We start from the raw sequence: 43,455 nt of genomic DNA on the forward strand, positions 1-43,455 counted from the left end.
TCCTCGAACCACCCCCCCTGTTCGAGGACGGCCGACCATCTTCTCCGGCAGTCGCGCCGCCTTCCTCCTTCTCGGCGCCCCGGCCCTCCTCTTCGCGCTGGTCACCTGGCAGGTCCTCGCGCACGGCCCGCTGGCCCGCGCGGACGAACGCCTCAGCGACTCCCTCGTCCACCGGGGCGCCCCCACCCAGTTCCTCGCCGACCTCGGCAACATCACGGTCGCCGTCCCGGTCCTCGCCCTCGTGCTCCTGTACGTCGCCTGGCGAACGCGTGCCACCGGTAGGGACCACTGGTGGCGGCCGTCCGCCGCGGCTGCGGTCCTCATGGCCGCCATACCGCTCTGGGTGATCCCGTTGAAGGAGCTCATCGCCCGGTCGGGTCCGCCGATCATGGGCCCTGGCACGGGTTTCTACCCCTCCGGCCACACGGCGACCGCCTCCCTCGCGTACGGCGGTGCCGTCCTGCTTCTGCTGCCCTGGCTGCGTGGCGCCCTCGCGCGCCGCGCGGTCGTCGTCCTCGCGGTCGTCCTGAACATCGGGGTCGGCTTCGGCCTGGTGCGCCAGGGCTACCACTGGCCGCTCGACGTGGGGGCGAGCTGGTGCGTGTGCGCGCTGCTGCTCTCCTCGCTGTGGTTCCGGGTACGCCGCCCCGCCGAGTGAGATCCGCGATCGCTCTGCCGGGTGGCGTCCGCGTCGGCCGCACGGGCGGCCGACGAGAGCGCGGTGCGGCCGGGGGACGGCCGCCGTCACGACATGGTGCTGTCAGGCGCCGGCTACCGGTCCTCGTCCCTGGCCAGGCTCGCCGCCGCCTCGTGCATCGCCAGTTCGAGCAGTGCCGGGTCGGTGAGGGTGCCGCTGCCGTCCGGCGAGATCAGCCAGCGGACACCGCCGGCCCGCCGGCCCGGGTACGGCACCACGATCCAGGTGCCACGGCCCGCGCTGCGCACACCCGTGCCGAGCCACCGGGACGCGGTGCCCGGCGGTACGAAGAAACCCATGCGGTCGTCGCCGAAGTCGACGAGCACGGGTCCGGGATGGTCGATGATGCGGGTCAGGACGTCGAGCGTGGGGTAGCCGAGTGCGCCCGGCAAAATCAGCACGTCCCAGGCCCTGCCGGCCGGAAGCAGGGCGACCCCCAAGGGGTTGCGCTCCCACTCCCAGCGGCAGGCCTCGGGATCCGGTGATACGGATGCCAGCCACTCGGCCGCCGTCTTGGCCCCAGTCATGACAGGGACCTTCCTCTCTGTAGAGCTCCATCGGACGCGGTTTCGCGTTCGGACGCGGTTTCGCGTCAGGAACACAGACAGAGGTTCCAGCCGGGCATTACGCGGGTTCCGACCACTTGTTGGTAGTGCATGAGGTTCGGCGGCCCAACAGGGCGCACGCCTGTTGATCACACGTGCGCCTTCACGCCCTGCCCGCCGCCGGGTCCGTGCCTCAGCTGTCGAAGCCCAGCCCCAGCCGGTCCATGGCCTTCAGCCACAGGTTGCGGCGGCCGGCGTGGGAGTCGGCACGGGCCAGGGACCACTTGGTGAGGGCGATACCGGTCCAGGCGAACGGCTCCGGCGGGAACGGCAGCGGCTTCCTGCGGACCATCTCCAGTTCGGTGCGCTCGGTGCGCTCCCCCGCGAGCAGGTCGAGCATGACGTCCGCGCCGAAGCGGGTGGCGCCCACACCCAGTCCCGTATAGCCGGCCGCGTAAGCGACTCTGCCCTGGTGGGCCGTGCCGAAGAACGCCGAGAAGCGGGAGCAGGTGTCGATCGCGCCGCCCCAGGCGTGGGTGAAGCGGACGCCCTCCAGCTGCGGGAAGCAGGTGAAGAAGTGCCCGGCGAGCTTGGCGTACGTCTCCGGCCGGTCGTCGTACTCGGCGCGCACCCGGCCGCCGTACTGGTAGACCGCGTCGTAGCCGCCCCAGAGGATCCGGTTGTCCGCGCTGAGCCGGAAGTAGTGGAACTGGTTGGCCGAGTCCCCGAGCCCCTGCCGGTTCTTCCAGCCGATCGACGCCAGTTGGTCGGCGGTGAGCGGCTCGGTCATCAGGGCGTAGTCGTAGACGGGGACGGTGTACGCGCGGACGCGCTTGACCAGGCTGGGGAAGATGTTCGTGCCGAGCGCCACCTGGCGGGTGCGGACCTGGCCGTAGGGGGTACGGACGGCCATGCCGGCGCCGTACGTCTTCAGGTTCAGCGCGGGGGTGTGCTCGTAGACGCGGACGCCGAGGTTCACGCAGGCCCACTTCAGGCCCCACGCGAGTTTGGCGGGGTGGAGCATGGCGACGCCCCGACGGTCGTGCAGGCCCGCCTGGAAGGTCGGGGAAGCGACCTGGTCGCGTACCGCGTCGGCGTCGAGGAACTCGATGCCGTCGGCGAGGCCCTTGCGGGCGATCTCGTCGTACCAGTCGCGCAGTTCCCAGGCCTGGTACGTCTCGGTGGCGACGTCGATCTCGCCGGTGCGTTCGAAGTCGCAGTCGAGGCCGTGGCGGGCGAGCGCGGCCTCGATCTCGTCGAGGTTGCGGGCGCCCAGCTCCTGGAGCTTGTGGATCTCGTCGGGCCAGCGAGCGAGGCCGTTGGCCAGGCCGTGGGTGATCGAGGCGGCGCAGAAGCCACCGTTGCGGCCGGAGGCGGCCCAGCCCACCTCACGGCCTTCCAGCAGGACGACATCCCGACCCGGGTCGCGCTCCTTGGCGATCAGCGCGGTCCACAGTCCGCTGTAGCCGCCGCCGACGACCAGCAGGTCGCAGGTCTCGGCGCCGGTGAGCGCGGGCTCGGGGTGGGGCTTGCCGGGATCTTCGAGCCAGTACGGAACCGGCTGTGCGTCGGAGAGTGACTTCGTCCAACGGCTCATGGCGCTTGGGGCCATGATTTCAACTCCCTACAGCCAAAGAGGCTTATGCCTTTTGCTTCTTCCTGCGGTTTCCGATGACCATTCCGGCCACCACGAACAGTACGGCGATCAGGAACATGGCCGTGCCGATGACATTGATCTGGACGGGCGTACCGCGCTGTGCCGAGCCCCAGACGAACATGGGGAAGGTGACGGTCGAGCCCGCGTTGAAATTGGTGATGATGAAATCGTCGAAGGAGAGCGCGAAGGCGAGCAGCGCGCCCGCCGCGATGCCGGGGGCGGCAATGGGCAGGGTGACCCGGACGAAGGTCTGGACGGGCCCGGCGTACAGGTCGCGCGCGGCCTCCTCCAGCCTCGGGTCCATCGACATGACGCGCGCCTTCACGGCGACGACGACAAAGCTGAGGCAGAACATGATGTGGGCGATGAGGATCGTCCAGAATCCCAACTGTGCACCCAGATTGAGGAACAGGGTGAGCAGCGAGGCGGCCATCACGACCTCGGGCATCGCCATCGGGAGGAAGATCAACGAGTTGACGGCGCCCCGCGCGCGGAAGCGGTACCGCACGAGCGCGAAGGCGATCATCGTGCCGAGGGCGGTCGCACCGAGGGTCGCCCAGGCGGCCAGCTGGAGGCTGAGCGAGAGCGAGCCGCACAGGTCGGCGACGCCGCACGGGTCGGTCCAGGCGGCCGTGGAGAATTCCTGCCACTCGTAGTTGAAACGGCCCTTCGGCTGGTTGAAGGAGAAGACCGTGACGACGACGTTCGGCAGGAGCAGATATCCGAGTGTCAGAAGTCCCGCGATGACGACGAGACGGCGCTTGAGCCAGTTGACGAAGGCCATTTAAACCAGATCCTCCGTCCCGGACTTGCGGATGTAGACCGTGACCATGAGGAGAATGGCGGCCATGAGGATGAACGAAAGGGCCGCCGCCGTCGGATAGTCGAGGATCCGCAGGAATTGGCTCTGGATGACGTTGCCGATCATCTGGGTGTTGGTGGAGCCGAGCAGTTCGGCGTTCACGTAGTCGCCGCCGGCCGGGATGAAGGTCAGCAGCGTGCCGGAGACGACGCCCGGCATGGACAGCGGGAAGGTCACCTTGCGGAACGTCGTGAACGGCTTCGCGTACAGATCGCCGGCCGCCTCGTGCAGCCGCCCGTCGATACGCTCCAGCGAGGTGTAGAGCGGCAGGACCATGAACGGCAGGAAGTTGTACGTGAGGCCGCAGACCACCGCGAGCGGCGTGGCCAGCACGCGGTCCCCGGCCGTCAGACCGAGCCAGCTCGTGACGTCCAGGACGTGCAGGGTGTTGAGCGCGCCGACGACCGGGCCGCCGTCCGACAGGATCGTCTTCCAGGCGAGGGTGCGGATCAGGAAGCTGGTGAAGAAGGGAGCGATCACCAGTATCAGGATCAGATTGCGCCAGCGGCCCGCGCGGAACGCGATCAGGTACGCCAGCGGGTAGCCGAGGAGCAGGCACAGGATCGTCGCCGAGCCCGCGTAGAGCACCGAGCGCAGGAACTGCGGGTAGTACTCGCTCAGCGCGTCCCAGTAGGTCGCGAAGTGCCAGGTGACCTGGTAGCCGTCCTCCAGGGAGCCCGTCTGCACCGATGTGGAGGCCTGGTAGACCATCGGCATCGCGAAGAAGACCAGCAGCCAGATCAGGCCGGGCGCGAGCAGCAGATACGGCGTCCAGCTGCCTCTCTTGCGGGGCGGCTTCGCCGTCGGGACGGGGGCGAGGGGTGGTGGTGCCTCGGCTTCGGTGAGGGTCGACATCAGACGGCCGCCCCTTCGTCCACGCCCGCGGAGCCCGCTGTCCCTGCAAGCAGGGACTGAGCGGCGTCCAGGCCGAAGGTGTGCGCGGGGTTCCAGTGCAGGACGACGTCGGCTCCGGGGACGAGCCGGGCGTCGCGGTCGATGTTCTGGACGTACACCTCGAACTCGGGACAGACCGAGCTGTCGATCACGTACTGCGTGGAGACGCCGATGAAGCTGGTCGCGGCGATCTTCCCGGTGATGCGGTTGCGGCCGACCGGGATCTCCCCTGCGTCGTCCGCGTGCGTGAGGGTGATCTTCTCCGGGCGTACTCCGACGAGGACCTTGCCGCCGGTCCGGGCGGGTGCGGAACATCGCGCCTCGGGGAGGACGAGCTTGCCGTCGCCCGCCTTCAGCACGATCTCGTCGCCGCTCCTGGAGTCGACCTCGGCCTCGATGAGGTTGGAGGTGCCGAGGAAGTTGGCGACGAAGGTGGTCCGTGGGTTCTCGTACAGGTCGGCGGGTGAGCCGAGTTGCTCGACTCTGCCGCCGTTCATCACGGCGACCGTGTCGGCCATGGTCATGGCCTCCTCCTGGTCGTGCGTGACGTGGATGAACGTGATGCCGACCTCGGTCTGGATGCGCTTGAGCTCCAGTTGCATCTGGCGGCGCAGTTTGAGGTCGAGGGCGCCGAGGGGTTCGTCGAGGAGGAGGACCTTCGGGTGGTTGATGAGGGCGCGGGCGACGGCCACGCGCTGCTGCTGGCCGCCCGACAGCTGATGCGGCTTCTTGCGTGCCTGCTCGCCGAGCTGGACCAGTTCCAGCATCTCCTCGACCTGCTTCTTCACGCTCTTGATGCCGCGCCGGCGCAGACCGAAGGCGACGTTCTCGAAGATGTCGAGATGCGGGAAGAGGGCGTACGACTGGAAGACGGTGTTCACCGGCCGCTTGTACGGAGGCAGGTTCGTCACGTCGTGGTCGCCGAGCGAGACGCTTCCGCAGGAAGGTTCCTCCAGGCCGGCGATCATGCGCAGGGTGGTGGTCTTGCCGCAGCCGGAGGCGCCGAGCAGGGCGAAGAAGGAACCTTCCGGCACGGTCAGGTCGAGCGGGTGCACGGCGGTGAAGGAGCCGTAGGTCTTGCCGATGCCGGAGAGGCGGACGTCACCGCTGCCGTTGTCTGTGCTCTTCTTGCTGGTCATCGTCCTCGTCACGCCCCTGTCAGCTTCGCGAACTTCTCTTCGTACGCCGTCTCTTCCTTCTGGGTGAGGGAGCGGAAGGCGTGGGACTTGGCTGCCATGGCCGCGTCGGGAATGATCAGCGGGTTGTTCGCCGCGTCCGGGTCGATCTTGGCCAGCTCCGCCTTCACGCCGTCGACGGGGCACACGTAGTTGATGTACGCGGCGAGTTCGGCGGCCGGCTTCGGCTCGTAGTAGTAGTCGATGAGCCGTTCGGCGTTGGTCTTGTGCCGGGCCTTGTTCGGGATCAGCAGGTTGTCCGTCGAGGTCATGTAGCCGCTGTCGGGGATGAGGAAGTCGACGTCCGGGGTGTCGGCCTTGACCTGGACGACGTCACCGGCCCAGGCGATACAGGCCGCTAGGTCGCCCTTGGTGAGGTCCGAGGTGTAGTCGTTGCCGGTGAAGCGGCGGATCTGGCCCTTGTCGACGGCCTTCTGGAGGCGGGCGATCGCCGCGTCGTAGTCGTCGTCGCCGAACTTCGCCGGGTCCTTGCCCATGTCCAGCAGGGTCATCCCGATGGTGTCGCGCATCTCGGAGAGGAAGCCGATCCGGCCCTTGAGCTTCGGGTTGTCGAGCATGTCGGAGACGGACGTGACCTCCTCGCCGTCGAGCGCCTTCTTGTTGTAGGCGATGACGGTCGATATGCCTTGCCAGGGGTACGAGTACGCGCGGCCCGGGTCCCAGTCGGGGTTGCGGAACTGCTGGGAGAGGTTCATGAAGGCGTGCGGCAGATTGGCCGCGTCCAGTTTCTGGACCCATCCGAAGCGGATCAGCCGGGCGGCGAGCCAGTCGGTGACGCAGATGAGGTCGCGACCGGCGTCCTGACCGGCGGCGAGCTGCGGCTTGATCTTGCCGAAGAACTCGACGTTGTCGTTGATGTCCTCGGCGTACTCGACCTTGATGCCGGTGCGCCGGGTGAACTGCTCCAGGCTGGGGTGATGCTTGCCGCTGTCGTCGATGTCCATGTAATCGGTCCAGTTGGAGAAGTTGACCTCCTTCTCCTTGGCCGAGTGGTCCTCTGACGAGACGCCCGAGGTGTTCCTCGCCGCGGGGATGCCGCAGGCGCTCAGCGCGCCGAGCCCGCCGATCGCGAGTGCGCCACCGGTTGTGGCGCGCAGCAGCGAACGACGGCTGAGGGCGGCCCTGCCGCCCGTGAGGCTGCGCCGCACGGCGGCCGCCTGGGCCTGGGACAGGCGGTCGGGCTCGTACTGCTCCATGCGCGTGATGCCCTTTCGGAGGTGCCCTTTCGGGAGGGTGGGCGGGGACGGGCCGGGGTCGAACGGCCGGTCCCCGGGCTGGCTAGCGGTCCCCGAAGATCGTGCGGTGCCAGTCCTTCCTGGCGATCGCCGTATTGTCGAACATGACGTGTTTGATCTGGGTGTACTCCTCGAACGAGTACATGGACATGTCCTTGCCGAAGCCGGATGCCTTGTGTCCGCCGTGCGGCATCTCGCTGATGATCGGGATGTGGTCGTTGACCCACACACACCCGGCCTTGATCTCCCGGGTGGCGCGGCCCGCCCGGTACACGTCCCGGCTCCAGGCGGAGGCGGCGAGGCCGTACGGGGTGTCGTTCGCGAGCCGGATGCCCTCGTCGTCGCTGTCGAAGGGCAGGACCACGAGCACCGGACCGAAGACCTCCGACTGGACGATCTCACTGTCCTGGGCCGCGTCCGCGACGAGCGTGGGCCGGTAGTACGCGCCGTTCTTCAGCTCCCCCTGGGGCGCCTCGCCACCGGTGACCACGCGCGCGTACGCGCGTGCCCGCTCGACGAACCCGGCGACGCGGTCGCGCTGGACGTGCGAGATCAGCGGGCCGAGGTCGGTGCCCGGGGCGAAGGGGTCGCCGAGCCGGACGGTCTCCATGAGAGCGGCCGTCCGCGCGACGAACTCCTCGTAGAGGGGCCGCTGCACGTACGCGCGCGTGGCGGCCGTGCAGTCCTGGCCCGTGTTGATGAGGGCGCCCGCGACCGCGCCGTTGACGGCGGCCTCCAGGTCGGCGTCGTCGAAGACCACGAACGGGGCCTTGCCGCCCAGCTCCAGATGGATGCGCTTGACGGTGGCCGTGGCGATCTCGGCGACGCGCTTCCCGACGGCCGTGGACCCGGTGAAGGAGGTCATGACCACGTCGGGATGCCCGACGAGGTGCTCTCCGGCCTCCTTGCCGGTCCCGGTGACGATGTTGATCACGCCGTCGGGGATTCCGGCGTCGGTGGCGGCCTGCGCGAACAGCAGCGAGGTGAGCGGGGTCGGCTCGGCGGGCTTCAGGACGATCGTGTTGCCCGCGGCGATCGCCGGGAGGATCTTCCAGGCGGCCATCTGGAGCGGGTAGTTCCAGGGCGCGATGGAACCGACCACACCGATGGGCTCACGGCGTACGTACGAGGTGTGGTCGCCGGAGTACTCGCCGGCCGACTGGCCCTGGAGGTGCCGGGCGGCGCCCGCGAAGAACGCGGTGTTGTCGATGGTGCCGGGCACGTCGAACTCGCGCGTCAGCTTGAGCGGCTTCCCGCACTGCAGGGACTCGGCCCGCGCGAACTCCTCCGCCCGGTCGGCCAGGACCGCGGCGAAGCGGTGCAGCGCGTCCGACCGCTCACCGGGGGTCGTGGCGGCCCAGCCGGGGAACGCCACGCGGGCGGCGGCGACGGCCGCGTCCACGTCGTCCGTGCCGGCCAGCTCGTAGGTGAGGACCTCGTCGCCGGTCGCGGGGTCGACGACCGCGTGGGTGCGGCCCGATGTGCCCTTCGTCAGGCGGCCGGCGATGTACTGGGCGCCGGCCGCGAAGCGGTCCTGTGCGGGGAATCGGTCCGAGGCGGCGGTGCCCGGGTTCTGCATGTCGCTCTCCTCCGCCGGCGCCCCCTCTGTTCCCGGGGGCTGGTGGCGTAGCTCCAGCTCGATTTGAGTGCCGATCCTGACAGAGCTATGCGGCACCAACAAGTGATTCCGTTGTTGCCTTTTGGTTACGCGACGGAATCTGTCGACCAGGTGTCCAGTCAGGGCGGAAAATCGAGGACGGATTGTCAGTGGTGGCTGCCAGACTCGTCGGCATGGAGAAGATCGATTCTTGGGACACGCTCACGAAGGCGGTCCGGTCGGGGGCAAGGGTCAACTACCTGCACTTCTGGGGACACCGCCCACGGCCCGACGGCCGGATCGGCGCGAGCTGTCTGAGCCAGTGGTGGCCGTCACCGTTCACGGTGGACGGCGTGGAGTACGCGACGGCCGAGCACTGGATGATGGCGTCGAAGGCCCGGCTGTTCGGGGACGCGGAGGCGGAGCGCAAGGCCGTCGCCGCGTCGAGCCCCGCCCAGGCCAAGAAGATCGGGCGGCTGGTCCGCGGCTTCGACGACGCCATCTGGCAGCGGGAGCGCTTCGGCATCGTCGTCGAGGGCAGCTTCCACAAGTTCGCCGCCCACGCCGACCTGCGGACGTTCCTCCTGGGCACGGGCAACCGCGTACTCGTCGAGGCCAGCCCCCTCGACCGCGTCTGGGGCATCGGCCTCGCCGCGGACGACGAACGAGCCATGGACCCCGCGCGGTGGCGGGGCCCCAACCTGCTGGGCTTCGCCCTGATGGCTGCCCGGGAGAGATTGCTGAGCGGGGTCGACGCCTGAGCACTCCACCGGAAGCCCGTACGCCTGTGGGTGCGTCGTGGCCGGTCGCCACCCACGGCGGAGTCGCACATCGCCACAGCCCCGCGCCCCTTGGGGCGCTACTGAAGCGCACCGGCCTTCACGCCGGCCCCGTCTAGTCGGTGCGGCGCGCGAGGGTGCCGACGGCGGGGGGCGCGTCGTTGTCGCCGGCCGGCAGCACCAGCGAAAGCGACGTGGAGTAGCTGTCATCGAAGGGGTCGGGGTCCGAGTCGTAGTCGTCGCTGCCGGGCGCCACGATGATGAGGACGATGAACCCGATGCCGAGCAGGATGCCGACCACTCCGCAGATGATCCCGGCCAGGGCGTGGCCCGGGTTCGTCGCCTCGCCACGGCGTGCCTTGGCCCGGCCGATGAACCCGAAGATCACGGCCATGATCCCGAGCAGAATCGCCAGCGGCCACAGACAGAACAGCACGGCGGCGCAGATGCCGAGCACCATCGCCGCGATCCCCATCCCGTTGCTCGGCGGCGCCGCCATCGCGGACCAGGCATAACCCGCACCGGGGGTGGGGTAGCCGACGCCGGGGTGGGCGTGGGCGCCCGGGTACGCCGGGTACTGGTGGGGGTAGCCGTACGGGGCCTGCCCGGGCCCTTCGGGGCTGATGGGCGGGGGCGGTACGGCGGTGCCGGGGGCGGGCGCCGCGTAGGGGGCGCCGACTGCGGGCGGCGGGAAGGACGCGTGGGGCGCGGGCGGGGCGAACGGGTTGGGAGCGGGGGCGGAGGGCGTGGCGGGCTGCGGGCCGCCCGGGGGTGCGAACGCGCCGGGACCGGCCCAGGGCTGCGGAGCCGCAGGGGCCTGGAAGGGCGTCGGCGCACCCGAGTCGGCCGGTACCGGGCCGCTGGTGTCCACGCCCGGCATGGACGCGACCGTCATCTGGTCGTAGACCGAGGGAGGGGAGGGGGCGGGACTCGGCATCGGGGTGTCTGCCGGTGCGGCCCATGGGTCGCGGGGAGCGGGGCCGGGAGTGGCGGAGTCGGTGACCGGCACGTTCGGCTCGGCGGACCCGGCGGGCGCTGTCGGCTTGTCCAGCGCCACCTTGGCGGCCCGGGCCGGAACCGCATCCTCGGGCTCCGAGGCGGCGTCCGGCGCGGACTGCAGTGGGACACCGTCAGCCACGGTCGGCAGCACGGCACGATCAGCCGCCCCCCACACTGGAGCGCCGTCGGCCACCGTCGGCAACGCAGCACCATCGATCACCATCGGCAGCACATCGTCCTCGGCCACCGTCGGCAGCGCGGCGCCGTCAACCACCGTCAGCGCTATCGCGGCGTCGCCCTGTGAGGGTGCCCACGGGTCCGGCTGTGGGTCGGCCGGTGTCTCCGGAATCGGTGCCTCGTCGGACGGCATAAGTGGGTCCCCCTGTAACGTTCCGTGCCGTTCTGCGTCGTCTTTTCCGTCGTACGCGATCAGCTGTACGTTCGGTCATGCTAAGGCCCTGGGTTCAGCGCGCGGATCGCCGCCTACGATGATCCCCGAGTCATCGATCAGCCGATCACCCGCGCCCCCCGACGAAGACCATGGTCCGGGGCGGACGCCGTTCCCGGGGAGGAACCTTGACCGACCACCGCACCGCGCAGGGCGTGCCCGTGACCCCCGCCGTTTCCGGCGCGTCCGGCACCCGAGACCCGCACGCCTTCATCGCCGGTCTGCCCAAGGCCGAACTGCACGTGCACCACGTCGGCTCCGCCTCCCCCCGTATCGTCTCGGAACTGGCCGCCCGCCACCCCGACTCCAAGGTGCCGACGGACCCCGAGGCTCTCGCGGACTACTTCACGTTCACGGACTTCGCCCACTTCATCCAGGTGTATCTGTCCGTCGTCGACCTGATCCGCACCCCGGACGACGTCCGGCTGCTGACCTTCGAGGTGGCGCGGGACCTGGCCCGGCAGCAGGTGCGGTACGCCGAGCTGACCGTCACGCCGTACTCCTCCACCCACCGCGGGATCGACGAGCGGGCCTTCATGGAGGCGATCGAGGACGCGCGCAAGGCGGCGGAGGCCGAGTTCGGGACCGTACTGCGGTGGTGCTTCGACATTCCCGGCGAGGCGGGGCTGGTCTCGGCCGAGGAGACCGTCCGGCTGGCCACCGAGGACCGGCTGCGGCCGGAGGGGCTGGTGTCGTTCGGGCTCGGCGGGCCCGAGGTCGGCGTACCGAGGCCGCAGTTCAAGCCGTACTTCGACCGGGCGATCGCGGCCGGGCTGCACTCGGTGCCGCACGCCGGCGAGACCACCGGCCCCGAGACGGTGTGGGACGCGCTGAACGAGCTGCGCGCGGAGCGCATCGGGCACGGCACCAGTTCGGCCCGCGACCCGAAGCTGCTCGCCCACCTCGCCGAGCACCGGATCGCCCTGGAGGTCTGCCCGACCTCGAACATCGCCACGCGCGCGGTCCGCACCCTCGACGAGCACCCCATCAAGGAGTTCGTGCGGGCCGGGGTGCTGGTCACCATCAACTCCGACGACCCGCCGATGTTCGGCACCGACCTCAACACCGAGTACGCGGTCGCGGCGCGCCTCCTCGACCTCGACGAGCAGGGGCTGGCCGCCCTCGCGAAGAACGCCGTGGAGGCGTCCTTCCTCGACGAGCCCGGCAAGGCCCGTCTGTCCGCCGAGATCGACACCTACACCTCGGCCTGGCTGACCCCCTGACCCGATCGGGACCACAATCATCCCCATGCGCACCGTGACAGCCGTCGCCCATCGCGGCGCCCCGTACCACCACCGTGAGAACACGCTCGACTCCCTGCGGTCCGGGCTCGAACTGGGCGCGAACGCCGTCGAGTTCGACGTACGGACGACCCGTGACGGCGTGCCCGTCCTGCTCCACGACTCGACGCTGAACCGGCTCTGGGAGGTGGAACGGCCGCTGGCCGCGCTCTCCGCCGCGGAGCTGCGCGGGCTGACGGCCGACGGGGTACCGACGCTGGCCGACGCGCTGCTCACCACCAAGGACAGCCGGGTCATGGTGGACCTGCCGGGCGCGGTGAACCCCCGGGCGGTGCGGCAGGTCCTCGACGTCGTAAGGGAGTACGAGGCCGAAGACCGCGTCTACTACAGCGCCGACCCGCCCACCATGCTCGCCGTCCGCGCCGCCGCCCCCACCGCCGAGATCGCCCTCACCTGGAAGACCCTCGCCCCACCCCGCCCCGCCCTCCTCGACGCCATACGCCCCCGCTGGCTCAACTACCGCTTCGGCCTCGTCACCCGCGCCCTGGCGGACCGTATCCACCGCGACGGCTACCTCCTCTCCGTCTGGACCCCCGACACCCGCCGCTCCATGCGCCGCCTGATCGATTTGGGCGTCGACTCGATCACAACGAACCGAGTCGACGCACTGTGCGCACTGAAGCGGCACTCCTGAAACGGAGGCGGCACTCTCAGACGGGGGCCGCGGACAGCGCGCCCCTCAAGGGGGGCGGGGAACCGCGCGATCAGCCACGACGCACCCGCACCCGCACCCGCCGCCCAACGCGTCCCCCGAGTCCTCAGGCGCCCCACGGCCAACCGCTACACCTCCGACCGTTGCCCCACCGTCGCCGCATTCTCCGGCTTCCCCCGCGTGACGTACTGCGGCACGGGTGCCGAGTCCTTGCCGTTGTCGCGGACAAGGCCGTAGCGAATGGCGCCCCGGTCGGGGCCGTAGTTGACGTCCTCGGTGATGGCGTCCCAGGTGGAGGGGGCGACGGTGACGCCGTAGTCGGCGCCGCGTTCGTTCTGGGTGAGGGTGACCGTGCCGTCGAGGTAGAAGTACTCGTTCTGCCACATTTGTTGGGTGCCGTCGGGCAGGACGGTGTATCCGGTGTCGGGGCCGCCCATGCCGGAGGTCTTGCCGTCGGCGGAGGTCGGGTCGTCCATGCGTCGGCCGCCGCCGGAGGCGACGTGGAAAAGCTTTCCCTTCAGTCCGGTCCAGGACGGCATGACCAGGCCGCCCGCCCGGTACTGGGGCGAGATCTGCCAGCGGACCAGGACGTAACCCTCGCCCGTGAAGGTCACGTTGTCGCCGCGGTGGTTCATCACGGTCCGCGTGCCGCCGCTGCCGGTGAGGCCGGACTCGGGCCGGCGCGGGAGCGCGGCCGGCGGGGTGTCCGGGTCCGGCGCCTCGTCCGCGACGTCGACGACGGTGCCGTACAGGTCGGCCTTCTTCGTCGCGGACGGGGAGGCGGAGGGGGACGATGACGACGACGGCGAGGTGGAGGGCGACGGAGAGCGGGGCGCCGGGGCGACGGGCGCGCGGGCGGTGCTCAGCGCGGTGGGCGCGGCCTGCGGGGGCCGGTCCTCCGGGGTTTGCGTCACGACGTACGCGCCCCCGGTGACGATGGTCGCGCCCGCCGTCACCGCGACGGCGGGCTTGGTGAGGACACCGAGCATCTTGGCGGACCAGCCCACCGAGGCGGTCGCGGCGGTCGCCGCCACGGCGGTCTTCCCGCCGAAGGCCAGCGACAGGGTGAAGCCGACAGGGACGGGGACCAGGGCGAGGCCGACGAGAAGGCGTTCGGCGGGGACGACAACCTCGCCGGGGCGACCGTGGCCGTCGCAGCGGGCGCAGCCGCGGACGTGCCGGGCGATGCGCTTGCGCCACACCGAGTCGGGCCGTCCGCTCCAGCGGGCGGTGAGCCGGCCGAGGTCGGAGCAGGAGGAGTCGAGGGCGCGGACGATGCCGCGCGCGGTCTCCAGGCGGGCCTTCATCCGCTGGACGCGTACGGCGGCATGCTGCCGGCTGATGCCGACGGCGGCGGCGAGTTCGCGCCGGGTGAGTTCGCCCGCGACCTCCAGCCACCACAGTGACAGCAGTTGGCGGTCCTCGTCGTCGAGCCAGCGGACCGCTTCCGCGACCTCCTTCCGCTGGCCTTCCAGCTGAAGTCTCAGCACGGTCAGTTCGGCGAAGTCGGCGGCTGCGTGGGCGTCGCTGTCGTCGAGCTGGTCGGCGGTGCGGCGGCGCGCCCGGTCCCGTATCTGCCGCATCGCGATCGCGACCAGCCAGGAGCGGAAACTGTCCGGATCGCGCAGCGTGTCGAGGTTGTCGACGGCGCGCAGCATGGTCTCCTGCACGACGTCGTCGACATCGGCGTGACCGTTGAGGGCCCGGCCGACGATGTTGTAGACGAGCGGCAGCCAGCCCTCGACCAGTTCGTCGAGGGCCCGCCGGTCCCCTGCCTGCGCGGCCGCGATGGTGGAGCGCCACTGCCGCCCGTCCACGTACGTTCCCTCCGGTCCCGCTGGGCTCACCCTGTTCACTCGGCTGTGTTCCGTACCTTCTCAGCCATCCCTGTGACGTGGGGAACCTCCGAGGCGGAGATCACACTGCTCATACGGCTCGCTCCTGTACGTGGGGAAACAGGGGGTGCCTACGGAGACGGTGTGGAGGCGGCCGCGATAACAGTTTTCTGGCCCCACCCGCCGGTGAGCACCTCCAGCCGCTTGATCCGCTGCCGTACGACGTACAGCGGGATCACCCCGAACACTCCGAACGACATGTCGACCACCGTCCACCAGAAGGGGATGTCCCGGATCGGCCCGCAGATCAGGGCCAGCGGGACGATCCCCGCACAGGCGATCATGCCGAACTCGACCACCCAGATGTTGCGTACCGGGTCGCGGTAGGGGCCGTAGAAGGCCACGGCGATCACGAGGTGCGCGAAGGCCAGCCAGTCGGTGCCGTACAGGAGGAACGGGTACGCGGCGTCGGCCTCGTCGAGCCCCGTCCGTACGCGCTCGATCCACTCCACGAGCCCCGGCAGGTACTCCCCGACGGACAGCGACCGCAACAACTCCTCGGTCCACCGCAGCTCATGGACCAGCGGGAACGCCGTGGCACCGCTCAGGACCAGACAGACGACGAAGAAGACCAGCCACGCACGGATGCCCTTCAACAGGGCGGCTCTGTCGCTCATGCGGTGAGCGTACGCCCCCCTTTGAACGCGTTCAAAAGGGGGCCCGGCATGTGCCGGGCCCCCACGAGAACGCAAGCGGCCGTCAGCCGCCGGGAATCGATCGGATCACGGCGAGGTCGAATTGCAGGCGCACCTTCTCGCTGACCATGGCACCGCCCTCCGCGAGCCGCTGGTTGTACGTAAGACCCCATTCGGAACGATTGATGGTGGTCGTCCCGTCGAAACCGACCCGCTCGTATCCGAACGGATCCATGACGTGCCCTATATAGGTGAGTTCCAGATCGACGGGACGGGTGATGCTCTTGATCGTGAGTTCGCCGGCCATGCGGTAGACATCGTTACCCACCGGACGCACCGCCGTACTGACGAAACGCATGCGCGGATAGGTCGCGGCGTCCAGGAAGTCGCGGCCCATCAGATGGGCGTCACGTTGTTCCACTCCGGTGTCGACGGACGCGGTGGACAGAACTATCTCGGCCCGTGAACGAGAAGGATCACGGCCGTCGAAGTAGAGCCGGCTCTGATACTCGGTGAACGACCCGCGCACGGTCGTCACCAGGGCGTGGCGGACGGAGAAACCGATACGGCTGTGCGCCGCGTCGATCATCCATTCGCCGGTCAGCATCGCCAGGGCGGGATCGGACGGGCCGGTGGAAGTGAATGCCTGGGACTCGTGGGGGAGTTGCGAGGCTGTGGGGGCTGCCGGGCGGCGCAGGGACGCAGCACGGGTGAACAGGTTCATGATTCACGTAAATACGGCACGACGGGATGGGCCGCAACCCTTGGTCGGCCGATCCGTCAGGTTCGAATCGACACCGAAAGGCTGATAAAGCGCCACCGCGCGGCAGACAATTGCACTATCTCCACAGGGTCGCCACGAATTGCCCGCCGTAATTCGCCTCGGGAAGACCGGAATACGACCCCGGATTCAATGCCGTCCTTGCCGACCCTTGAGCGCCACGGGGATGCGGTCCAGCACCGGGAACGGGACGAGACCGTAGTGGTAGAAGTCCACCGCGTCGGCCCCGCCGGGGCCGGTGGCCGCCGCGGTCTTCGCCGCCAGCCGCTCGGCGGACTCCGTGTCCGGAACTCCCGGACGCAGTACGGCCCGCAGGGAGCAGCCGTCGCGCAGAGCGGCCCGGTAGGCGGAGACGTCGGCCGCGATCCGTTCCGGGTCCCGGGCGTACGCGAGCACGGTGTAGCCGGGGACGACGGCGCTGACCGCCGCCGCGTCGACACCGATCCGCCAGGCCTCGTCGACGGCGAGCGCGCCCGTCGGCCGGCCGTCCGCGTACCCCTTCACCGCACCGGTCAGATCGAGGAAGACGAGCCGCGAGCCCTCGTCCGCCACCGCGTCGGCCACGGCCGCGGCGAGCGAGGTGACGGTGTCGGTACGGGTGCGGACATAGGCGGCGACGGCCTCGGGGAAGTCCGTGGACTGTGGGTCTGCCCCGTCGAGCACCCGGCTCACCACCCGGGCGGCCTCGGCCCGCGCGGCACCCGCGTCCACCCCGGCGGCCTCCGCCCGCTCCGCGCAGTACGGGCAGAAGCACAGCCCGAGCAGGAACTCCGCAAGCGGGCCCAGCGGGACGAAGCTGCGCTCATGGTGGTAGCCGTGACCGAAGGTGCCGTAGTGGAGGGACTCGGCGACCACCGCGTCCACGCCCGCGCGCGCCACCGAGCGGGCCAGCGCCACGGCGTACGCCCGCACATCGGGGTGGGCCGGGCAGAGGTCGGCCGGGGCGGCCCGGTCGCCGAAGCAGTTCCGCTGGGTGACGTCGGGGTGGGCGAGGCCCAGGGTGGTGTTGTGCAGGAAGACGGTCCAGCCGTGCAGCGCCGCACCCCGCTCGGCCGTACGTCGGCGCAGTTCGCGCAACGGCTCCTCCTCGGCCCCCACTTGCGCGGGAGGCACGAGGCGCAGTCCGTCGAACAGGTCGGCCGGCGGGACGAAGTGGGTGCCGTCGCGGCGCAGGGTGACCCGCGCCGGGCCGTGCGGGGTGACGTCACGGGCCCGGTGGTAGGCGGCGGCGACGGTGAGCGTGTCGCAGCCGTACGCGCCGAGGACCCGGTCGAGCACCGCGTCGGTGCCCTCGGCGCGCAGGTCCTCGACGAAGGTGTACGTCGACGCCGTGGAGGCGGGGGACGGGGAAGCGGGCGGGGTTTCCACGGGGCTCCTGTCGGACGGGGCGCGCGGCCTGAAGGGGCGCGCGGCCTGAAGGGGCGCGCGGCCAGGTGGATGTGCGGCTCCGCCGCGCGGGCGCGACCAGCCACGACGGCGCAGCGGACGACCGACGGCACATCGCGGCCCGTCCAGCGGAGTTTCGCGCTCAGCGGCCGGCGTCCCGGACCCTGGAGGAGCCCAGGACGTGCGAGATGTCCAGGCCGGTGCGTACGACCATGGGGCCGACCTCGCGGACCCGCGCGGGCGTCATCCGCGTGGTGAGGCCGGAGACGCTGACCGCGCCGACGGCCGCGTCGGTGTGGTCGAAGACGGGCGCGGCGACGCACCGCACCTCGGGCTCGTTCTCGCGGTCGTCGATGGCGTAGCCCTGCCGGCGGACCCGGTCCAGTTCGAAGCGCAGTCTCTGCGGGTCGGTGGTCGTGTGCGGGGTGACCTGCGGCATCCCGGCGGCGACCACGACCCGGAACTCCTCCTCGCCCAGCCAGGCGAGGATGGCCTTGCCCACGGCGGTGCGGTAGGCGGGGACCCGGCTGCCGACCCGGGAGGCCATGCGGACGTTGGTCTCGTTCTCGACCTTGTCGATGTAGACGATGTCCGGCGCCTCGTAGACCACGAGATGGCAGGTCTCCCCCACCGCGTGCTGGAGCAGCCGCAGCGGCTCGGTGGCCACGGTCCGCAGGTCGAGCGAGGAGAGGTAGGCCTGGCCGAGCCGCAGAGTGCCGTGCCCGAGCCGGAACCACCCCGTCTCCCGGTCGCGGACCAACAGGTCCGCCTCCAGGAGCGGCGCGGCGAGCCGCAGCACCGTGCTCTTGTTGATGCCGAGTTCCTCGGCGAGCCGGGTCAGCGAGATGCCCCGGCCGGTGCCGGCGTGGTCGCGGATGTGCTCCAGGACGGTGAGCGCCCGGCGCAGCGAGGACGCCTGGTTGCGGCGGGCCGGGGCTCCCGGGGTGGTGGTCATGTCGTACTCCTCGGCAGCAGTCCACGGGCGACGGTGTCGCGGGCGGCGGCAAGATGCCGCCCTGCCCGGGCGAGCGAGACCTCGTGATGGCCGGGGAACAGCGCGTCGACGTCGAGTGTGGCCAGCAGGGTCAGACTGGCCGCGTACTCGGGCACCCGGCAGTCGTGCAGATTCTGCAGCGAGACGCGGCCCCCGGTGAAGACACAGTCCCCGGAGAAGAGCGCCCGGTAGTCCGGGGTACGCAGGTGGTAGCAGAGGTGCCCGTCGGCATGACCGGGCGTCGCGACGGCCCGCAGGACCACCCCGCCGCCGAGGTCGATCTCCTCACCGTCGCCCATGGCCTCGACCTGGGGGCAGGGGGCGAAGGTGTAGTCGGCCGGGTAGTACCCGGCCGCCTTTCCCCGGTCCAGGCTGACACCGTGCTCGTCCCCCGCCGCGATCCACGCCGTGGCCTCGGCTCCGGCCCGCACACGCAGACCGGGCAACCGCTCGGCGAGCGCGGCGGCTCCGCCCGCGTGGTCGGCGTGGCCGTGGGTGAGGAGGAGATGGCCGGGGTCGGCGCCCGTGGCGCGTACGGCGCGCACGACGGCGTGGGCGGACCGGCCGGCTCCCGCGTCCACGAGCACGCTGTGCCGAGCGCCCCGTACCAGGTAGACATGACAGTCCAGCGGGTCGCTGAGATCGAACCCGTACGCACCGCTGGCGACGAGCGAGACATGGTCGGTCAGCCGCATGACGGCCCTCCTGCTCTCGAGACGGACGGGGACGAGGAAGAGGACGAAGACGAAGACGGGACGACCGGTCGACCGCGCGACGACCCTCCCACGCCTCCCCCAACGCCGACCCCGAGCCGGAGGTGACCGTTCAGCCCCACGACGGCCCTCCCTCTCCCCGCACCGAAGCCCCCGCCGGCCGCACCACCGCGCCCTCACCCCGCCGCTCGGCCCCCATCCCCCGCACCGCCGCCACCACGACCCGCGCGGCCAGCTCCACCTCCGCGAGCGCCACCGACTCCGCCGCCGAGTGGGCGTCCCGCACCGAGCCCGGCCCGAAGACCACCGACGGGATCCCGGCGCGGGCCAGTTTGCTGGCGTCCGTCCCGAAGGGCATGCCCCGGACCTCGGCCGGACGGCGGTGGTCGGCGAGGGCCCGGCACAGGGCTGTGACGATCTCGGCGTCGGGCCGGGTGTCGAGGGCCGGGTCGACGGTGAACGGCGGGTCGACGTCCGCCCCCAGCGCGGCGAGTTCGGCACGCTCCTGCCACCACACGGTCTCCAGGTCCTCGCCGGGGAGCGTGCGGCGGTCGACGTCCACCTCGCAGCTGCCGGGGATGGTGTTGGGGCCGGTACCGCCCCGGATTCGGGTGACCGAGCGGGTGGCGGGCCCGAGGAGCGGATGCGGCGGGACGCCAGGAGGCTGGTCCGCGAGGTGGGCGATGACCGGCCCCATCAGCGTGATCGCGTTGACGGCCTCCTCGGGGCGCGAACTGTGCCCGGCCCGGCCCGTGGTGCGCACGGTGTAGCGCACGACCCCCTTGTGCGCGACGGCGGGCACCAGCCCCGTGGGCTCCCCGACGACCGCCCCCACCACCCCACGCCCGGCGACCGCGTCCACGATCAGCCGCCCGGCGAGGGCCACCGCGACCGCCCGCCCCGCGAGCGCGTCCACCAGACCCAGCACTCCCCGGTACGCGTGCTCCTCGTCGCACACCCCCGCCAGCACGACCGTGTACGGCGGCGGTTCCCCGGCCGCGAGTTCGGCGACGGCCGACATGAACGCGGCCAGCGGCCCCTTGGCGTCACAGGCACCCCGCCCGTACAACCGCCCGTCCCTGACCTCACCCTCGTACGGCCCGACGGTCATACCGTCCGTCTCGACCGTGTCGAGGTGCGATTCCAGCAGGACCGCCTCGGGACGCCGCCCCGGTACGACGGCGACGACATTGCACCGCCCCGGCAGCACCTCGTGCAGTTCGGCCCGCACTTCCCGCCCCGCCAGCCAGTCCCGTACGTACTCCGCGACCGCCGTCTCGCCCCCGTCGCCCGCCCCGTCACGGGGGTTGACGCTCGGGATCCGTACGAGGTCCCGCAGGAGCTCCTCCGTCGACGTCATGCCCGGCGCTCCCTCGCGTAGACCAGCAACAGCCCGATGATCAGGACGCCGAGCACGACCTGTCGTACGCCTTCCGAGAGGTTCCAGGAGGTCAGGAGGGCGGTGAGGAGGGTGAGAAGGAGGGCGCCGCCGACCGTGCCGAGAAGATGGCCGCGGCCGCCGAGGATGGAGGTGCCGCCGAGGACGACGGAGGCGATGGACAGGAGTTGGTAGGGGTTGCCCATGGTCAGGGAGCTGGTGCCGGTGAAGCCCAGCAGGACCAGGCCCGCGACACCGGCGAGCAGGGCGCAGGACACGTACGCGATGAAGGCCGTGGACACCAGCGGTACCCCCGACGCCCGGGCCGCGTCCTCGCCGGCGCCGAGGGCGAAGGCGTAGCGGCCGGTGCGGGAGAGGTGGAGCAGCCAGAAGGCGGCGGCCGTGACGACGAGCCACAGCACGAAGGCCCAAGGGACGCCCAGGATGCGGCTGTTGGCGAGGGTGTCCAGCAGGGGGACCTGCGCGGAACTGGGTGAGCCGTCGGTGTAGACGAGCAGGGCGCCGGCGAGGATCGTGCCGGTGGCGAGGGTCATCACCATCGGCGGGACGCGCAGCCACACCACTCCGGCCGCGTTCACGGCGCCCACGAGCGCGCTCAGCAGCAGCGCCACGAGGACGGCCGTCGTGCCGCCGCCCGTGCCGGAGGCGACCTTGGCGCACACCACGGCCGACAGGGCCACGACACCGGAGACGGACAGGTCGATGCCGCTCATCATGACGACGAGGGTCTGGCCGACCGCGACGATGCCGAGGAACGATGCCGTCTGCACCAGATAGCGGACGTTGGAGACGCTGTCGAAGCCGTCCGCGAAGAGGATCGCGGCCAGCCAGGTGACCGCGAGCACACCGAACGCCCAGGTGGCGCGGCTGCCGCGCAGCGCGGCCACCGACACAAGGCTGCTCATACGGCCGCCTCCCTCGTCAGACAGGTCTTCAGGGCGAGCGCCACGACGAGGATCACGCCCTGCACGATGAGCTGGTAGAAGGGCGAGATCCCGGTGAACAGCAGGAGGTTGGTCAGCAGGCCGATGACGAGCGCGCCCAGGACCGTGCCGCGCATCCGGCCGACGCCGCCGAAGAAGCTGATGCCGCCGAGCACGCACGCGGCGATCGAGTTGAGCGTGTACGGGGCCCCGATCGTCGGGTCCGCCGAGCCGGTCTGCACGGCCAGCCCGATCCCGGCGAGCCCGGTGAACGCGCCCGCCAGCGCATACCCGGCGATCTTCACGCCCCGGGTGTGCAACCCGCTCGCGTAGGCGCCGTGTTCGTTGCCGCCGACGGCGTAGAGGGCGAGCCCGTGCCGGGTAGTGCGCAGCAGCTTCCACAGGGCGAGGACGACCGCGACGGTGACCGCGGGGAGAGCCACGCCGTTCCAGCCGTTGTTGTACGCGTCCACCAGCCCGGCGGGTACCTGACCCCCGGGCTGCGGCAGGACCACGAGGGTGACCCCGCCCCACAGGAACGACGCGGCGAGGGTCACGACGATCGGCGGAAGCCCGGCGTACCCGACGAGCGCCCCGTTGACCGCGCCCGCCGCGACCGCCACGCACAGGGCGAGCCCGGCCGCCGTGACCACTCCGCCCGCGCCCTCGGCGTCGTACGTGGCGAACACGGCCATCGCGAGCGCGAGCACCGCTCCGAGCGAGAGGTCGATCCCGCCGAGCAGCATCACCGTCGTCTGACCCGCGGCGGCCAGGATCAGCGGCAGGAACTGGGCGGACAGGATGGTGATCGAGGCGGGGGTGAGCAGGCTGGAGTCGTAGTGCTGATACGCGACCAGCACCCCCAGCAGGAGCGCCGCCAGCGCGAGGAGGTCGGTGTTGCCGCGCGCGGAGACCGCGAGTCGCTCACGCATGGACGACGCTCCCCGAGCCGGAGGCGTCGGTGGCCGACGTGCCCATGACCGACGCCCTGACCAGGCTCTCCTCCGTCAGGCCGGGCCCGGTGAGGCGGTCCACGACCGCCCCCTCGTACAGGACGGCGACCTCGTCGCACAGGCCGACCAGTTCCATGGTGTCTCCGGAGGTGACGAGCACCGCGAGGCCGTCGGCGGCCAGGCGGCGCAGCAGGTGGTAGATCTCGCGTTTGGTGCCGATGTCGATGCCCCGGGTCGGTTCGGCGAGCAGCAGGACCCGGGGTTCGGTCGGCAGCCACTTGGCCAGCGCGACCTTCTGCTGGTTGCCGCCGGAGAGCCGGCGGGCCTCCTGCGCCGGGGAGGCCGCCTTGATCCGCAGCTGCTCGATCAGGTCGTCGACGAGTGCGGTCTCGGCGCCGCGCGCGACAGTGGTCAGGCGGCTCGCGGGAGCGAGGGCGCGCATGCTGGGCAGCGCGAGGTTGGCACGCATGCTGCGCACGGTGTGGACGCCCTCGGTCTTGCGGTCCTCGGGCACGTAGGCGATACGGTGCCGGATCGCGTCCCGGGGCGACGACAACCGTACCGGCCGCCCGTCGAAGGTGACATCGCCGGTGTGCCGGACCAGTCCGAACAGCGCACGCAACACCTCGCGCTGGCCCTGCCCCTGCAGCCCGCCGAGTCCGACGATGCGGCCGGGGGCGAGGTCGAGGTCGACACCGGAGCAGGCGCGGGGGACGGTGAGGCCGCGGACACGGAGGACGGGTTCGGCGGAGCCCTCCTGATCGCCGTCCTCGGCGGTGACCGCCGCCTTCACCGGGAACAGATCCGACAGCTCCCGTCCCACCATCAGCCGCACGATGTCGTCGTGATCGGTGTGGTCCCGCTCCCGGGTGGCCGTCACGGCACCGTCCTTCAGGACGGTCAACCGGTCGCTGATGGCGAACAGTTCGGCCATGCGGTGGCTGACGAGGATCACCGAGCCGCCCTGGTCCCGCAGTTCACTCACGACGCGGAAGACGGCGCCCACCTGCTCCTCGTCCAGCGCGGAGGTGGCCTCGTCGAGGATGAGCAGCCGGGGCCCGCCGGCCAGGGCCTTGGCGAGTTCGACCAGTTGACGGCGGCCCAGCGGCAGCCGTCCGGCCGGGGTGCGCGGGTCCACGTCGAGGCCGACCCGCGCGAGCAGCGGCCGGGCCCGGGCCGCGAGGTCACGGCCCCGGACCAGGCCCCGGCGGCTGGGCCAGGCGCCCAGGAAGACGTTCTCCGCGACGCTCTGGTGCGGGTTGAGGCTCAGCTCCTGGTGGACGGAGCCGACCCCGGCGGCCCGGGCGCGGTGGGGAGACCACGCCCGGGGGACGGGGGTGCCGTCGTACACGACCCGGCCGGAGTCGGGGGCCAGGAGCCCGGTGACGAGGGAGAGGACGGTGGACTTGCCGGCCCCGTTCTCGCCGACCAGGGCCAGCACCTCCCCCGGCTCGACCTCGAAGCTCACGTCCGTGAGCACCCGGTTGCCCGCGAACGACTTCGACACCTTCTCCACGCTCAGCAGCGGCACGGTGGTCACCCGATCACTTGCCGATGAGCTTGTCGATCTCGGCCTGCGGCAGGTCGCTGATCGGGTACGAGTCGTCGGCCTGGTCGGGCTTGGCGTAGTCGCCGAGGTTGTCGTCGGTGATCTCGGGCAGCGGCACGTCGATGTCCTGGGGGACGTCCACGCCCTCCCTCTTGGCCACGGCCGCCTCCAGGGCGATCACGGAGAGGTAGTTGGGCTGGGCGGTGGCCAGGGAGGAGAACCCTTCCTTCTGTTTGCTCTGCCACAGCTTCAGGAAGCCGTTGTAGTTCTCGCCGGTGATCGGGACGAGCTTCTTGTCCTGCTTGACCAGCGTCTGCAGCGCGGCGGCCGAGAGCGCGCCGCCCTGCGAGAACACCCCGTCGATGTCCGGGTGGGCGGAGTAGGCGGAGGCGAAGGCCTGGGCGGCCGGCGCGAGGTTGTACTCGCTGTGCACATTGCTGACGATCTTGATGTCCGGGTACTTCTTGAAGACCGTCTCGGCCCCCGACCACCGGTCCTCACTGACGGCGACGCCGGCCGGCCCGTTCATGGCGATGATGCTGCCCTTGCCGTCCAGCTTCTTCGCCAGCCACTCGGCCATCATCGAGCCCCAGGCCTTCTGGTCCGTACCGACCCTGATGACCTTGGTACTGGTCGGCAGTGAGTCGAAGGCGACGACGGTGATGCCCGCGGCGACCGCCTGTTCCAGCGCCGGGTTGAGCGCGGTGGAGGAGCCCGCGTCGACGAGGATCACGTCGTACTTCTGCTGGATCATCGCCCGGATCTGCGCGATCTGCTGCGAGGTGTCGCCGTTGGCGTTGAACGTCTTGAACGACGACACCTTGCCCGCCGACTTCAGCTTGTCGACGTCGGTCTCCAGCATCTTCAGGGTCTGCTGCATCCACGACGGGGTCAGGTAGATCGTCGACCAGCCGACCTTGAGGTCCTTGGCCTGCGGCGCGGACGAGGCGCTCTTGTCGGCGCCGGCGGTGGCACTGCCGGACTCGACGTTGCATGCGGTGACCCCGGCCAGTGCGCAGAGAGAGGCGGCCACGGCCAGCGCACCACGTACGGAACGTGCGTTCATCGAAGTTCCTCAAATCCCTCGAAAGGTGCCCGAGCCGTCGAAACGACCCGGATGACAGGCGAGTTGGGGAAGGGGCTTTCGCCGGGATCCGCGCACAGGAACATCACTGTTCCGGCCGTGGGGGACGGTTCACCCGGTGAGGACCGGTCTGTTGAGACGGGAAGGTAGGAGGTGCGCGAGCCCGGGCACCACGTCTGCAACACAAAATTTCGCATTGCACAACACACCGGCTCCGGGGCCTGGCGAGCCCCCGCTGTCAGACCCCTGTGCCACGCTCGGAACATGACGGAGGAGAAGAAAGAGCCGGGACGGACGTCACCACGAGTGGTGGCCGTCAACCGGGGCGCGGAGCAGGCCGACGGTCGGATCCCCCGCCGCGGCCCTCGACACGACGCGCTCGACGCCTGGATCGGCAGATGGATCAACGAGGGCCACATGATCGAGGCCGACGGAACCCACGGCGCCCCGATCACCACATCCGACGTGTACGAATGGGCAGTCGGCGGCTTCTTCGTCCTCCACACGGCGTACGGCCGCATCGGCGACCTCCCCGTGGGCGGCACCGAGATCATCGGCTACGACGAGACGACCGGCACCTACACCTCGCACTTCTACGACAGTCAGGGCAACATCACCCTCAGCACCCTGACCGCCGACGGCGACACCTGGACGTACCAGGGCGAAACCACCCGCTCCACGGTCCACTTCACCGACGACCACCGCGTCCAGGCCGTCCTGCACGAACGTACGGACGACGGCAGAACCTACAACCCTTCCATGAGGGTCACCCTCACCAAAATCGCCTAGGAACGCCTAGGAACGCCTGCCGGCCAGTCGCACGGTGATCATGCGCCTGGCCGAGCGCTTCCCGGCCGTGCGCTTCCCGGCCGTGCGCTTCCCGGCCGTGCGCTACCTCAGAGACGAACAGCCGCAGTAGGCGCGGGCCGGTGTGCACGTACGCCGCAGGCTGCGCATCCCCACGCTGTCGAGCGCCTCAGCCGGATGAACCTCCCGTCGTCCGGGCTGACTCATCCCAGCATCTCGACGGGGTCGGTGAGGGTGCGACTGGGTGGGGGCGGTTCGCGCCGTGCCCTGTCCTCGCTCAGGACCCTCTCCCGTGCCTGCCGCCACAGGATCTGTTCGTCCGACGGCACGCCGAGCGCGTCGAGCACGGGCCCGCCCTACAACCCCACGATCCCGTTCCACCGCCGCGCGAAAACCTGTCGTTCCGCCGAGGTGATGTCCCGCGCGATGGCGAGCCGGGCGCGCATGGTGTCGTCGGGGAAGATCAGGGGGTCCTCGGCGAGGGCGGCGGTCTCCTCGTCCTCGGCGGAGGCGAGGATGTCACGGGCTGCGGGGACGGGGCAGACGTAGTTGACCCAGGCGGCGAGTTCGGCGGCGACCTCGGGGTCGTAGTAGTGGTCGATGAGATGTTCGGCGTTGGTCTTGTGGCGGGCGAGGTTGGGGATCATCAGGGACTCGGACCAGAGTTCGGCGCCCTCCTCGGGGACGACGAACCGGATGTCCGGGTCGTCGGCCTGGAGCTGGATGACGTCACCGGAGTACGCCTGGCAGGCGAGGACGTCGCCACTGGAGAGGTCCTTGATGTAGTCGTTGCCGGTGAAGCGGCGGATGTGGCCCGTCCGGACGCGGGACTCGACCTGGTCGCAGACGGTGTGGAAGTCGTCCGCCGTCCAGCGCGTGACATCGACGCCGTTGCCCTGCATCAGCAGCGCGAACGCCTCGTCCAGGCCGGAGAGAAGGGTGACCCGCCCCTTGAGGTCGTCCGCCCACAGGTCGGCGACACGGCGTATCTCGCGGCCCGCCTTCCGGCGGTTGTACGCGATGCCGGTGATCCCCGACTGCCAGGGCACGGTGAATCTGCGGCCGGGATCGAAAGCGGGCGAACGCAACTGCGGATCCAGATACTCGGTGACGTTCGGCTGCCCGGCCCGGTCCATCTCCTGCACCCACCCCAGCCGTACGAACCGGGCGCACATCCAGTCGCTGACGACGACGAGGTCGCGACCGGTCTGCTGATGGTTCAGCAGAGCCGGGCTGATCCTGCCGAAGAACTCGTCGTTGTCGTTGATCTCCTCGACGTAGTCGACGGCGATCCCGGTGCTCTTCTCGAAGGCCTCCAGCGTCGGCCGCCGCGAGTCGTCCTCGTCGTCCGTGTCGATGTACAGCGGCCAGTTCGCCCAGCTCAGCCGCTTGTCTCGGGCCGAGAGGTCGGCCCCGGCCCGATCCCGGGGCGCGACATGGGCAGCAGGCACCCCACACCCGACGAGCCCACCGAGCACCGCGCCGACGCCGAGGGCACGCACGAGGGAACGACGGGAAACCGGGCGATTGCTGACCAGCGGACCAGACATCACCGCAGCATGCCGCCCCACGTCCACCCCTTGCAACGAACGACGCCCCACGCCCCGATGGGCTGCAGGCCCAGAAAAGGGGCGCGGGGCTGTGACATTGTGCGGCTCCGCCGCGTGGGCGCGACCAGCTACAAGGAACCCGCGGCCGTCAACGAACCTTTCAGTCCAACGACGTCATCACGTGCTTGATCCGCGTGTAGTCATCGAACCCATAACCCGAAAGGTCCTTGCCGTACCCGGACTTCTTGAACCCACCGTGCGGCATCTCCGCGACCAGCGGAATATGCGTGTTGATCCACACACACCCGAAGTCGAGCGCCTTGGACATCCGCATCGCCCGCCCGTGGTCCTTCGTCCACACCGACGACGCGAGCGCGTACTCGACCCCGTTCGCCCAACCGACGGCCTGCGCCTCGTCCGCGAACGACTGAACCGTGATGACCGGCCCGAAGACCTCCTTCTGGATGATCTCGTCGTCCTGCTTCAGCCCGGAGACGACGGTCGGCGCGTAGAAGTACCCCTTCTCGCCGACCTGGTGACCACCCGCCTCGACCTTCGCATGGGCCGGCAACCGCTCGATGAACCCGGCCACCTGCTTGAGCTGGTTGGGGTTGTTGAGCGGCCCGTACAGCACGTCCTCGTCGTCCGGCTGCCCGGTCTTCGTCTCGGCCGCCGCCTTCGCGAGCGCGGCCACGAACTCGTCGTGGATGCCCTCCTGGACGAGGACGCGGGCCGCGGCCGTACAGTCCTGCCCGGCGTTGAAGAAGCCCGCCACCGAGATGTCCTCGACGGCCTTGGGGATGTCGGTGTCGGCGAAGACGACGACCGGCGCCTTGCCGCCCAGCTCCAGGTGGACGCGCTTGACGTCCTTGGACGCGGACTCGGCGACGGACATACCGGCCCGCACGGACCCGGTGATGGACGCCATCGCCGGGACCGGGTGCTCGACCATCAGTCGCCCGGTGTCACGGTCGCCCGTGATCACGTTGAAGACGCCCTTCGGCAGGATCGCCCCGATGATCTCCGCGATCAGGACGGTCGACGCCGGCGTCGTGTCCGACGGCTTCAGCACGACCGTGTTGCCCGCGGCGATCGCCGGCGCGAACTTCCACACGGCCATCATCATCGGGTAGTTCCACGGCGCGACCTGGGCACAGACACCGACCGGCTCACGGCGGACGATGGAGGTCATCCCCTCCATGTACTCACCGGCGCTCCGCCCCTCCAGCATCCGCGCCGCACCCGCGAAGAAGCGGATCTGGTCCACCATCGGCGGGATCTCCTCGGAGCGGGTCAGCCCGATCGGCTTGCCCGTGTTCTCCACCTCCGCCGCGATGAGCTCCTCGGCCCGCTCCTCGAACGCGTCGGCGATCTTCAGCAGGGCCTTCTGACGCTCGGCCGGGGTCGTGTCCCGCCAGGCCGGGAACGCGGCCGCGGCGGCGGCCATCGCCGCCTCGACGTCGGCCTGACCGGACAGGGGCGCGGTCGCGTAGGCCTCGCCCGTCGCGGGGTTGACCACCTCGGTGGTCCGTCCGTCGACGGCGTCCCGGAATTGCCCGTCGATGTAGTTACGTAGCTTGCGCAGCCGACCCAGCTCGGTACTCACTGCCGGCCCTCCAGATGTGGGTGTCCAGGTTGTGGTGTCCATTCCTTGAGACACCACACTAATCCGCCGCCCCACGTTTTCAACACCCCCGCCCGCTCACATACTGCGAAATCCGCAAGCTACGAGCCCGTAAACAACGAATTTCATCGATCCAGCCTTGCGGAACAGTCGAGACGTCGTGCACAGTGAGGCCGTGGTTAGTCGAAGCGCAGACCAGAAGGACTCCAAGGACCCCAAGGAATACAGGAGGGACTCCAAGGAGCCCAGGAACGGCACTCCGCAGTTGGACGCCGTCTCCCTCGCCATCGTCGAGCAGCTCCAGGAGGACGGCCGGCGGCCGTACGCCGCGATCGGCAAGGCCGTCGGCCTGTCCGAGGCGGCCGTGCGCCAGCGCGTCCAGAAGCTGCTCGACCAGGGCGTGATGCAGATCGTCGCCGTCACCGACCCGCTCACCGTGGGCTTCCGGCGTCAGGCGATGCTCGGCATCAACGTCGACGGCGATCTGGACCCCGTGGCGGACGCGCTGACGGCCATGTCGGAGGTCGAGTACATCGTGATCACCGCCGGCTCCTTCGACCTGATGGCGGAGGTCGTCTGCGAGGACGACGACCACCTCCTGGAGGTCATCAACAAGCGCATCCGGACCCTGCCCGGCGTGCGGTCGACGGAGAGCTTCGTCTACCTCAGGCTCAAGAAGCAGACCTATATGTGGGGAACCCGATAACCGTGAGGACGCGATAGCCGTGAGCCCCAAGGACCTCAGCCAGACCGCGTACGACCACCTGTGGATGCACTTCACCCGCATGTCCTCGTACGAGAACTCCCCGGTCCCCACCATCGTCCGGGGCGAGGGCACGTACATCTACGACGACAAGGGCAAGCGGTACCTCGACGGTCTCGCGGGTCTCTTCGTGGTCCAGGCGGGCCACGGCCGCACCGAGCTGGCGGAGACCGCGTTCAAGCAGGCGCAGGAGCTGGCCTTCTTCCCGGTCTGGTCCTACGCCCACCCGAAGGCCGTCGAACTGGCGGAACGTATCGCCTCGTACGCGCCCGGCGACCTGAACAAGGTCTTCTTCACCACCGGCGGCGGCGAGGCGGTGGAGACCGCCTGGAAGCTCGCCAAGCAGTACTTCAAGCTCAAGGGCAAGCCGACCAAGTACAAGGTCATCTCGCGTGCCGTGGCTTACCACGGCACCCCGCAGGGCGCCCTCTCCATCACCGGCCTGCCGGCCCTGAAGGCCCCCTTCGAGCCGCTCGTCCCGGGCGCGCACAAGGTCCCGAACACCAACATCTACCGGGCCCCGCACTTCGGCGACGACCCGGAGGCCTTCGGCCGCTGGGCCGCCGACCAGATCGAGCAGGAGATCCTCTTCGAGGGCCCGGACACGGTCGCGGCGGTCTTCCTGGAGCCGGTGCAGAACGCGGGCGGCTGCTTCCCGCCGCCGCCCGGCTACTTCCAGCGGGTCCGCGAGATCTGCGACCAGTACGACGTGCTGCTGGTGTCGGACGAGGTCATCTGCGCCTTCGGCCGACTCGGCACGATGTTCGCCTGCGACAAGTTCGGCTACGTCCCGGACATGATCACCTGCGCCAAGGGCATGACTTCGGGCTACTCGCCGATAGGTGCCTGTGTCGTCTCGGACCGCGTCGCCGAGCCCTTCTACAAGGGCGACAACACCTTCCTGCACGGCTACACCTTCGGCGGCCACCCGGTCTCCGCGGCCGTCGGCCTCGCCAACCTCGACCTGTTCGAACGCGAGAAGCTCAACCAGCACGTCCTCGACAACGAGACGGCGTTCCGGTCGACGCTGGAGAAGCTCTACGACCTGCCGATCGTCGGCGACGTCCGCGGCAACGGCTTCTTCTACGGAATCGAGCTGGTCAAGGACAAGGCCACGAAGGAGAGCTTCGACGACGACGAGACCGAGCGGATCCTCTACGGCTTCCTGTCGAAGAAGCTGTTCGAGAACGGCCTGTACTGCCGTGCGGACGACCGCGGCGACCCGGTCGTCCAGCTCGCCCCGCCGCTGATCTCCGACCAGTCGACCTTCGACGAGATCGAGCAGATCCTGCGCGCGACGCTGTCGGAGGCGTGGACCCTGCTGTAGGCCGTCGGCGGCCCCGCCGACACCCGGCGGCCGTGCTTGAGCAGCCCTTCAAACGGCCCGGGGCGCACCCATCCGAGTGAGATGGGTGCGCCTCGGGCCGTGTGCTGTCCGACCGCTGCCACCCTGACTCCCTAGCGTGCCCCTGTAACCGATCGGCCCTGCCTTCGTTCCCCCGGACGGGGGGCTCCCCCGGCAATCCTGATCCGAACCGAGGTGTACGCCCATGGTGGCCCCGCCGGACAACGACGTGCTCTGGGCACGTGGTCTGACCTACGCGCACGACGGCTCGCCCGCCCTGCAAGGCGTGTCGATGGGCGTCCGGGAAGGCGAGATCCTCGCCGTCACCGGCCCGCGCGGCAGCGGCAAGACCACGCTCCTGCGGTGCCTGTCCGGACAGCTGCGGGCCCAGCAGGGCGAGGTGTGGTTCAACAGCGTTCCCGTACACCGGATGGGCTCGCTCGCCCGGGAACGGCTGCGCCGCGACCGCTTCGGCTGGATCGACCCCGAGCCGGTCCTCGTCCCCGAGCTGAACGCCTGGGAGAACACCGCCCTGCCACTGATGCTGCGCGGCACCGGCCGCCGGGCCGCCAAGGCCGCCGCCCTGGAGTGGCTGGAGCGCCTCGACATCCGCGACTCGGCCCGCAAGCGCCCGCACGCCCTCCTCCAGTCCGAGCGCCAGCGCGTGGTGGTCGCCCGTGCTCTGGTCGCCGCCCCCACCGTGCTCTTCGCGGACGAGCCGACCGCCCCACTGCACCGCGCCGAACACGCCCACGTCCTGCGCACCCTCACCACGGCCGCCCGCTCGCACGACATCACGGTCGTCCTCGCCACCCACGACCCCGAAACCGCCTCCCTCGCGGACCGCACGGTGTCCCTGCTGGACGGACGGTACGTGAAGACCGTCCACCTGCCCTCGGCCACGGAAGGGCAAGGCCGGCCCACCGCTGCGGTGGGCCGCCGGTCCACCACCGAAGGCAGAGCCCGACTCACCGCCGAGCGAGGAGCCCGACCTGCCACCGAGCAGGAAGGCCGGCCAGCCACCGAAGGGGAAGGCCGACTCACCACCGAGCAGGTAGGCCGACCAGCCGCCGAAGGGCAACGCCCGTCCACCACCGAAGGCAAAGCCCGACCCGCCACCGAGCAGGAAAGCCGGCCAGCCACCGAAGAGGGAGGTGAGCCCGCCGCCGAAGGGGGAGGTGGACCCGCCGCCGCAGGGGAACGCCCGTCCGCCGACGACGGGGCAGATCGGGCCGCCGCCGAAGGGGAAGGCCGGGCCGCGTGCTCGCTCTCCGCCTAGCCCGCCGGGCCCACCCCGTCGTCCAGCTCCGCCGTCTCCTGGTCGCTGCGGCCGCCGGCGGCACCGGCTTCCTGCTGCTCTGCGCCCTCGGGCACGCCCTGGCCCACCCGCACGCCCCGGCCGGCTCGGTGCTCCGCCTCGCCTGGTGCGTCGCGCCCGCCGCCGCCACCGTGTACTTCGCGGTGACGGTGGCCCGCACCGACCCCGGCACCCGGCCCCGTCCCGGACTGTCGGCCATCGGCCTCGGCCCCGGCCGACTGATGGCCATCTCGGCCGTCACGACGGCCCTGTCCACCGTGCTCGGCTCGCTCCTCGCCCTGCTCTTCTTCCTCCATCTGCGCGGCGACCTCACGGGCATGCCCTTCGACGGCGCCGCCGCCGACGTCCTCGCCGCCGGGCGGCCCCTGCCCCTCCCCGCGGCCCTCACCCTCCTCGCCCCGGTACCGGCCGCCGCCTCCGTGGCGACGGCGCTCGTCCTGCGCCCCAAGGACACCGGGGCCCGGCCCACCGGACCCCGGACGCGCTTCATGGCGTACGACACCTTCGACATCCGGCGGCGGGCCGCGTCACCGGCGGGCGCGACAAGGTACGAGGAGGAGCCCGACGAAGAGGCCGCCGCCCCCACGGCCCCCCAGGCACTGACGGAATCGGCGGCTCCGCGCCCCGCCCCCGGCGGCCTCCCCTGGGGCGTCGCCGTACTCGCCGTCGGCCTCACCATCGAGACGTACGCCGGACAGTCCGACAACGGCTCCGGCCTCACCCTCCCCGGCGGCTTCGCGGAGAGCCCCGCCGGAGTCCTCGGCGGCTGGCTGCTCACCGCGCTGGGCCTGGTCCTCGCCGGACCCGGCCTCACCCACCTCGCGGGGCGCCTGCTCCAGTCCGTACGCCCCGGCGCACTGCGACTCCTCTCCGGGCGCGTGCTCCAGCAAGAGGCCCGGCGCATCGGGCGCCCACTCGGGGTGGTGTGCGCGGTGGCCTCCGGGGCGTACGCCATGCTGACGCTCTCCTCCGGCGTGCGCCCCACCGTCGGTCCGCTCACCCTGCTGGGCGCGCTCGTGGTGGCCGGCTGTGCCGTCCTCACCCTCGCGACAGCCGCCGTCGAGGCCCGGCGGGCGCGCGCGGACACCACGGCCGCGCTGTTGCGGCTGGGGGCGCCCAGCACACTGCCCCGGCAGGCGGCCCTGCTCCGCGCGGGCGCTCTCCTCGCCGTTTTCGGCCCGCTGACCTGGACGATCGCCCAGCTGGCGGCGCAGCCGCTGGCCGCCTGAAAACTCGTACGAAAAAAACCGCGAGCAGCGATGACTTTCACAGGGGCCCTCGGTCTACCCCTCCGAACGGACCGAAACCGACGGGAGAGACCTCGCCATGTACCAGCAGATGATCTTCGTAAACCTGCCCGTGAACGACCTCGACGCCTCGAAGAAGTTCTTCACGGAGCTCGGGTACGCGCTCAACCCCCAGTTCAGCGACGAGAAGGCGGCCTCCGTCGTGATCAGCGACACCATCGTGGCGATGCTGCTCACCAAGCCGTTCTACTCGTCCTTCACGAAGAAGGAGATCGCGGACGCCACGAAGACCAGCGAGGTGATGCTCTGTCTGAGCGCCGAGAGCCGCGCCAAGGTGGACGAGCTGGTCGACAAGGCGGTCGCCGCCGGCGGCACCGCGTCCGAGAAGGTCCAGGAGATGGACTTCATGTACGGCCGCGCCTTCGACGACCTCGACGGTCACACCTGGGAGGTCGTGTGGATGGACCCGGCCGCCATCGAGGGCTGAGGCAGGCGCCCCGTTCAAGGGGCGCGGGGCTGGGACATCCTGCGGCTCCGCCGCGTGGGCGCGACGAGCCACGAAGCACGCGCGCCGGTACACGCACCTGCGGGCCCGCGGTGACGGCCACGGCTCCCCCGGCGGAGCGCCCTAGCATGGGCGGGTGCAGACGATGCCCGCCCATGCGGCCCACCACGACGACCACGAGATCGAGACGATCGAGGAGTTCGACGCGACCGTCTCGGCACGCGGCACCCTCGCCGGATTCCGGGTCCAGGCCGTCGACCTGACGGACCGTACGCGCGAACTGCTCGCCACCAGCGCGGCGGGAGCCGTCTTCCTCGGCTGCCCGATGCGCGAGGAGGCGGCGGCGAAGATCCGCGCGGACGGCGCCCTGGTCTTCCCGCCCGTCCCCGGCCTGCCCTTCGATCCGTACCGCGGCCTGGTCTACTCCCCCGACGAGCTCTTCGCGTCCCTGTCGGACGGCGGTTACGAGGCGACGCCCGACGCCCTCGCGTACGCCTGGTTCCAGCGGACCAAGGCCGACCGGGACGTCTACGCCTCCATGTTGCGCGCCGTCCACGACGACTCCGTCTCGGACGCCCTCGACGAACTCCTCGCCGGCGCGCGGGTGGTGGGCGTGATGGGCGGCCACGCGATGGCGCGCGGCACGGAGGCGTACGAGGGCGCCGCCCGTCTGGGGCGCACCCTGGCCCGCTCGGGTCTCACCGTCGCCACCGGCGGCGGCCCGGGCGCGATGGAGGCGGCGAATTTGGGCGCCTACGCGGCCCCGTACGACGACGAGATGCTCGCCGAGTCGCTGCGACTCCTGGCGAAGGCACCGAAGTTCACGCCCTCGATCACCGAGTGGGCGGCCGCCGCCTTCGAGGTGCGCACCCGCTGGCCGAAGGGCGGCACCTCCGTCGGCATCCCCACCTGGTTCTACGGCCACGAACCGCCGAACCCGTTCGCCTCCCACATCGCCAAGTACTTCGCCAACGCCACCCGCGAGGACGGCCTGCTCGCCCGCTCCAACACCGGCATCGTCTTCCTGCCGGGCGCGGCCGGAACCGTCCAGGAGATCTTCGACAACGCGACCCCCAACTACTACGAGTCGCGCGGTGAACCGACCCCCATGGTCCTCGTCGACCGGGCCCACTGGACGGAGAGACTGCCGACCTGGCAGCTGCTCCGGTCGCTGGCCCGGGGGCGTTCGATGGAGGACCGGATCGCGCTGGTGGACCGGATCGAGGAGGCCCCGGAGGCCCTTGCACGTCTGGGCGGTTGAGCCGGGACGGGGCGGAAGGACGTTCAACTACGCGCGTTGCTGACCGGAGTTCAAACGTCCGGATGGTTAATCGGTCGGCAAAGCCAACCGCTCGGACACTTCTTCGGATTGACAGTACTTATCGCGCGCTTATAAACCTGTGAGGCACATGGGGAAGCCGCTGCTCCGGCGGCCCTCCGTCACCCCCACTCCCCTGTGCTTCCCGTGAAGGGCAAAAGTGTCCATATCTCCCCGTACCGCGCGAACTTCGCGCTATATCGGTGTTGCTTTCGCGTCCGCCGCACTCGTGTTCGGCGCCGCGGGCAATGCCATGGCCTGCAGCATCAAGGACTTCTCCGCCGTCGCCGAGTGCGACGGTGACAAGGGCGTCATCCGCGTGACCGACGTGGACTCGCTGGGTGTCAAGGCCGAAGTCACGGTCTACCTGGAGAACAACGGGGCCGACCTGCGCCAGGTCGGCAGCCGGACGATCGAGAACTCCACCGCCGAGGGTGTCACCGTCACCTTCGAGGAGGACTGGGAGCCGAACGCCGAATACCGCATCCACGTCGAGGCGGGCGACTACGTCAACGAGGACATCACGCCGAACCTCGTGGCGCCGGCCGCGGCCTGCAAGGCGGAGGCGGTCACCCCGCCGGTCGCCTCGGAGAGCCCGGAGAAGCCCGCGGAGAACAAGGACGAGGGCGAGCCGTCCAAGACCAAGACGTCCCCCACACCCTCCGCGTCCGAGGGCACCACGCCCGTGGGCTCGAACGACAACAACGCCCCCTCCCCCGAGGGCGACTCCAACCTCGCCGAGACCGGTGGCGACTCCAACACCGGCACGATCGCCGGTGCCGCGGCGGCCCTGGTCGCCCTCGGCGCCGGTGCCGTGTACTACAGCATGCGGCGGCGTGGGGCCTCCACACGCTGACCCGTTCCACAGGGCTGTGGCCCGTACCTCTCGCTGAGGGGTACGGGCCACACGCTCGTCCGGTGGAGGCAGCCGGGGCTCGCTCGTCCCGCCCGCGGGATACGGCCCCGCGCTCATCCGAACGTCGCACGCTCCAGCCAGAAGTCCAGCAGGTCGCGACCGCCCAGCACCTCCAACCGCCCACCGTCCGGCGGGAGTCGGCGATAGAAGGCGAGCAGCACCTCGGTGAGGGGCCCGCGCAGCGCGACCGTCGCCTTCTCGTGGCCGCGACGCCACCGCACAACGTCCTCGGTCAGCTCGACGACCCTCCCCCACCCTTCGGGCGGGGAAGCCGCCATCTCACTTCGCTCGGCGCCGACTTCAGCGGACGTGTCCGTGGCGTGGAGGTGGATGCTGCGGCCCGGGCCGCGCAGTTCGGCCGCCTCGTCGTGCGGCCTGGTCCGCTGGACGAACTCGACGATCTCCAGCCACTCGTCGATCGCGTCGGCGGCGATCTCCGGCGCCACCCTCGACCAGTCGGCCGACGGTGAGCGCGGCGTCGGCGCCGTGGATGACCTGCTCATGGGCCAACCGGCAGGCACAGAACCCCGCGCTGTGCTCCCAACCCCACGACCACACCGGCGCCTCGGGCCCCGCCTCGCGCAGCGTGGCCACGATCATCTCGCCGGTCTCCGCGAGCCACGCGTCCAGCGCGGCCGGGTTCCCCTGCTTCTCCGGTCCCTCGTAGAGCGCGACGTCCGGCTCGGGCACCTCTTCCTTCGACCGGGTCCGTACGTTCAGTTCGACCCAGCGCAGGGCGCCGCCGGTGTGCCGCAGAAGCTGTTCCAGCGACCGGTCGGGACAGGTCGGCACGGTCGCCGACAGATCGGCGCCGGAGGTCACGATGTCCCTCAACCGCCGTACCTGGAGCTCGATCTCCGCGCAGTATCGGTCGTACCAAGCCTGAGATCCTTGCGTACGCATCGCCATGGGGCCGGACCTTATGCGGCCGGACCGGCCCCCAGCACGACGATTTCGGCCGCGTCGAAGCTCACGCCGACCTCGTCCCCGGGCTCCGGCGCGTCCCGCAGCGCGCACGCCGCCTCCAGTCGCGGCGCGCCCCCGGGCTGGAGGTGCACGGCGACATGGGTGCCCCGGAACGTACGCGCGGCCACGGTGCAGCGCAGCCCGTCGGCGACGTCGACCAGCCGCACCCCCGCGGGCCGCACGAGCAGCGCGCACGCCCCCTGCGGCGAGACCTCCGGCACCGGCACCTTGCCCCACGCCGTGTCCGCGACCGCCCCGGTCACCGTCGCCTCGACCACGTTGTCGAAGCCGAGGAAACGGGCCACGAACTCGTCCACCGGCCGCTGCCACACCTCAAGAGGCGTACCGGACTGGGCGATCCGCCCGTCCCGCATCACCACGACCCGGTCGGCCAGCGCGAAGGCCTCACCCTGGTCGTGCGTGACCGCCAGCACGGTCGTCCCCAACTCCCCGAACAATTCCCGGAGTTCGACGACCAGCCGCTCCCGCAGCGACCGGTCCAGCTGACCGAGGGGCTCGTCGAGCATCAACAGCCGGGGGCGCGGGGCGAGGGCCCGGGCCAGCGCGACCCGCTGCTGCTCACCGCCGGACAGCTCCCCGACCCGTCGGCGCGCGGCCCCGGGCAGCCCGACCAGCTCCAGCAACTCCCGTACACGTACGGCCCGTTCGCCCTTCGCAGCGCCGTGCATACGGGGTCCGAAGGCGACGTTGCCGGCCACGTCCCGCTGCGGGAACAGCTGATGATCCTGGAACATCAGGCCGACACCGCGCTTGTGCGCGGGTACGCCTCGCTGGTCCCGCCCGCCGAGCAACACCCGCCCGCCATCCAGTGGTTGGAGCCCGGCGACCACCCGCAGCAGCGTCGACTTGCCGCTGCCGCTCGGCCCCAGCACGCACACGACCTCGTGCTCGGCGACCTCCAGATCGACCGCGTCGAGCACGGGCCGCCCGTCGAACCGTACGGTCGCGTCCTCAAGCCTGAGCAACATCAGAACTCCCCCGTGCGATCGGTACGGAGGCGCTCCAGCACCAGCAGGGCCACCGCGCACACCATCATCAGAATCGTCGAAAGGGCCATTGCCTGGCCGTAGTTGAGGTCGCCTGGACGACCGAGCAGCCGTGCCACGGCGACCGGGAGCGTCGGGTTGTCGGCGCGCGCGATGAACACGGTCGCCCCGAACTCCCCGAGCGACACGGCGAAGGCGAATCCGGCCGCGATCAACAGCGCCCGCCGCACCATCGGCAGATCGACCTCACGCCACACCCGCCACGGTGACGCCCCGAGCACGGCCGCCGCCTCCCGCAGCCGTTCGTCCACCGCGCGCAGCACGGGCAGCATGGTCCGTACGACGAAGGGCACACCCACCAGAGCCTGGGCGAGCGGCACCAGGATCCAGGACGACCGCAGATCCAGGGGCGGATCGTCCAGCGCGATCAGGAACCCGAAGCCGACGGTCACCGCGGACACCCCGAGCGGCAGCATGAGCAGCGCGTCGAAGCCCCGGACGAGACGGCCGGCCCGCCGCGTGAGCGCGGCGGCGGCGAGCCCGCCGATCACCAGGGCGATGGCGGTCGCGGCGAGCGCGTACGTGAGCGAGTTGCCGACCGCCTCGATCGGCGCCACCAGGAAGATTCCACTGTCGCCGCTGGTCAGCGCCTTGTAGTAGCCGAAGCCCGGGGCGTCGAGCGACCGTTCCACGAGCACGCCCAGCGGCAGCAGGATCAGCACGACGACGGTGCCGAGGACCCCGCCCAGCAGCGCCCACTGGCCCGCCCCGCGCGGCCGCCGGGCCGTGAGCGACGCGTCCACCAGCCGCAGCGCGGTCTCCCGCCGTCGTACGGTCCACGCGTGCACGGCGAGGATCAGCCCGACCGCGACGAACTGCACGAGCGTCAGCACGGCGGCCGTCGCCAGGTCGAAGATCTCCGAGGTCTGCCGGTAGATCTCCACTTCGAGCGTCGAGAAGGTCGGCCCGCCGAGGATCTGCACCACGCCGAACGAGGTGAAGGTGAAGAGGAAGACCATCAGCGCGGCGGCGGCCACGGCGGGCGCGAGCGCCGGGAGCGTGACCCTCCGCCAGGCCGCCAGGGGCGATGCCCCGAGCATGCGCGCGGCCTCCTCCTGCCGCGGGTCGAGCTGCGACCACAGCCCACCGACGGTCCGTACGACGACCGCGTAGTTGAAGAACACATGCGCGAGCAGAATCGCCCAGACCGTCGTGTCCAGCCGTACGCCCCACAGCTCGTCGAACAGCCCCCCGCGCCCGACCAGCGCCAGGAACGCCGTACCGACGACCACGGTCGGCAGTACGAACGGCACGGTCACGACCGCCCGCAGAATGTCCTTGCCCCTGAAATCGAAGCGCGCGAACACATACGCGCCGGGGAGCGCGATCAGCAGCGTGAGCGCGGTCGAGACAAGCGCCTGCCAGGTGGTGAACCACAGCACGTGCCGGATCCCGGAGTCCCCCAGCACCTCCCCGATCCGCCCGAGGTCCCAGGTCCCGTCGACCTTCAGCCCCCGTACGACGATCGCGGCGACGGGGTAGGCGAAGAACACCCCGAAGAACGCGACGGGCAGCGCCATGAGCCCGAGCCGCGCCGCGCTCCCCGACCGACGGGGTCCACGCGGTGCGGCCACGGCCTCCTTGGTCGCCTCGGTTACTTCAGTACGAGCGAGGTCCACGACTTGACCCACTGGTCACGGTTCTCGGCGATCTTCTCCGGCGCCATGGTCTCGGGGTCCTTCGCCGCGGGCCCGTACTCGGTGAACTCGGCGGGCACGGACGCACCCTCGACCACCGGGTACACGAACATGTTGAGCGGCATGTCCTCCTGGAACTTCTTCGAGATCAGGAAGTCGATCAGCGCCTTGCCGCCCTCGGCGTTCTTCGCGTTGCTCAGCAGCCCCGCGAACTCGATCTGCCGGAAGCAGGTGCCGGTCGCGACCCCGGTGGGCGCAGTCTTCGGCTTCGGGTCCGCGTAGACGACCTCGGCCGGCGGCGAGGAGGCGTACGACACGACGAGCGGCCGGTCACCGCCGGCCTTCTTGCCGTCCGTCGACCCGGAGAACTCCTGGTAGTACGCCTGCTCCCAGCCGTCGACGACCTTCACGCCGTTGGCCTTGAGCTTCTCCCAGTAGCCCTCCCACCCGCCCCCATCGCCGTACTTCGCGGCCGTACCGAGGACGAATCCGAGGCCGGGCGAGGAGGTGGAGGCGTTCTCGGTGACGAGGAGGTCCTTGTACTGGGGCTTGACGAGATCGTCGAACGACTGCGGCGGCTCGATCTTGTTCTTGCTGAAGTACGCCTTGTCGTAGTTGACGCAGATGTCACCGGAGTCGATGGGCGTGACCCGGTGCTCGTCCTTGTCGAGCTGGTACTCGGCGCCGACCTTGTCGAGCCCCTTCGCCTCGTAGGGCTGGAAGAGACCGTTGTCGAGCGCGCGGGACAGCAACGTGTTGTCGACACCGAAGAAGACGTCACCCTGCGGGTTGTCCTTGGTCAGGATCGCCTGGTTGACGGCCTGCCCCGCGTCCCCGCTCTTGAGGACCTTGACCTTGTACCCGGACTCCTTCTCGAACGCCTTCAGTACGTCCTTGGAGTAGGCGAAGGAGCCGTGGCTGACGAGGGTGACGGTCTTGGAGCCGCCCGACCCGGTGTCGTCGGACGAGGAACCGCACGCGGACAGCGTGACGAGCCCGAGGCCGACGGCCGCGGCGACGAACGTTCTGATGTGCACGGAATTCCTCCTGGGGGTGACCAGGAAGAGACGCGGCCCTGCCCGGGACCGTCGGAGATTCCGAAGGCTCCCGGGCAGGGCGCAACAGCTTGAGTGAAGACCGAACTTCCTACCCAGAATGACCTGGGCGAGGTTCAGAGGGTCTGCGGCCCGCTTGCCGCACTCTCAGCGCTGTGGCGCTCCCCTGTCGGAATATGAAGATGTGTACGGAGGTCAGAGTACCCCGTGGCCGGATTCCGACTCCTGCCGGTGGCCACGAGCTACCCCGCGGTCCGCCCCTCGGTCTACCGCTCGGTGGCTGCCAGCTGGCCGCACGCCCCGTCGATCTCCTGCCCCCGGGTGTCCCGTACGGTCACCGGCACCCCATGGGCGGCGATGGCCTCGACGAACGCCTTCTCGTCCTCGGGCCGGGAAGCGGTCCACTTGGACCCCGGAGTCGGGTTCAGCGGAATCAGATTCACATGCACCGGCTTGCCCTTGAGCAGCCGGCCCAGCCGGTCACCGCGCCACGCCTGGTCGTTGATGTCCCGGATCAGCGCGTACTCGATGGACAGCCGACGCCCGGACCTGGCCGCGTACTCCCACCCGGCGTCCAGGACCTCGCGCACCTTCCACCGCGTGTTCACCGGTACGAGCGTGTCGCGCAGCTCGTCGTCGGGGGCATGCAGTGAGATCGCGAGCCGGCACTTGAACCCTTCGTCCGAGAACCGGTGGATGGCGGGCACCAGCCCGACCGTGGACACGGTGATCCCGCGCTGCGACAGCCCCAGCCCGTCCGGCTCCGGATCGGTGAGCCGGCGAATGGCCCCGACGACCCGGTTGTAGTTGGCGAGGGGCTCGCCCATTCCCATGAAGACGATGTTGGAGAGCCGCGCGGGCCCACCGGGGATCTCTCCGTCCCGGAGCGCCCGCATCCCGTCGACGATCTGATGGACGATCTCGGCGGTGGACAGGTTCCGGTCGAGCCCGGCCTGCCCGGTGGCGCAGAAGGGACAGTTCATCCCGCATCCGGCCTGCGAACTGATGCACATGGTGACCCGGTCGGGGTACCGCATCAGCACCGACTCGACGAGCGTCCCGTCGAACAGCCGCCACAGGGTCTTGCGCGTGGTCTCCTGGTCGGTCGACAGATGCCGCACGACCGTCATCAGGTCCGGAAGCAAGGCCTCCTGAAGCTTCGTGCGCGCACCCGCGGGGATGTCGGTCCACTGCTCCGGGTCGTGCGCGTACCGCGCGAAGTAGTGCTGCGAGAGCTGCTTGGCACGAAACGGCTTCTCCCCGATCGCGGCAACAGCCTCCTTACGCTCCACAGGCGAAAGATCAGCAAGATGCCGCGGCGGCTTCTTGGCTCCGCGGGGGGCGACGAATGTGAGTTCTCCGGGTGCAGGCATAACCCTCCCAGTGTCGCAGATCATTTGAGGTGTACCTGCGGCCACAGCTGTGCCGTGGCACCGGGCCATGCGGTGGCGGGCGCCGGCCGTCGCGCGGGAGCTACGCCGCGGTGTGCTCCAGCTGGTCCTTGAGGTGTTGCTCGTTGCGGGGTAGTTCCTTGCGGATCTGGGGGCGGACGACGAGGGGGACGAGGACCTTGCCTATGCCCTTGCCGTCGAAGCCGACCTCGACGGTGACGCGGGAGCGGCGGCCGTCGTCGAGGGGGATGATCTCGCCGTGGACGTGACCGCGGACGGGGCCGTCGACGCCCCTCATGCCCCAGACCCGCGGAGGCTCGTACTCGGTGAGCTCCATGGTCATCGGGATGTCCCGGCGGCCGATGTGCCGGGTGACGCGCACCCTGGAGCCGACACCGACGGGCCCGGCGTCGAGCTGCTCCGTCGCGACCGCGCTCTCCTGCCATTCGGGCAGGTGCGAGAAGTCGCTGATGTACGCCCAGGCGTCCTCCGGGCGGCAGTCGATGTCGATCGATTCGCGGAAGTCGGACATGATGCCCGCCTCCTTCCAGAGCGATCCCCCCTGCCTTCCAGAGCGACCCCCTCTGCGTGTGGCCCCACAGTGTGGCCCCACACGAGAATCGTCCCACTCGACCACCCGAGGGGCTACGGCAGTGGGCCCCCGCCCCGGCGAACCAGACGCTGTTGGTTAATTCGGGGGCTGGTCCTGCTTCGCCCCGTTGAGCATGAGCTCGGCGGGGCGAAGTGCTGCGAAGTGGCTGGTTCGGGTGCG

At 70.5% G+C, this 43,455-nt stretch carries 38 protein-coding genes, 2 pseudogenes and 1 riboswitch; of the genes and pseudogenes, 12 read left to right on the forward strand and 28 right to left on the reverse strand.

The window, feature by feature from the left end; all coding sequences use genetic code 11:
- On the forward strand, positions 1 to 658 hold a 658-nt coding region (locus ACFU53_RS19345; RefSeq protein WP_383993459.1), incomplete at its 5' end, for a phosphatase PAP2 family protein.
- A gap of 113 nt (positions 659 to 771) precedes the next feature.
- Here the strand turns inward: ACFU53_RS19345 and ACFU53_RS19350 are convergent.
- The 7 genes from ACFU53_RS19350 to ACFU53_RS19380 all read right to left on the reverse strand — a co-directional run bounded on the left by ACFU53_RS19350 (position 772) and on the right by ACFU53_RS19380 (position 8,665).
- Entirely contained in the window at positions 772 to 1,224 is a 453-nt protein-coding gene (locus ACFU53_RS19350) for a hypothetical protein (RefSeq protein ID WP_383993462.1), read from the reverse strand.
- A 211-nt stretch (positions 1,225 to 1,435) separates the two neighbouring features.
- Positions 1,436 to 2,854 (reverse strand): NAD(P)/FAD-dependent oxidoreductase, encoded by a 1,419-nt coding sequence (locus tag ACFU53_RS19355; RefSeq protein ID WP_383993465.1) that lies wholly within the window; start codon positions 2,852 to 2,854, stop codon positions 1,436 to 1,438.
- A 28-nt stretch (positions 2,855 to 2,882) separates the two neighbouring features.
- Positions 2,883 to 3,683 (reverse strand): ABC transporter permease, encoded by an 801-nt coding sequence (locus tag ACFU53_RS19360; protein WP_383993467.1) that lies wholly within the window; start codon positions 3,681 to 3,683, stop codon positions 2,883 to 2,885.
- Positions 3,684 to 4,616, reverse strand: coding sequence for an ABC transporter permease (locus tag ACFU53_RS19365; protein ID WP_383993470.1), 933 nt, complete (start codon positions 4,614 to 4,616; stop codon positions 3,684 to 3,686).
- On the reverse strand, positions 4,616 to 5,794 hold the full coding sequence (locus ACFU53_RS19370; protein WP_383993473.1) for an ABC transporter ATP-binding protein: 1,179 nt from the start codon (positions 5,792 to 5,794) through the stop codon (positions 4,616 to 4,618). The genes ACFU53_RS19365 and ACFU53_RS19370 overlap by 1 nt, the downstream gene beginning before the upstream one ends.
- Before the next feature lie 8 nt (positions 5,795 to 5,802).
- Positions 5,803 to 7,047 carry a spermidine/putrescine ABC transporter substrate-binding protein gene (locus ACFU53_RS19375; RefSeq protein ID WP_383993475.1) on the reverse strand — a complete coding sequence of 415 codons (1,245 nt, stop codon included), beginning with the start codon at positions 7,045 to 7,047 and terminating at the stop codon, positions 5,803 to 5,805.
- A gap of 82 nt (positions 7,048 to 7,129) precedes the next feature.
- Positions 7,130 to 8,665: a gamma-aminobutyraldehyde dehydrogenase gene (locus tag ACFU53_RS19380; protein ID WP_383993478.1), complete on the reverse strand. Its 1,536-nt coding sequence runs from the start codon at positions 8,663 to 8,665 to the stop codon at positions 7,130 to 7,132.
- A gap of 212 nt (positions 8,666 to 8,877) precedes the next feature.
- On the opposite strand from ACFU53_RS19380, the gene ACFU53_RS19385 reads away from it, so the two are divergent.
- Positions 8,878 to 9,444 carry an NADAR family protein gene (locus ACFU53_RS19385; RefSeq protein ID WP_383993569.1) on the forward strand — a complete coding sequence of 189 codons (567 nt, stop codon included), beginning with the start codon at positions 8,878 to 8,880 and terminating at the stop codon, positions 9,442 to 9,444.
- A gap of 133 nt (positions 9,445 to 9,577) precedes the next feature.
- On the opposite strand, the gene ACFU53_RS19390 is transcribed toward ACFU53_RS19385, so the two are convergent.
- Positions 9,578 to 10,831: a DUF4190 domain-containing protein gene (locus ACFU53_RS19390; protein ID WP_383993481.1), complete on the reverse strand. Its 1,254-nt coding sequence runs from the start codon at positions 10,829 to 10,831 to the stop codon at positions 9,578 to 9,580.
- A 206-nt stretch (positions 10,832 to 11,037) separates the two neighbouring features.
- On the opposite strand from ACFU53_RS19390, the gene ACFU53_RS19395 reads away from it, so the two are divergent.
- Together ACFU53_RS19395 and ACFU53_RS19400 are read left to right on the forward strand one after the other, a co-directional pair.
- Positions 11,038 to 12,132 carry an adenosine deaminase gene (locus ACFU53_RS19395; RefSeq protein WP_383993484.1) on the forward strand — a complete coding sequence of 365 codons (1,095 nt, stop codon included), beginning with the start codon at positions 11,038 to 11,040 and terminating at the stop codon, positions 12,130 to 12,132.
- Positions 12,133 to 12,157: 25 nt separating this feature from the next.
- Complete coding sequence (locus ACFU53_RS19400; RefSeq protein WP_383993487.1) at positions 12,158 to 12,844, forward strand: glycerophosphodiester phosphodiesterase; 687 nt, start codon at positions 12,158 to 12,160, stop codon at positions 12,842 to 12,844.
- 146 nt (positions 12,845 to 12,990) lie between these two features.
- Here the strand turns inward: ACFU53_RS19400 and ACFU53_RS19405 are convergent, their stop codons facing one another.
- The 11 genes from ACFU53_RS19405 to ACFU53_RS19455 all read right to left on the reverse strand — a co-directional run bounded on the left by ACFU53_RS19405 (position 12,991) and on the right by ACFU53_RS19455 (position 25,156).
- Positions 12,991 to 14,679: an RNA polymerase sigma factor gene (locus ACFU53_RS19405; RefSeq protein ID WP_383993490.1), complete on the reverse strand. Its 1,689-nt coding sequence runs from the start codon at positions 14,677 to 14,679 to the stop codon at positions 12,991 to 12,993.
- 149 nt (positions 14,680 to 14,828) lie between these two features.
- A complete protein-coding gene (locus ACFU53_RS19410) occupies positions 14,829 to 15,374 on the reverse strand; it encodes a hypothetical protein (protein WP_383993493.1) in 546 nt (181 codons plus the stop codon).
- An 82-nt stretch (positions 15,375 to 15,456) separates the two neighbouring features.
- Positions 15,457 to 16,116: a YceI family protein gene (locus ACFU53_RS19415; protein WP_383993497.1), complete on the reverse strand. Its 660-nt coding sequence runs from the start codon at positions 16,114 to 16,116 to the stop codon at positions 15,457 to 15,459.
- A gap of 186 nt (positions 16,117 to 16,302) precedes the next feature.
- Positions 16,303 to 17,541, reverse strand: a complete 1,239-nt coding sequence (locus ACFU53_RS19420; RefSeq protein ID WP_383993501.1) for a hypothetical protein — start codon at positions 17,539 to 17,541, stop codon at positions 16,303 to 16,305.
- 160 nt (positions 17,542 to 17,701) lie between these two features.
- The gene (locus ACFU53_RS19425) at positions 17,702 to 18,514 is read right to left on the reverse strand and encodes an IclR family transcriptional regulator (RefSeq protein ID WP_383993504.1); all 813 of its coding nucleotides are present in this window, start codon (positions 18,512 to 18,514) and stop codon (positions 17,702 to 17,704) included.
- Entirely contained in the window at positions 18,511 to 19,248 is a 738-nt protein-coding gene (locus tag ACFU53_RS19430; RefSeq protein WP_383993507.1) for an MBL fold metallo-hydrolase, read from the reverse strand. Before ACFU53_RS19430 ends, ACFU53_RS19425 begins: the two co-directional genes overlap by 4 nt.
- 130 nt (positions 19,249 to 19,378) lie before the next feature.
- The gene (locus tag ACFU53_RS19435) at positions 19,379 to 20,626 is read right to left on the reverse strand and encodes a M20 family metallopeptidase (RefSeq protein WP_383993510.1); all 1,248 of its coding nucleotides are present in this window, start codon (positions 20,624 to 20,626) and stop codon (positions 19,379 to 19,381) included.
- A complete protein-coding gene (locus ACFU53_RS19440) occupies positions 20,623 to 21,570 on the reverse strand; it encodes an ABC transporter permease (protein ID WP_383993513.1) in 948 nt (315 codons plus the stop codon). The genes ACFU53_RS19435 and ACFU53_RS19440 overlap by 4 nt, the downstream gene beginning before the upstream one ends.
- A complete protein-coding gene (locus ACFU53_RS19445; RefSeq protein ID WP_383993516.1) occupies positions 21,567 to 22,520 on the reverse strand; it encodes an ABC transporter permease in 954 nt (317 codons plus the stop codon). Before ACFU53_RS19445 ends, ACFU53_RS19440 begins: the two co-directional genes overlap by 4 nt.
- A complete protein-coding gene (locus ACFU53_RS19450) occupies positions 22,513 to 24,081 on the reverse strand; it encodes a sugar ABC transporter ATP-binding protein (protein ID WP_383993519.1) in 1,569 nt (522 codons plus the stop codon). The genes ACFU53_RS19445 and ACFU53_RS19450 overlap by 8 nt, the downstream gene beginning before the upstream one ends.
- Before the next feature lie 4 nt (positions 24,082 to 24,085).
- Positions 24,086 to 25,156 carry an ABC transporter substrate-binding protein gene (locus tag ACFU53_RS19455; RefSeq protein ID WP_383993522.1) on the reverse strand — a complete coding sequence of 357 codons (1,071 nt, stop codon included), beginning with the start codon at positions 25,154 to 25,156 and terminating at the stop codon, positions 24,086 to 24,088.
- 282 nt (positions 25,157 to 25,438) lie between these two features.
- Between ACFU53_RS19455 and ACFU53_RS19460 the strand changes: the two genes are divergently transcribed.
- A complete protein-coding gene (locus ACFU53_RS19460; RefSeq protein WP_383993525.1) occupies positions 25,439 to 25,963 on the forward strand; it encodes a DUF1579 family protein in 525 nt (174 codons plus the stop codon).
- Between the two features lie 221 nt (positions 25,964 to 26,184).
- On the opposite strand, the gene ACFU53_RS19465 is transcribed toward ACFU53_RS19460, so the two are convergent.
- The 3 genes from ACFU53_RS19465 to ACFU53_RS19475 form a co-directional block, all read right to left on the reverse strand.
- The gene (locus ACFU53_RS19465) at positions 26,185 to 26,328 is read right to left on the reverse strand and encodes a hypothetical protein (RefSeq protein ID WP_383993527.1); all 144 of its coding nucleotides are present in this window, start codon (positions 26,326 to 26,328) and stop codon (positions 26,185 to 26,187) included.
- Positions 26,329 to 26,337: 9 nt separating this feature from the next.
- Entirely contained in the window at positions 26,338 to 27,531 is a 1,194-nt protein-coding gene (locus tag ACFU53_RS19470) for a spermidine/putrescine ABC transporter substrate-binding protein (protein WP_383993530.1), read from the reverse strand.
- Positions 27,532 to 27,691: 160 nt separating this feature from the next.
- Entirely contained in the window at positions 27,692 to 29,137 is a 1,446-nt protein-coding gene (locus tag ACFU53_RS19475; RefSeq protein ID WP_383993533.1) for a gamma-aminobutyraldehyde dehydrogenase, read from the reverse strand.
- A gap of 178 nt (positions 29,138 to 29,315) precedes the next feature.
- Here ACFU53_RS19475 and ACFU53_RS19480 point away from each other — a divergent pair, with 178 nt between their 5' ends.
- The 7 genes and pseudogenes from ACFU53_RS19480 (at position 29,316) to ACFU53_RS19510 (ending at position 36,507) form a co-directional block, all read left to right on the forward strand.
- Positions 29,316 to 29,861 carry an Lrp/AsnC family transcriptional regulator gene (locus ACFU53_RS19480; RefSeq protein WP_383993536.1) on the forward strand — a complete coding sequence of 182 codons (546 nt, stop codon included), beginning with the start codon at positions 29,316 to 29,318 and terminating at the stop codon, positions 29,859 to 29,861.
- 19 nt (positions 29,862 to 29,880) lie between these two features.
- Entirely contained in the window at positions 29,881 to 31,245 is a 1,365-nt protein-coding gene (locus tag ACFU53_RS19485; protein WP_383993539.1) for an aspartate aminotransferase family protein, read from the forward strand.
- Between the two features lie 223 nt (positions 31,246 to 31,468).
- Positions 31,469 to 32,197 (forward strand): annotated as a pseudogene (locus tag ACFU53_RS19490) (ABC transporter ATP-binding protein); the annotation flags it as partial.
- Positions 32,198 to 32,523: 326 nt separating this feature from the next.
- On the forward strand, positions 32,524 to 33,810 hold the full coding sequence (locus ACFU53_RS19495) for a hypothetical protein (protein ID WP_383993542.1): 1,287 nt from the start codon (positions 32,524 to 32,526) through the stop codon (positions 33,808 to 33,810).
- A gap of 97 nt (positions 33,811 to 33,907) precedes the next feature.
- Positions 33,908 to 34,315 (forward strand): VOC family protein, encoded by a 408-nt coding sequence (locus tag ACFU53_RS19500; RefSeq protein ID WP_383993545.1) that lies wholly within the window; start codon positions 33,908 to 33,910, stop codon positions 34,313 to 34,315.
- Positions 34,316 to 34,469: 154 nt separating this feature from the next.
- Positions 34,470 to 35,594: an LOG family protein gene (locus ACFU53_RS19505; RefSeq protein WP_383993548.1), complete on the forward strand. Its 1,125-nt coding sequence runs from the start codon at positions 34,470 to 34,472 to the stop codon at positions 35,592 to 35,594.
- A 217-nt stretch (positions 35,595 to 35,811) separates the two neighbouring features.
- A complete protein-coding gene (locus ACFU53_RS19510; protein WP_383993551.1) occupies positions 35,812 to 36,507 on the forward strand; it encodes an LAETG motif-containing sortase-dependent surface protein in 696 nt (231 codons plus the stop codon).
- 113 nt (positions 36,508 to 36,620) lie between these two features.
- Here the strand turns inward: ACFU53_RS19510 and ACFU53_RS19515 are convergent.
- The 6 genes and pseudogenes from ACFU53_RS19515 to ACFU53_RS19540 all read right to left on the reverse strand — a co-directional run bounded on the left by ACFU53_RS19515 (position 36,621) and on the right by ACFU53_RS19540 (position 43,215).
- Positions 36,621 to 37,470, reverse strand: a pseudogene (locus ACFU53_RS19515) (maleylpyruvate isomerase N-terminal domain-containing protein).
- A 17-nt stretch (positions 37,471 to 37,487) separates the two neighbouring features.
- Positions 37,488 to 38,522 (reverse strand): ABC transporter ATP-binding protein, encoded by a 1,035-nt coding sequence (locus ACFU53_RS19520; protein WP_383993554.1) that lies wholly within the window; start codon positions 38,520 to 38,522, stop codon positions 37,488 to 37,490.
- On the reverse strand, positions 38,522 to 40,219 hold the full coding sequence (locus ACFU53_RS19525; protein ID WP_383993557.1) for an ABC transporter permease: 1,698 nt from the start codon (positions 40,217 to 40,219) through the stop codon (positions 38,522 to 38,524). Before ACFU53_RS19525 ends, ACFU53_RS19520 begins: the two co-directional genes overlap by 1 nt.
- The gene (locus ACFU53_RS19530; protein WP_383993560.1) at positions 40,195 to 41,274 is read right to left on the reverse strand and encodes a thiamine ABC transporter substrate binding subunit; all 1,080 of its coding nucleotides are present in this window, start codon (positions 41,272 to 41,274) and stop codon (positions 40,195 to 40,197) included. The genes ACFU53_RS19525 and ACFU53_RS19530 overlap by 25 nt, the downstream gene beginning before the upstream one ends.
- 88 nt (positions 41,275 to 41,362) lie before the next feature.
- A riboswitch (TPP riboswitch) is annotated at positions 41,363 to 41,470 on the reverse strand.
- Between the two features lie 88 nt (positions 41,471 to 41,558).
- The gene (gene rlmN / locus ACFU53_RS19535) at positions 41,559 to 42,665 is read right to left on the reverse strand and encodes a 23S rRNA (adenine(2503)-C(2))-methyltransferase RlmN (RefSeq protein ID WP_383993563.1); all 1,107 of its coding nucleotides are present in this window, start codon (positions 42,663 to 42,665) and stop codon (positions 41,559 to 41,561) included.
- A gap of 100 nt (positions 42,666 to 42,765) precedes the next feature.
- Positions 42,766 to 43,215 (reverse strand): SRPBCC family protein, encoded by a 450-nt coding sequence (locus ACFU53_RS19540; RefSeq protein ID WP_383993566.1) that lies wholly within the window; start codon positions 43,213 to 43,215, stop codon positions 42,766 to 42,768.
- Between the last annotated feature and the right edge of the window lie 240 nt (positions 43,216 to 43,455).

Source organism: Streptomyces sp. NPDC057474, from assembly GCF_042802555.1.
Classification (GTDB): Bacteria; Actinomycetota; Actinomycetes; order Streptomycetales; family Streptomycetaceae; genus Streptomyces.

What these genes read in the sequence shown, in the direction of transcription:
- ACFU53_RS19350 (WP_383993462.1), bottom strand. Translation starts at nt 1,224, where the DNA reads ATGACTGGGGCCAAGACGGCGGCCGAGTGGCTGGCATCCGTATCACCG.
- ACFU53_RS19415 (WP_383993497.1), bottom strand. Translation starts at nt 16,116, where the DNA reads ATGAACCTGTTCACCCGTGCTGCGTCCCTGCGCCGCCCGGCAGCCCCC.
- rlmN (WP_383993563.1), bottom strand. Translation starts at nt 42,665, where the DNA reads ATGCCTGCACCCGGAGAACTCACATTCGTCGCCCCCCGCGGAGCCAAG.
- ACFU53_RS19470 (WP_383993530.1), bottom strand. Translation starts at nt 27,531, where the DNA reads ATGTCTGGTCCGCTGGTCAGCAATCGCCCGGTTTCCCGTCGTTCCCTC.
- ACFU53_RS19425 (WP_383993504.1), bottom strand. Translation starts at nt 18,514, where the DNA reads ATGACCACCACCCCGGGAGCCCCGGCCCGCCGCAACCAGGCGTCCTCG.
- ACFU53_RS19380 (WP_383993478.1), bottom strand. Translation starts at nt 8,665, where the DNA reads ATGCAGAACCCGGGCACCGCCGCCTCGGACCGATTCCCCGCACAGGAC.
- ACFU53_RS19430 (WP_383993507.1), bottom strand. Translation starts at nt 19,248, where the DNA reads ATGCGGCTGACCGACCATGTCTCGCTCGTCGCCAGCGGTGCGTACGGG.
- ACFU53_RS19460 (WP_383993525.1), top strand. Translation starts at nt 25,439, where the DNA reads ATGACGGAGGAGAAGAAAGAGCCGGGACGGACGTCACCACGAGTGGTG.
- ACFU53_RS19540 (WP_383993566.1), bottom strand. Translation starts at nt 43,215, where the DNA reads ATGTCCGACTTCCGCGAATCGATCGACATCGACTGCCGCCCGGAGGAC.
- ACFU53_RS19360 (WP_383993467.1), bottom strand. Translation starts at nt 3,683, where the DNA reads ATGGCCTTCGTCAACTGGCTCAAGCGCCGTCTCGTCGTCATCGCGGGA.
- ACFU53_RS19410 (WP_383993493.1), bottom strand. Translation starts at nt 15,374, where the DNA reads ATGAGCGACAGAGCCGCCCTGTTGAAGGGCATCCGTGCGTGGCTGGTC.
- ACFU53_RS19365 (WP_383993470.1), bottom strand. Translation starts at nt 4,616, where the DNA reads ATGTCGACCCTCACCGAAGCCGAGGCACCACCACCCCTCGCCCCCGTC.
- ACFU53_RS19455 (WP_383993522.1), bottom strand. Translation starts at nt 25,156, where the DNA reads ATGAACGCACGTTCCGTACGTGGTGCGCTGGCCGTGGCCGCCTCTCTC.
- ACFU53_RS19385 (WP_383993569.1), top strand. Translation starts at nt 8,878, where the DNA reads ATGGAGAAGATCGATTCTTGGGACACGCTCACGAAGGCGGTCCGGTCG.
- ACFU53_RS19370 (WP_383993473.1), bottom strand. Translation starts at nt 5,794, where the DNA reads ATGACCAGCAAGAAGAGCACAGACAACGGCAGCGGTGACGTCCGCCTC.
- ACFU53_RS19435 (WP_383993510.1), bottom strand. Translation starts at nt 20,626, where the DNA reads ATGACGTCGACGGAGGAGCTCCTGCGGGACCTCGTACGGATCCCGAGC.
- ACFU53_RS19440 (WP_383993513.1), bottom strand. Translation starts at nt 21,570, where the DNA reads ATGAGCAGCCTTGTGTCGGTGGCCGCGCTGCGCGGCAGCCGCGCCACC.
- ACFU53_RS19445 (WP_383993516.1), bottom strand. Translation starts at nt 22,520, where the DNA reads ATGCGTGAGCGACTCGCGGTCTCCGCGCGCGGCAACACCGACCTCCTC.
- ACFU53_RS19390 (WP_383993481.1), bottom strand. Translation starts at nt 10,831, where the DNA reads ATGCCGTCCGACGAGGCACCGATTCCGGAGACACCGGCCGACCCACAG.
- ACFU53_RS19375 (WP_383993475.1), bottom strand. Translation starts at nt 7,047, where the DNA reads ATGGAGCAGTACGAGCCCGACCGCCTGTCCCAGGCCCAGGCGGCCGCC.
- ACFU53_RS19355 (WP_383993465.1), bottom strand. Translation starts at nt 2,854, where the DNA reads ATGGCCCCAAGCGCCATGAGCCGTTGGACGAAGTCACTCTCCGACGCA.
- ACFU53_RS19520 (WP_383993554.1), bottom strand. Translation starts at nt 38,522, where the DNA reads ATGTTGCTCAGGCTTGAGGACGCGACCGTACGGTTCGACGGGCGGCCC.
- ACFU53_RS19400 (WP_383993487.1), top strand. Translation starts at nt 12,158, where the DNA reads ATGCGCACCGTGACAGCCGTCGCCCATCGCGGCGCCCCGTACCACCAC.
- ACFU53_RS19500 (WP_383993545.1), top strand. Translation starts at nt 33,908, where the DNA reads ATGTACCAGCAGATGATCTTCGTAAACCTGCCCGTGAACGACCTCGAC.